Origin of the sequence: Nonomuraea bangladeshensis (assembly GCF_039529455.1) — a bacterium.
Lineage (GTDB): Bacteria > Actinomycetota > Actinomycetes > Streptosporangiales > Streptosporangiaceae > Nonomuraea > Nonomuraea bangladeshensis.
In genome coordinates this window covers 1-57,671 of the sequence record NZ_BAAAMV010000015.1, presented here as the reverse complement: position 1 = coordinate 57,671, position 57,671 = coordinate 1, and the positions used below count along the sequence as shown (strand labels likewise).

Below are 57,671 nucleotides of genomic sequence, written 5' to 3'. Positions count from 1 at the left end.
CACGCCTCCCATGGTTTCCACGGGGGAGACGCCGACGAATCTCCGCAGGTCGAGCTCGACCGGCTGCGGGAAGCGTGACAGGTTGTTCACGCACAGCATCCGGTCGTCGCCCAGCTCCCTGACGAAGGCCAGGACGCTCGGGTTGGAGGAGTTGAGCTCGGCGTACTCGCCCAGGCCGAAGACCGGGTGCCGCTTGCGGATCTCGATCATGCGCCTGGTCCAGTGCAGCAGCGAACCGGCGTTCTTCTGCTGGGCCTCGACGTTGATGGCCTGGTAGCCGTAGATCGGGTCCATGATCACGGGCAGGTAGAGCCGCCCGGGATCGCAGTCGGAGAAGCCGGCGTTGCGGTCGGGATCCCACTGCATCGGGGTGCGCACGCCGTCGCGGTCGCCGAGCCAGATGTTGTCGCCCATGCCGATCTCGTCGCCGTAGTAGAGCACGGGGGAGCCGGGCAGCGACAGCAGCAGCGCGGTGAACAGCTCGATCTGGTTGCGGTCGTTCTCCAGCAGCGGGGCCAGGCGGCGGCGGATGCCGACGTTGGCCCGCATGCGGGGGTCCTTGGCGTACTCGGTGTACATGTAGTCGCGTTCTTCGTCCGTGACCATCTCGAGCGTCAGCTCGTCGTGGTTGCGGAGGAAGATGCCCCACTGGCAGTGCTCGGGGATCTTCGGCGTCTGGGCCAGGATCTCGGAGATCGGGTAGCGGCTCTCCCTGCGTACGGCCATGAAGATGCGCGGCATCAGCGGGAAGTGGAAGGCCATGTGGCACTCGTCGCCGCCGCCCACCGGGTCGCCGAAGTACTCCACCACGTCCGACGGCCACTGGTTGGCCTCGGCCAGCAGGACCCGGTCGGGGTAGAGCCGGTCCACCTCGGCCCGGATGCGCTTGAGGTACTGGTGCGTCCTCGGCAGGTTCTCGCAGTTGGTGCCCTCCTCCTCGAAGAGGTAGGGGACCGCGTCCAGCCGGAACCCGTCGATGCCGAGGTCCAGCCAGAAGCGCAGCACCTCCAGCATCGCGTCCTGCACCGCCGGGTTCTCGTAGTTGAGGTCCGGCTGGTGGTGGAAGAAGCGGTGCCAGTAGTACTGGCCGCGGACCGGGTCGTAGGTCCAGTTGGAGGTCTCGGTGTCGATGAAGATGATCCGGGCGTCCTGGTACGTCTCGTCGGTGTCCGACCACACGTAGAAGTCGCCGAACGGCCCCTCGGGGTCGTGCCGGGAGGCCTGGAACCAGGGATGGGCGTCGCTGGTGTGGTTCATGACGAGGTCGGCGATGACCCGCATGCCCCGCCGGTGCGCCTCCTCGACGAGCTTCACGAAGTCGCCCAGGTCCCCGAACTCGGGGAGGATCTTCATGAAGTCGGCGATGTCGTAGCCGCCGTCACGCAGGGGCGACTCGTACAGCGGGAGCAGCCACAGGCAGTCGACGCCCAGCCACTGGAGATAGTCGAGTTTGCTGATCAGTCCCTTGATGTCGCCGGTGCCGTCGCCGTTGGAATCGGCGAAGCCCCGGATGAGGACCTCGTAGAAGACGGCGCGCTTGTACCAGTAGGGATCGCGCGGCTTTTCCTCGTCGAAGGTGTTGGGAATGGGTGTGGAGCTCATGAGCGCCCTCGCCGGAGGCTCATGAGGGAGGCGCTGACACACACGTTGAAGACTCCCCGCTGAATTCAGTTCTACCGTGGCGCGGCTCGTACGGTGAGAATGTGGGCAGGCTGGATGTGAGGGTCGAGGCGCACGTAGTTGCTCTGACGCCAGCGGTAGGACTCGCCGGACAGTTCGTCGTCCACGACGAACTCGGCGTTCCAGTCGAGCCCGAGGGCGGGCAGGTCAAGATCAACGGTTGCCTCATGGGTGTGGTGCGGATCCAGGTTGACGACCGCGAGAACGACGTCGCCCAGCCCGTGCCGTCTGGTGGCCGGGTCGTAGGCCCCCGGCAGACGCTTCGAGAAGCAGACGATGTCCGGCTGGTCGACCCGGTGAAATCGTAGGTTACGCAATTCCTGCAGTGCCGGATGCGCTCTTCGAAACAAATTCAGATGAGTGATGAAGGGAGCCAGGCTGTGCCCCTCGCGTTCGGCGGTCATCCAATCGCGAGGCTTGTACTGATATTTCTCACTATCGAGGTATTCTTCACTTCCCGGACGGACTGGGATATTTTCCCCGAGTTCATATCCGGAATAAACCCCCCAAGTCGGTGAGGCGAGCGCGGCCAGCACCGCCCGGATCTTGAACGCCGGCATCCCGCCGTGCTGCAGGTACTCGTGCAGGATGTCCGGCGTGTTGACGAACAGGTTGGGCCGCAGGTAGGCCGAGGTCTCCCTGGCCAGCTCCGACAGGTAGGTCTCGACGTCGTACTTGGAGTTCTTCCAGGTGTAGTACGTGTACGACTGGTGGAAGCCCACCTTCGCGAGCGCCCGCATCATCGCCGGCCGGGTGAACGCCTCCGACAGGAACAGCACGTCCGGGTCGGTGGTGTGGATGTCGGCCAGCAGCCGCTCCCAGAAGTTCACCGGCTTGGTGTGCGGGTTGTCCACCCGGAAGATCCGCACCCCGTGGTCCATCCAGTGCCGCACCACCCGGCGGACCTCGGCGTAGATGCCCTCGGGGTCCCGGTCGAAGTTGAGCGGGTAGATGTCCTGGTATTTCTTCGGCGGGTTCTCGGCGTAGGCGATCGAGCCGTCGGCCCTGATCGTGAACCACTCGGGGTGCTCCTTGACCCACGGGTGGTCCGGCGAGCACTGGAGCGCGAGGTCGATCGCGACCTCCATGCCCAGCTCGCGGGTGCGCGTCACGAACTCGTCGAAGTCCTCGATGGTGCCGAGGTCGGGGTGGATCGCGTCGTGGCCGCCGTCCTCGGAGCCGATCGCCCACGGCGAGCCCGGGTCGTCGGGCTCGGGGCTCAGGGTGTTGTTGCGGCCCTTGCGGAAGGTCGTGCCGATGGGGTGGATCGGCGGCAGGTAGACGACGTCGAAGCCCATCTTGGCGATCGCGGGCAGCCGTTTCGCGGCGGTCTGGAAGGTGCCGGACCTCGACATGCCGGGGCTGACCACCGCGCCTTCCGAGCGCGGGAAGAACTCGTACCAGGAGCCGTAGAGCGCCCGGCGCCGGTCCACCCGGATCTTGAACGACTTCGACCTGGTCACCAGCTCGCGGAACGGGTGGGCCTCCAGCAGCGCGGCCGTGTCGGGGAGCTGCGCGATCGACAGCCGGGCCCGCGGGTCGAGGTTGTCGTCGCGCAGCGTGGCCGCGACCGACAGCAGCGCCGCCCGGTGCCCGCACGAGGGCTCGCCGTTGCCGCCCGCCCTGCCGTTGCCGCCCGCCCTGCCGGTGGCGTTGGCGCCGCCGTTCTGGCCCGTGGGCACGGAGGGGCAGTCGGCCGCGCGCACGGCCTTGGCCGCCCGCTCGAACAACCGCGCGCCCTCCTCGCACATGAGGTCGACGTCCATGCCACGCGGGATCTTGATCTCGGCGTCGTGCAGCCACGTGCTGATCGGGTCGCTCCAGGCCTCCACGCGGTAGAGCCAGTCGCCCTCGGCGGGCAGGCACACCTCGGTGGCCCAGCGGTCGGTGCCCGGACCCAGCTCGCGCATCGGTCTCAACCGGCCACGCTGCCCATCGGGCGAGGTGAGCACCACGCCCGCGGCCACGGCGTCATGGCCCTCTCTGAAGACGGTCGCAGAGACCTCGAAGGTCTCGCCGGCGACCGCCTTGGCGGGCCGCTGCCCGCAGTCGACGACGGGGGAGATGTCCGTGATGGGAATTCGTCCGATCATCGCAATCAAGGGTTTGCGACGGCACACTCGGTGCCGCCGGAGGTTTTCCGTGGCAGGAACGATCCTCGCACGTTATTTCTGGACAGCAGCGGATAGACCTCCCGCAGAAGTTCGCGGGAGAACCCAACATTAGGGAAAGTTGCCCCATTGCGCCCTCTTCATGCTTGTCTTCGGAAGTGGTTTGAAGGGCTCCGATGGGGGTGAAGGAACGAGAGGTCCCTCCTAGCCCGTAGGGTGCACAACGTGAGAGCTATCCGTCGGTTTACCGTCCGCACCGTCCTGCCCACGGAGCTGGCCGCCCTCGGCGAGCTCGTACACAATCTCCGCTGGTCCTGGCACCCGGAGACGCTGGACCTGTTCGCCGAGGTCGACGCCGATCTCTGGGAGCAGGTCGGGCACGATCCCGTGGCCCTGCTGGGGGTCGTCACGCCCGCACGGCTCGCCGAGCTGGCGGCCGACCGCCGCTTCCTGCGGCGGCTCGCCGACGCCGCCGACGACCTGCGCGAATACATCACCTCGCCGCGCTGGTACCAGACGCTGCCCGACGGCGCGCGGGCCATCGCCTACTTCTCGCCCGAGTTCGGCATCGCCGCCGCCCTGCCGCAATACTCCGGCGGGCTCGGCATCCTGGCCGGCGACCACCTCAAGGCCGCCAGCGACCTCGGCGTGCCGATCCTCGCGGTCGGCCTGCTCTACCGGCACGGCTACTTCACGCAGTCGCTGTCGCCCGAGGGCTGGCAGCTTGAGCACTACCCCTCGCTCGACCCGGGCGGCCTGCCGTTGTCCCTGCTGAAGGAGGCCGACGGCACCCCGGTCAAGATCCGCCTGGGGCTGCCCGACGAGCGCGTGCTGCACGCCCAGGTCTGGGTGGCGCAGGTCGGCCGGGTGCCGCTGCTGCTGCTCGACTCCGACGTCGCCGACAACGACAACGCCGCCCGCGACATCACCGACCGCCTCTACGGCGGCGGCACCGACCACCGGCTCATGCAGGAGCTGCTGCTCGGCGTCGGCGGCGTGCGCGCCATCCGGGCCTACTGCCGGGTCACCGGACACCCCGAGCCCGAGGTCTTCCACACCAACGAGGGCCACGCCGGCTTCCTCGGCCTGGAGCGCATCCGCGAGCTGACCGAGGCGAGGCTCACCTTCGACGAGGCGCTGGAGGCCGTACGCGCCGGCACCGTCTTCACCACGCACACGCCGGTGCCCGCGGGCATCGACCGCTTCCCCGTCGAGCTGATCGAGCGCCACTTCGGCGGCTCGGCGTCCTGGCCGACCGTGCCCGTCGAGCGCATCCTCGCCCTGGGCGCGGAGTCCGACCCCGGGCGGTTCAACATGGCCGTCATGGGCATGCGCCTGGCCCAGCGGGTCAACGGCGTCTCGCAGCTCCACGGTGAGGTCAGCCGCGAGATGTTCAAGGACCTTTGGCCGGGGTTCGACCTCGACGAGGTGCCGATCGGCTCCATCACCAACGGCGTGCACGCCCCGACCTGGGTGGGCCGCGAGCTGATGGAGCTGGCCGGGCGCGAGCTGCCCGCGCTGCTGGAGCGCGCCCGCGGCTGGGAGGGCATCCAGAAGCTCTCCGACGCCGACCTGTGGGAGATCCGGGGGGTGCTGCGCCGCCGCCTGGTCGAGGGCGCCCGGGCTCGCCTGCGCAGGTCCTGGCGGGAGCGCGGGGCCTCCGACGCCGAGCTGGGATGGATCGACGACGCGCTCGACCCCGACGTGCTGACCATCGGCTTCGCCCGGCGGGTGCCGTCGTACAAGCGGCTCACGCTCATGCTGCGCGACCAGCGGCGGCTCACCGAGCTGCTGCTCGACCCGGACAAGCCGGTGCAGATCGTCATCGCCGGCAAGGCGCACCCCGCCGACGAGGGCGGCAAGAAGCTCATCCAGCAGATCGTCAAGTTCGCCGACCAGGCCGACGTGCGCCACCGGATCGTCTTCCTGCCCGACTACGACATGGCGCTCGGCCAGCTCATGACCCAGGGCTGCGACGTGTGGCTCAACAACCCGCTGCGCCCGCTGGAGGCGTCCGGCACCTCGGGCATGAAGTCCGCGCTCAACGGCGGGCTCAACCTGTCGATCCGCGACGGCTGGTGGGACGAGTGGTACGACGGCACCAACGGCTGGGCGATCCCCACCGCCGACGGCGTCACCGACCCCGACCGGCGTGACGAGCTGGAGGCCGCCGCACTCTACGACCTCATCGAGCACGAGGTGTCCGACCGCTTCTACGACCGGGCCTTCGACGGCCTGCCCCGGCGCTGGCTGGAGATGGTCAAGCACACCCTCGCCTCGCTCGGGCCGAAGGTGCTGGCCGGGCGCATGCTGCGCGACTACGTCGTGGACCTCTACACCCCGGCCGCCAAGTCCGCGCGGGCGCTGGCGGCCGACGCCCACGCCCCGGCCAAGGCGTTCGCCGCCTGGCGGGTCCGGGTCACCCGGGCCTGGCCGGGGGTGCGGGTGGAGCACGTGGAGGCGTCCGGCGCGGGCGACACGGACACCCCCGAGGTGGGGGCCGCGATCGAGGTGCACGCCACGGTGGCGCTCGGCGACCTGGAGCCCGGCGACGTGCTGGTCCAGGCCGCGTACGGCAAGGTCGGGCCGCACGACGAGCTGGTCCACCCGTCGTACGCGAAGATGACCTGCCAGTCGGTGGACGACGACGGCCGCGCCCACTACACGGGCGTGGTGCCGCTCGACCGCACGGGTGCTTTCGGCTACACCGTCCGGGTCGTCCCGGATCACCCGCTCGTCGCGACGACGGCCGAGCTCGGCCTCATCGCGGTCCCCGAGGAACCCGTGGGCATGACGAACGGCACATTGCGTTAAAGCCCAGGCATAATCGGGGGGTGGACGACAGTGCCAACGGCCTGCGGGCCGACACTCTGGTGGCCACGGTCCGAGGTGTGCTGCCGTCCCTGACGCCGGCCGCCCAGACCGTGGCCCGCCTCATCCTGGAGGACCCGGCGACGGTGGCGCGGAGCACCATCACCGAGCTGTCCGCCGCCTCGGGCACCAGCGAGGCCACGATCGTGCGGACCGCGCGGCTGCTGGGGTTCGCCGGCTACCCGCAGCTCAGGCTGGCGCTCGCGGCCGCGGCCGCGCAGCCCGACCGGCTCGTGCCCGGCGACCTCGCCCCCGACGACCCGCTGTCGGCGGTGATCCAGAAGGTCGCGCGGGCCGAGTCCGAGGCGATCAACGACACGGTCGCCCAGCTCACCAGCGAGCGGCTGGGCCTGGTCGTGGACGCCATCGTCGGGGCCCGCAGGATCGACGCCTACGGTGTCAGCGCCTCCGGCCTGGTGGCCGGGGACGTCGCGCAGAAGCTGCTGCGCATCGGCCTGTCCAGCCACGCCTTCCAGGACGCTCACCTCGCGCTCACCAGCGCCGTGCTGCTGCGGCCCGGCGACGTGGCGATCGGCATCAGCACCTCGGGCGAGACCCCCGACGTTATCGAGCCGCTCACGCGGGCCAAGGAGGCGGGCGCCACCACCGTGGCGATCACCAACAACCCGCGCTCGTCGATCGCGGAGCTGGCCGAGCACGTGCTCATCTCGGCCGGGCGCGAGACGGAGTTCCGTCCCGGCGCCCTGGCCAGCAGGATCAGCCAGCTCCTCGTCGTCGACTGCCTGTTCGTCGGGGTGGCGCAGCGCACCTACGACTCCTCGCAGGAGGCGCTGGCCAGCACCCGCAGGGCCGTCAGCGAGTTCACCCGGAGAACGACACCCGCACGTCGTCAGCCTTGACGAACATCACCCGGTGACCGAACTGGATCTGCAGATACTTGGTCTTGCCGCGCACCACCTTGTGGTCCTCCAGGTTGAAGGTGACCGCCCGGTAGTACTCGGTGGCCGCCGGTCCGGCGAGGGTGTACTTCTCGCCCGCCGAGAACGTGTACTGTAGCGGCGTCACCGCCTGGTACGGGATGTCCGCCGGGTACGCCTCCTGCTCCGGGTACGCCCGCCCGTACACCGGGACCGTGGCGAGGCCCGGCTTCGGCGTCACCACCAGGCCGGCCGACGGGACGGCGGTCGGCGCCAAGGCCGGGTTGTGGAACCACGCCTTCTGGCCGAGATACCAGATGGCCGTCCAGTCGCCCCGGCGCTCGGCGACGGCGAAGCGCTGGCCGGTGCTGGCGCGGGCGCTGTGGTCGTAGACGCTGTAGAGCGACTCGCCCGTGGGGTGCTTGCCGATGTCCTTGACCAGCGGGGCGTCGGCGCGCGGCTCGGTGCGCAGCCACACCGTGTGGGCGGGCAGCGGCGGGCAGGCGGCCTCGGGGTTCTTGCGGTCGCAGCCGTAGAAGTAGGGCTTGTTGGTGGCGAAGTCCGGCTTGATCATGACGCTGCCGGAGCGCGGCCCGCCGAGCTGGTGCAGCGGCGCGCCCATGAGCTGGAAGTAGTGCGCCCAGTCCCAGAACGGGCCCGGGTCCTCGTGCATGCCGCGCACGGTCGTCGGCAGCGTGCCGGGGACATTGTCGTGGCCCAGGATGTGCGCGCGGTCGAGCGGCACGCCGTGCCGCAGCGCCAGGTAGCGGACCAGGCGGGCGGACGAGCGGTACATCGCCTCGGTGTACCAGGTGCTGCCCTCGGCCAGGAAGCCCTCGTGCTCGATGCCGATGGACTTGGCGTTGATGTACCAGTTGCCGGCCTGCCAGCCGACGTCCTTGGTCTTGATGTGCTGGGCGATGTGGCCGTCGGCGGAGCGGACGGAGTAGTGCCAGCTCGCCCCGTAGTTGGGGTCCTGGTTGAGCCGGATGGACGGCAGGAAGTAGCCCTCCATGTCGTGGATGATGATGTAGTCCACTTTCTGGCTCACCGGGCGGTTCGCCAGGTCGTAGTGGCCGTAGTCGTCCGGCGGCAGCTCCTGGTAGGCCGCCGGGATCCACTCGCAGGAGATCGAGGCCGGGCACTCGACGCCGTCGGGGCGGACCGGGGGCCGCAGGCCCAGCTTCTCCAGCCACTTCTCGATCTTGCGCAGGCCGGTCACGGCCGGCAGCCGGACCTGCTCGCCGTCGTCGGTGGTGCGCTGGGCGCCCTCGGCGATCACCGAGTAGACCTCGTCGGCGAAGAACTTGGCGGCCCCGGCCTCCTCGGCGCCTGAATACTTGGCGACGGCGCCGTACCACTCGCCGGGGTCGTCGCTCAGCGGCGCGCCGAGGGACTTCTGGTAGTCGGCCAGCAGGGCCGCGCCGCCGCGGATGTTGGCGGCGTCGTCGGAGCGCAGGCGCTCGTGGCTCTCGCCGGTGAGCGCCGCAGCGCGTTCCATGGTCCGCAGCCGGGCGGGGATCTCCGCGGGGGCGGGCCGCTCGGCGGGCGCGGGCAGGGGTCTGGCGTCGTCGCCGCGGGCGTCCTCCTCGCCCGCGTCGTGGTGGTTGGAGCCGGTGTAGGCGGCGGCGTCCGTGAGGTGCATGGGGCCGAAGCCGGCGTCGCTGGAGGGCCTGCCCGCGTGGGCGTCCCACCGCGACTCCAGGTAGGAGACGCCGAGCAGCACGCTCTCGGGCACCTGGTACTCGGCCGCGGCGGCGGCGAAGGCCCGCTGCCGGTCGGCGGCGTCCTGGGCCTGGGCCTGGGCGGTGGGGGCAAGGGTTAACGGCAACAGGACGGCCACGCCGAGCGCCAGAAGTCTGCGCATGGACACTCCTCGGGACTGGGGGTGCGGTGCGCGTTCAGCGTCTCAACAATTTCCTTCGTAGGCGAGATCTTTGCGAAGACATTTTTCAGTCATGGGCTTAGGCGTCCCCGGTAGACCGCTCTGGCGCGCTCGTACAGGTGCAGGTGGTCGGCCAACTGCTCTTCGGTCTCGAAGGAGCCGTGCTCGCGCAGGAGCTCCGTCAGCCGGTCAAGCCAGGCGAGGCACCAGCGCACGTCCGCCTGCCTGGCCACGTGCTCGCCGGCCACGTTCAGGTAGACGGGGCTGGTGTGGGCGTAGGCGCCGGACGGGTGGAAGGCGCGCGGGTGCGGCCCGCCCGTGGCCACGGCCACCACGTACGTGGGCTCGCCGACCACCAGCGAGGCCGCGAGCCGCCCCGGCGGGCCCTGCGCCAGCACGCCGTCCGCGGTGCGGATCTCCAGCGACTCGACCTCGGGCCCCACCGAGCTCACGGCGATCTCCACCCGGGCCCCGACCGGCAGGTCCAGCGTGTCGCCAGGACCGTGGCCGTCCACCGTGAGCTCCAGCCACGGCCCGGAGGTCGCGAACGTGCGGCCCAGCAGGAGCGCCTCCGCGTAGGACTCGGCGGTCAGCGGCCCGCCGACGTGCGCGTACACGCGCTCCCAGCCCGGCGGCGAGGACGCCGTGCCGCGCCGGCAGAACGACAGCACCGCGTCGGTGCCCGCGGTGACGGCGAGCCGGTTGCCCGCGCCGATCAGCCGCCGGTAGACGGCGGCGGTGGCGGCGACCGAGGAGTGGTTGAGCACGTCCAGGCAGTCCACCAGGCCGAGCGCGGCGTCGGCCACGATCTCCCTGGCCGAGCAGTTCCGCCCGCGGCTCAGCACCACGTCGGGAGGGTCGTCGTCGGTGAAGGGCGTGTGGAAGGGGTGCCCGTAGCCGGTCACGCCGCCGAGTTCGCGCAGTTCCTCCAGCGCCACCGCGTTCGGCGGCCAGTCGGCCGTGCCGAGGAAGCCCGAGTGCCGCCGCTCCGGCGCGGCGCGCAGCCCGAACGCGGTCGCGTGCCCGACGAGGTCGTTGCGGTACTCGACGCCGAACCTGGCGAGGTGGCGCCCGTCCGACCACGGCAGGTCGCGGCCCGCCCAGTGCTCCAGCGCCTCGGCGTCGTAGACCCGCTCGGCCGCCACGTTGCCCGCGACCAGGTTGAGCACGTGCAGGTCCTCGCCGTGCTGCGCGGCGGCGGCCAGCTCGGGCGCGGCCGGCTCCTCGCCCATCCAGTTGAGGTGGACGTGCAGGTCGCCGCCGTACCAGCCGCGGGCCGCGGCGTCGTACAGGCGCTCGGGGGTCAGCTCGACCAGCGTCTCGCGGCCCTGGACGGGGGTCACCGCGGCCTCGGCGGAGGCGTACTCCATGCCCCTGGTCACGGTCACGGTCAGCGGCTCGGCGGGCACGGCCACCACCAGGTCGTCGCCGTGGAAGTACGGCCTCCCGTGCGCGTCCACCTTGGGCGGGACGCCCTCGGGATACCAGCCCTGGCCGTTCGCGCCGGTCACGCTCCACCGGCACGGGAACCCGGCCCGCAACCGGAGCGCCGCCGCGCCGGCCCGCCGGGCCAGCGGCGACAGGTCCACGGCCCGGCCCGCGACGACCACCTCGCCCGTCACCTCGACGATCTCGGCGCCGCGCGGCGGCACCACGTGCGGCACGCCGTCCACGACCACCTCGACCGGGTCGTCCGTGCGTGAGTCCAGCAGCAGCGCGGTGCGCAGCGGCGTGCCGTCGAGCAGCACGCGCCCGACGGCCTCCAGCGCCGCCCCGGACGGGGTCAGGCGCAGCGCGGGCAGGTTGTCGGCGACCTCGTCGCCGAGGGCGTCGCGTACCACGAGGTCGACGTCCACCTCGCCGAGGCGGTCCTCCAGCTCCCCGTCGGACAGTCCGGGGTGGCGGGCGGCGAGCAGGCTCATGGCCGGGCCCCAGAAGCGGTGCCTGAGGTCGAGGAAGACCGTGGCGCGGGCCTGCGTGACGTAGGAGAGGGACGGCTCGCCCCAGGTGACCCCGTGCTCGTCGCGGAGCGAGCGGTAGCGGGCCACGGCGCGGGCGACGGCTTCCGGTAACAACGGATCGTGACGCATCGGGCACTCCTTGAGATCGGACGCGCCGTCATCGTGACACGGGATCTGCCGCCGTGCGACCGATATCAGTGGGTACGTAGTGACAAATCCACCGGGGCTAGGGCCGCCGGTCCAGGTGGAACGTCGGCTGCCTCGGGCTCCCCGGCCGGGCGTCGAGCGACTTGTCGTCCAGGACCGCCACGGTGTCCTCGGCCACGAAGACCCGCACGTCCCCCTTCTCGATCACCTGGTCCCCGGCCTCCGGCGTGCTAGCCAGGGACAACTCCAGTGTGCCCGCCCTGTCCGGGATGGCGGCGATGCGCAGGCCGGCGTGGGGCGGCACGTCCTCGCCGTCCATCAGGTCGCGAATCGCGTCCACGGCGTTGTCGGTCACAGTCAGCACGTCCGAGCTCCTCACCTGCGGGAAGACCTGCGGGAAGACCTTCGCCTCCCCGCCGGCCGGAGGAGCAAACGCCGCCGCGCCCGAGCCCGGCCGGGCGGCGGGGGAGCGGCCTGTTAGGTTCGGACCATGGGTGAGTTTGTGAGCGTCGAAGTGGCCGACCAGATCGCCACGATCCGTCTCGACCGTCCCAAGATGAACGCGCTCAACGGCCAGGTCCAACGAGAGATCGCCGAAGCGGCCCGTATCGTGGACGAGGACCCGCAGGTGCAGGCGGTCATCCTCTACGGCGGCGAGCGGGTCTTCGCGGCGGGCGCCGACATCAAGGAGATGGCCGACATGTCCTACGCGGACATGTCCGCTCACTCCAGCACGTTGCAGGCGTGCTTCACGACGGTGGCCCGCATCGGCAAGCCGGTCATCGCCGCCATCACCGGCTACGCGCTGGGCGGCGGCTGCGAGCTCGCCCTGTGCGCCGACTTCCGGGTGGCGGGCGAGTCGGCCAAGCTGGGCCAGCCGGAGATCCTGCTCGGCATCATCCCCGGCGCGGGCGGCACCCAGCGTCTGCCGCGCCTGGTGGGCCCGGCCCGCGCCAAGGACCTGATCTTCACCGGCCGGCACGTGTCCGCGGCCGAGGCCCTGGAGATCGGCCTGGTCGACCGGGTGGTGCCGGACGAGCAGGTCTACACGGCGGCGCTGGAGTGGGCCGCGACGTTCGTGGGCGGCCCGTCGATCGCGGTGCGCGCCGCCAAGCAGGCCGTGGACCAGGGCCTGGAGGTCGATCTCGACACCGGGCTTGAGATCGAGCGGCTGCAGTTCTCCGGCCTGTTCGCGACCGACGACGCCAAGATCGGCATGCGCGCGTTCGCGGAGAAGGCCAAGCCCAAGTTCACCGGCCGGTAAACACTTGATTACACAGGCCGCTCCCCGGCTCCGGGGGGCGGTCCACACAGAGCTGTACCTGTTATCACTGGCGCACTTTTTACTCTGCCTTTAGCAGTATCGTGACGTCTCATGATGCGCACCCTGGTCCCCGCGCGGCTCCGGAAGGCCGTGCGCACATGGTTCGACTCCCGGTACATCTCCGTCGCCGACCACCGGCAGGACATCAGGGACGCGCTCTGGGAGGTCCAGACGCTCCGGCGCGAGGTGACCGGGCTCCAGGCCGAGGTCGAGCGGCTGCGCAAGGCCGTGGCGAAGCCCGCGCCGCGCCCCGCCATGGCGGCGACGGACAAGGCGCGGCTGGACGACACCCACCGGCTGGCGCAGGAGACGGCCAAGGCGCTGGACGGCGTGCTGCAGAACGAGGTCCTGGTCTGGCAGGCCATCGACGACCTGCGCGCCCGGCAGAGCACGCCCGTGCCCGGCCAGAGCTCCGGAGAGGAACGCCCATGCGCGTGACCTGGACCGGCGGCGACCTGAGCTTCCGCCTCGACGCCGAGGACGAGATCACCGGCAGGGCCTCCGACGAGCACCCCGTCAAGCTCGCCATCAACTCCTGCACGATCGGCGGCGTCCCCGGGGACGCGCATCCCGACCTGTTCGCCGTCGCGGCCTGGACCGTCGTCGCCCCCTGGACGCGCAGGCGGGTGCTCTTCGACCGGGCGATCTCGGCCGAGGTCGCCGCCGCGCTGCACGACGGCTGGGGCGTCGAGGCCGGGCCGGTCGGCGCCGAGCCGAGGCGGCCGGGGCCGACGCTCGGGATCTCCTACAGCGGCGGCGCCGACTCCGTGGCCGCGGCCACGATCTTCCCCGAGTCGCCCTTCCTGCACTTCCACCGGGTGCCGCACCGGCGCATCCCCAACCGGTGGCCGCACTACCGCTCCGACGTGCTGGCCAAGCTCGCCGCGAAGACCGGGCGCGAGGTCACCACCGTCACCTCCGACCTGGAGTACACCCTCGCCGAGCCCCGCCCCGGCTACCCCGAGCACCACGCGGTCGCCGCCGGGGCGCTGCTCCTCGCCGACCAGCTCGGCCTCGGCGGCCTCGGCTTCGGCTACGAGATGGGCTCACGCTGGCTCGGCGGCGGCCGCTACCTGCACCGCTACACCCCCGACAACCCCATGTGGTCGCCGCACGGCAAGTGGGGCCGGCTGTTCGCCGCCGCCGGCGTCCACCTGGTGCTGCCGGTCGGCGGCGTCAGCGAGGCGACCACGATGCGCCTCGCCCTGAACTCCGACCTGCGCGAACAGGTCCGCTGGTGCCTGCGCGGCACCGACGGCCCGTGCCGCGACTGCGGCAAGTGCCTCTACAAGGAGCTCATCCAGGCCGCCGTCGAGCGCCGCCCGCTGAACACGCCCGTCACCGCCGATCGCCCGTTCGCCCGCAAGTGGCTGCGCAAGCCGCCCTACGGCGGCCAGGAGATGATCGAGTACGGCCTGGCCCGCGTCCCGGGCATCGAGAACACGCTCTTCGGCCCGGCGCTCGACTTCTTCGAGGCGACGGAGGAGTCCACGAGCTGGCTCGACCACTGTTACCCGCCCGCGATCGAGGAGATCCCGGAGGCGTGGCGGGCGCAGGCGGCCGCGTTCATGACGGAGAACGTCGGGATGATGACCGAGGCCGAGACTCGGCGCGTGGAGAACTGGGGGAGCTGACCGTGAAGGTTTATCTGTCGGTGGACATGGAGGGCGTGACCGGCCTCACCGATCCCGAGGAGATGCACACCGGCGGGCGCGACTACGAGCGCGGCTGCGAGCTGATGACCGCCGACGCCAACGCCGCGGTCACGGGCGCGTTCGACGCGGGCGCGGGCACCGTGCTGGTCAACGACGCCCACGGCTCCACCAAGAACCTCCGCATCGACCTGCTGGACCCGCGGGCCAGCCTGATCCGCGGTCCTGGCAAGGCGCAGCGGATGGCGCAGGGCCTCGACGGGTCGTTCGCGGCGGCGTGCTTCGTGGGCTACCACGCGCGGGCGGGCGTCCAGGACGGCGTGCTCAACCACACGTGGATGGGCAAGGAGATCCAGAACGTCCAGCTCAACGGCGAGCCGTGCGGCGAGACCCGGCTGGTGGCGGCCTGCGCCGGCTACCACGGGGTGCCCGTCGTGCTGGTCACCGGCGACGAGGCCGTCGGCGAGGAGGCCCGCGAGGTCCTCGGCGACGTCGAGACGGTGGCGGTCAAGAAGGGCATCGACAAGTTCTCGGCCGAGCTGCTGCCGCCGAGCGTGGCCCAGGCCCGCATCCGCGAGGCGGCGGCCCGCGCGCTGGGGCGGCTCGGCGATTTCACTCCGTACCGGGTGGAGGCGCCGTACACCTTGGGGGTGGAGTGGAACTCGACGGCCATCGCGGCCGCCGTGGCGCTGGTGCCGGGGGTGAAGCAGGTGGGCTCGCGGCACACCGAGTTCACCACGGACGACTTCACCCAGATCATGGCTCTGTTCGGCATCTTCGCCACGATCGGCGGCCAGATAGCGTGCGGCAGCGGCCCGTACGGATGAGGAGCGGGACGTGGAACGGGCGGCGCTGACGCGGCGAGGGCTGCTCATCGGGATCGGCGCGGCGGGCGGCGCGGGCGCCATGTACGCGGCCATGGGCGCCCTCGGCCTGGCGCCGTCGGAGCAGGACAAGGCGTTCACCCCACCCCGGCAGGGCGACTTCACGCTGCGCGGCAAGGGCTCGGCCAAGGTCGTGATCCTGGGGGCCGGGGTGGCGGGGCTGACGGCGGCGTACGAGCTGGGCAAGGCCGGCTACGACTGCACCGTGCTGGAGGCCAGGGAGAAGGCGGGCGGCCGGAACCTGACGCTGCGCGGCGGCGACCGCCTGCCGGAGCTGAACGGCCCGGTGCAGCAGGCCGCGTTCGGCGAGGGCCAGTACTTCAACGCCGGCCCCGGCCGCATCGCGCCCTGGATGCTGACCCTGGACTACTGCCGCGAGCTGGGCGTCCCCGTCGAGGTGTTCGTCAACCACAACGCCATGGCCTACGTCCACACCGGCGGGCGGACCATGCGGGTCCGCGCCGCCCGCGCCGACCTGTACGGCTACGTCGCCGAGCTGCTGGCCAAGGCCACTGACCGCGGCGCGCTCGACCGGGCCGTCTCCGCGCAGGACCGGGAGCGCCTGCTCGACTTCCTGCGCCGCTTCGGCGACCTCGGCCCGAAGCTGGAGTACGACGGCTCCGCGCGCCGCGGCTTCGCGACGTACCCGGGGGTCGACGCGGGCACGCTCGACGCGCCCCTCTCCCTCACCGACGTGCTGGCCGCCGGCACCGGACGGCTGGTGCTGAACGACTTCGGCCACGACATGGCCACCCCCATGTTCCAGCCGGTCGGCGGCATGGACGCGATCGTCGTCAAGCTCGTCGAGGCCGTCGGCGCCGAGCGCATCAGGACCGGGGCCAAGGTCACCAGGATCACGACGCTGGCCGACGGCGTCGAGGTCGTCTGGGACGGCGGCTCGATCAAGGCCGACTACTGCGTGGCCGCCCTCCCGCCGCACGTCATGGCCAAGATCCCGCACAACCTCGGCGCGGAGGTCACGGCCGCGCTGAAGACGCCCGTCCCGGTCGCCGCCGGCAAGATCGGCCTGGAGTACGACCGGCGCTGGTGGGAGAGCGAGGACCGCATCTACGGCGGCGTCACCGAGACCGACCTCGACATCACCCACATCTGGTACCCCTCGCACGGCTACCACTCCGGCCGCGGCGTGCTCGTCGGCTACTACAACACCGAGCGCGACGCCGAGCTGTACGGCGCGCTCTCCCCGGAGGACCGCCGGCGCCGCGCGCTCACCCAGGGCAAGAAGATCCACGGCGAGAAGTACCGCCAGGGCGTGCTGGCCGACGTCTCGATCGCCTGGCACCGCCAGCCGCACATCGAGGGGGCGTGGGTGCGCTGGCCGGTCTTTGATTCGTCCTTCACTCTTCTGCAACGCCCCGCCGGAAGGGTTTACTTCGCGGGCGACTGGCTCACCCAGCTGATCGCCTGGCAGGCGGGGGCCATGGAGTCCGCCCGCGCCGCCGTCACCCAACTGCACCAGCGCGCGGTGCGGTCGGCCTGACGGCACCGGCCGTCCCCTGAACCCCGCCACTCCCCGGACCGCCGTAGGGTTTCCGGGAGAGGCGAACAAGGAGATGGCATGAGCTTGCACTGGGAGCCCGCCACCGGACGAGCCGACCTGCTGGCCGGCCCGGTGGCACGGGCCGTGACGGCGGTCGACGGCGTCGAGGTGGCCGAGATCGACCCCGATCTGGCCGACACCGCGGCGTTCTGCGACCGTTACGGCGTACGCCTCGACGAGTCCGCCAACTGCGTGATCGTGGCCGCGAAACGGGGCGGCGAGACCCGCTACGCCGCCTGCATGGTGCTCGCGACGATGCGGGCCGACGTCAACGGCGTGGTGCGCAGGCACCTCGAGGCCCGCAAGGCGAGCTTCGCGCCGATGGCCGAGGCCGTCGAGCTGACCGGCATGGAATACGGCGGCATCACCCCGATCGGCCTGCCCGAGGAGTGGCCGATCCTGGTGGACACGCACGTCGCCGAGCACGCGAGGGTGGTGATCGGCAGCGGGCTGCGCCGCTCGAAACTGGCGCTGCCCGGCGCGGCGCTCGCCGGGCTGAAGCGCGCCGAGGTCCTGCCGCTGGCGGGCTGAAGGAGAAATCGAGGCCGATTCGAGACCCACGTCCGGGAAACCGGAGAGGCCCTTCCGGACGTTGTACGAGGTGGGAATGTGGCCTCATGGTTCATCTCGTGGGCGGGGATTAAGCCGGTATGGTGCTTCATGCCATGAACGATGACCGACTAGGCCCTTACCGGCTGCTCAGGCGGCTCGGTGAAGGCGGGATGGGCGTTGTCCACCTCGCTGTCGACCCGCAGGGGCGGCAGGTGGCGGTCAAGGTCCTGCGGGGCGAGGTCGCGGGCGACGAGGTCGCCAGGCGGCGGCTTTCGCGCGAGGTCGAGACCATGCGCCGGGTGCGCAGCAAATACATCGCCGAAGTGGTCGACGCCGATGTGACCGGTCATCGCCCCTACATCGTCACCCGTTACGTGCCCGGACGTCCGCTCGACGAGATCGTGAAGGACGACGGGCCGCTCGACCTGCCCGCGCTGGTCCGGGTGGCGCACGGCGTGGCGGCGGCGCTCGCCTCGGTGCACTCGGTGGGCGTGATCCACCGCGACCTCAAGCCGGGCAACGTGCTGATCCTGGACGGCGAGCCCGTCCTCATCGACTTCGGCATCGCGCAGGCGGTCGACGCGACCCGGCTGACGCAGACCGGCATGTTCATCGGCACGCCCGGCTACCTCGCCCCCGAGATCATCGAGGGCCAGGAGGCGGGCCCCGAGGTCGACGTGCACGCCTGGGCGGGCACGCTGCTCTACGCCGCGACCGGCCAGCCGCCCTTCGGCAAGGGCACGCTGGAGATGATCTTCTACAACATCACCGCGGGCAAGGCCGACGTGAGCGCGGCTCCCGCGACGTTGCAGCCGCTGCTCAAGGCGGCCTTCCAGCGCAACCCGGCCAAGCGGCCCAAGGCGGCCGAGCTGGCCGAACAGACCGCCCGGATGCTGCCGCAGCCGCCGCCGGGCAGCGTCCCCGACGAGATCTCGACGGTGCCGCGCCCGCCGGAGACCCCGCCGCCGCACCTCGCCGACCGGCCGTCCTACGACATCTCCACGCCGGCGGTCACGCCGCGGCGGCTGCTCGACGGGCAGGAGCGGCAGCCGACGATCCCGCCGCAGGACCAGCCGTACGTGTCGCTGCTGCCCGGCCAGGAGGCCCCGAACCCGCCGGGTTCCGGCGTGCCGGGCGGATCGCACCCCAACGTGCCCGCGGAGAGCCTGCTCGGCGACGGCGGCGACCCCTGGCCCACCCGCAGGGTGACGCCGGAGGAGCTGCGCCGCATCCAGCGCGAGAACGCCGCGGCGGCGCCCCCGCAGCAGCCCGTGCAGCCCTGGCCCGGCCTGCAGAGCGGCGGCCACCCGGTGCCGTCCGGCGAGGAGGACGTCCCTACTCGCCGGGTCCGTCCCGGTTCGCCGGAGCTGGGTCGCTCCAACCTGTCCGGACCCAACCTGTCCGGGCCCAACCTGCACGGGCAGGGGCTCGACGCGGCGCGGCTCACCCCCGGCGTGGCCGGGCCCGTGCCCGACGCCGGCCGGATGGCCCCGGGCTACGACCCGGCGGGCCGCGTGGCCCCCGACGTTCCCGAGTACGGCCGCCACGGCCCCATGCCGATGCAGCCGCCGCCCTACATCCCGGCACAGCAGCACTATCATCACGACCCGACGCAGCGGGAGCCTTACCTGCCGGGCGTGATCCCGGGCAACCCGCTGCAGCGGTCCAGGGCGTACGGCGTGGCCGGCTGGATGCTGCTGGTCATCATGGTCGTGGCGGCGGCGCTGGAGCCCCTGCTCGTGGCGATCGTGGCCGTCCCGTTCGCGGTGCTGCTGCGCGCGGCCGACATCGCGCAGCCGCAGCTCGCCGGAAGGCGTCCGGCCGGGGCGGCGGCGCTCGACGTGCTGCGGGTGTTCGCCCACCCCGCGGCGCTGGCCAAGTCGGCGGGCATCACGCTCGCGCTCACGCTCTACGCGCTCATCCTGGGGCTGCCCGTGACGCTGCTGCTCACGGTGGTCACCGACACCGTCTCGTCCAACGCCCTGGCCTGGGGCGCGGCGGTCGCGCTCTGGACGGTCTGCGCGGGGCCCGGGGTCGAGGGCCCCGGCAAGCAGATGCGCAGAACACTCGCATCGCTCGTACCCTCGAGGACAGCGGCGATGGTGATGGCGGGAGTTCTGGCGGCGGTCGCCGCGCTCTCGCTGATCCTCGCTTTCGGCACGTTCGGGGACAAGCCAAGGGGGGCTGGATGGACTCCGCTGAACGTCGGGCCAGTGACGGACCAACTGGACGGCTTGAGGGTGAACACCGGGGGATGACACGGGAAGGGCGGCGATGAGCATTCAAGCACCGGAACGCCTGGGCCCGTACCGGCTGGTCAGGAAGATCGGCGAGGGCGGCATGGGCGTCGTCCACCTCGGCCTCGACGGCGAGGGGCGCGAGGTCGCGATCAAGGTGCTGCACCCGCACGTGGCCGCCGACCTCAAGGCGCGCGACCGGCTCACCCGCGAGGTGGAGACCATGCGGCGGGTGCGGAGCCCGTTCGTGGCCGAGGTCATCGACGCCGAGCTCGTGGGCGGGCAGCCCTACGTGGTGACGCGCTTCGCGCCGGGCCGCACGCTGGAGGACACCGTCCTGGCCGACGGTCCGCTCGCCGCGCGCGAGGTGATCAAGCTGGCGCAGGGGCTGTGCCAGGCGCTGGTCGCCATCCACGCGGCCGACGTGATCCACCGTGACTTCAAGCCGTCCAACGTCATGCTGGTCGACGGGGAGCCGCTGGTCATCGACTTCGGCATCGCCCACCTGGTCAACGCGACCCGGCTGACGCAGACCGGCATGTTCGTCGGCACGCCCGGCTACCTCGCGCCCGAGATCATCCGTGACTCCGAGATCACCCAGGCGGCCGACGTGCACGCGCTGGCCTCGACGGTGTTCTTCGCGGCCACGGGGGCGCCGCCGTTCGGCACGGGGACGTTCGAGTCGGTCTGCTTCAACATCATGGAAGGGCGGGCGCAGCTCGACAAGGCGCCCGCCTGGCTGCGCGGCTGGCTGAGCCGCGCGCTGCACGTCGAGGCCGCCTCCCGGCCGAGCGCGCAGGAGTTGCTGCGCATGGCGAGGGCGCTGGACCCGGCGGTGACGACGTTCAACGAGACGACGTCGTTCGACGGGCCGACCGGCACCAAGCGCATGGGCAGCGGCACCCGCGTGATGGGCCAGAGCGACTACTCCGACCTGCTGCCGCCGGTCGAGTACGCCAAGCCGCAGCCGCCTCCGCCCCCGCCGCCCAGGCAGCGGCGCGAGCAGGCGCCGCCGCGTCCGCGCCACGAGGAGCGGCCCCGGCAGGACGAGCGTCCGCCGCCCTACGTGCCGGCCCGCCCGCCCTACGGCGACCAGCGGGTGGCCGGTTACCCCGCGCCGCCGCCGCAGCAGCAGGTGCGGCCCTACACGCCGCCGCCCGCGCCGCGCCAGCAGGCCCAGCCGCCCGCCGAGCGCAAGCGCTATCTGTTCGGCGCCCAGCTCACGGGGCTGCTGCTGCTGGTCACGCTGGTGGCGGTGACCGTGATGCTGCCCGTCATGGCGGGCGCGATCGCGGTCGCGCTGGCGCTGGTGCTGCGCCTCGGCGAATACCTGTTCGGCGACATGGTCAAGCGGCGGCAGGTGCGCGGCAGCAGCGCGGCCGACCCGCTGCTCGCGCTGGTCGGCACGCCCTGGGCGCTGATCAAGTCGGCGCTCGTGACGGCGGTGCACGTGCCGCTGGCGCTGCTGTTCGGCGTGTGTGTGTGGGGCGCGCTCCACTGGGCGGGCGGCATGCATCTCAACGAGGCGGCGGCGTACGGGGCCGGGGCCATGGCGGCCGGCCTGTTCGTGCTGCCCGGCGGCGGCGCGCCGCGTCAGGCGGTCACCCGCTCGCTCACCGGCGTCCTGCGCACGCCGGGCGCGGCCCTGGTCGCGGTCGTGGTGGTGGGCACGGCGGCGCTGTTCGCGGTGATGTTCGCGCTGGGGCAGGACCCGGTGTGGACGCCGTGGCGCGCACCCAGCAAGATCATCGACGAGCTGAGCGCGCAGGCCAGCCAGACGGTGACCGGGCTGATCACCGGGCTCATCGGCAGCCTGCTCGACGACCTCGGCCTGGGCTTCCTGACCAACTGGTTCTGAGCCGGCGACGGGGGCCGGCGTGTCTCCGGCCGCTCCCTTGGGGAGAGTAGAGGTATGAGCGAGCGCCTCGGCCCGTACGAACTCCTCTCGCGCCTGGGGTCGGGCGGCTTCGGCGAGGTGCACCTGGCGCTCGACGCGGAGGGCCGTACGGTCGCCGTCAAGGTGCTGCACCCGCACGTCGCCGCCGACGCCGCCGCGCTGGCCCGGCTGGCGCGCGAGGTGGAGACCATGCGCAGGGTCGGCGGCCCCAACGTGGCCGAGGTGCTGGACGCCTCCCTGGAGGGCGGGCGTCCCTATCTGGTGACCCGCTACGTGCAGGGCCGGCCGCTGAGCGCCGTCCCCACGCCGGTCGAGGACCTGCGGCGGCTGGCCGCCGGGCTGGCCGGCGCGCTGCTCGCCATGCACGAGGCCGGGGTCGTGCACCGCGACCTCAAACCCGCCAACGTCATCCTGACCGAGGGCGACCCCGTCGTCATCGACTTCGGCATCGCCAGCGCGCTGGACTCGCTGTCGGTGACCGCCTCGGGCGCGGTGGTGGGCACGCCCGGCTACCTGGCCCCCGAGGTGCTGGAGGGGCGGCAGGCGGGCATGGAGGCCGACGTGTTCTCCTTCGGCGCGACCCTCGCGTACGCGGCCACCGGGCGGCAGCCGTACGGGCAGGGCCCGGCCGCCGCGGTCGCCTACCGGGTCGTGCACCATCCGCCCGACCTGGAGGGCGTGCCCGGGTGGCTGGCGCCGTTGTTACGCGAGTGCCTGACCACCGATCCCGCCAAGCGGCCGACGGCGGCGCAGATCTGCGCCCTTCTGGGCGTCGAGCACGTGCCCGCCGCTCCCCGTGCCGTCCGTCCCGTGCCGGCGCGGCCCGGCGACGACACCGCGACCATGGAGTGGCGGCCGGGCGAGGACCCGCGGCGCCGCAGGGTCGAGGAGTCGAGGGCGCGGCACCGGGAGAAGGTGCGCAGGCGGTGGGTGATCGGGTCGGGGCTGTTCGTGTCGTTACTGGCGGCCGCGGCCTGGAAGGTGCTGCCTGAGGTGGGGTTGTTCCTGCTGGCGGCGTACGCGCTGGGCGTGGTCTCGGACGCCGGGGTCGCGCTGTTCACGCGCGGCCCGTACCGGCGGTCCCGCGTGATCGTCGATATGGTCGCCGTGGCAGGGGTTGTCGGCCTCTGCTTCGGGCTGGCGGCGGTGTTCAGCACCTTCACCCTGGCGCTGTTCGCCGGAACGGCGCTGGTCGTGGGGGTCGTGTTCCTGCTGTCGGCCTGAGCCGGCCACGACGGGGGGCGGGCGGCACGAACAGAATGAAGTTCGGTATGGTGGAGGGGCAGAGTCCGGCGTGCCGACCGTGTTTCCGCACGGTTTGCGCGTAAGCTACTCATGGGTAACATGACCGCGACAAGCCACCCTCTGCCGGAGGCCGAACAGGCACCTGGCAGTCTGGACAGCATTGCATCCGGCGCCCACCGCAGCGACGCGGTGGCGCACGCGAAACGGGAGGTCGGCCACCGGCCATGAACATCGTCGTCTGCGTGAAGCAGGTCCCCGACACGGCGACCGAGCGCAAGCTGCGGTCCGATGACAAGACGCTCGACCGCGACGCCGCCGACGGCGTGGTCAACGAGCTTGACGAGTACGCGGTCGAGGAGGCGCTGAAGCTCAAGGAAGCGCACGGTGGCGAGGTCACCGTGCTGACCATGGGCCCCGGCAAGGCCACCGAGACCATCCGCAAGGCCCTCGCCATGGGCGCCGACAAGGCCGTGCACCTGAGCGACGACGCGCTCCACGGCTCCGACGCGCTCTCCACCTCGTACGCGATGGCGCAGGTGCTCAAGAAGATCGGCTTCGACCTGGTGATCCTCGGCTCGGAGTCGACCGACGCCCGCACCGGCGTGCTGGCCGCCATGCTGGCCGAGCGCCTCGGCGCCGCGCAGCTCACGCTGGCCAACAAGGTCGAGGTCGAGGGCACCTCGATCCGCGTCCAGCGCATCACCGACTACGGCTTCGACAAGATCGAGGCCACGCTGCCCGCCGTCGTGTCCGTGGTCGAGAAGATCAACGAGCCGCGCTACCCGTCGTTCAAGGGCATCATGGCGGCCAAGAAGAAGCCGGTCGAGACGCTCGCCATCGGCGACGCCTCCATCGACGCCGGACAGGTCGGCCTGGACGCCGCCTGGTCCGAGGTCGTCGACTTCGCCGCGGCCCCGCCGCGCGCCGCCGGCACGATCGTCAAGGACGAGGGCGACGGCGGCGCGAACGCCGCTGACTTCCTCGCGTCCAAGAAGTTCATCTGAGAACGGGGGTTTACTGAAATGTCGGAGATTCTCGTTCTCGTCGAGCAGGTCGAAGGCGAGGTCAAGAAGGTCACGCTGGAGCTGCTCACGCTGGCCCGCTCGCTCGGCACGCCCGCCGCCGTCTGGCTCGGCCCCGGCATCACCGCCGACGCCAAGGCCAAGCTGGCCGAGTACGGCGCCGAGAAGATCTACGTCGGCGGCTCCGAGGAGCTCGTCCAGTACGTGGTGGCGCCCAAGGCCGAGGCCCTGGCCCAGCTCGTGGCCGACAAGTCGCCCGCCGCCGTGCTCGTGGCCGCCACGGCCGAGGGCAAGGAGATCGCCGGCCGCCTGGCCGTCAAGACCGACTCCGGCGTCATCACCGACGCCGTGGGCCTCGGCGAGGGCTTCGTGGCCGACCAGTCCATCTTCGGCGGCGGCGTGAACGTACGCGCCAAGGTCCGCAGGGGCACGCCCATCGTGGCCGTACGCCCCAACTCCACCGCTCCCGCCCCGTCCGCCGGCGCCGGCGCCGAGGAGGAGATCGCGGTCACCCTGTCCGACGCCGCCAAGGCCACGCGCGTGGTCGAGCGGGTCAAGCAGGAGAAGGGCGCCCGCCCCGAGCTGACGGAGGCCGCGATCGTGGTCTCCGGCGGCCGCGGCGTCGGCTCGGCCGAGAACTTCAGCGTCATCGAGGGCCTCGCCGACGCGCTCGGCGCGGCCGTGGGCGCCTCGCGCGCCGCGACGGACGCGGGCTGGTACCCGCACCAGTTCCAGGTCGGCCAGACCGGCAAGACGGTCTCGCCGCAGCTCTACATCGCGGCCGGCATCTCCGGCGCCATCCAGCACCGGGCGGGCATGCAGACCGCGAAGACGATCGTCGCGATCAACAAGGACCCGGAGGCCCCGATCTTCGAGCTGGCCGACTACGGCGTGGTGGGCGACCTGCACCAGGTCGTGCCCCAGCTCACCGAGGAGATCAAGAAGCGCAAGTGACGCACGACGCCGGGATGCGGCATGAACCCGCATCCCGGCACGCGCCGCCCATAGGACCTCCCTAGGGGAGCTTCGCGCAGGGGGCTCGGGCTGTGACCTCGGGGGACACGGCCCCCCGAACCCCCGCTCGAGACCCGCTTCGCCGCTGCGGCGGCGCGTGGGGTGACGGCGAGCATGACCCTCGAAGACGGCGACGCCAGGACTTCGGCGGCCGTTCGACACTCTGACTCATGGAAGCGATCTGCTCGTTCTTCACGGCCAGGCCCACGTGGACGCCCACCCGGCTCAGCGCGTACCGCAGCACGACGCGGAGCGGCGCGTACGTCGACAGGCTGGTGAAGAGCGGGACCACGACCGGGACCTCGCGGCACAGCCGGCCGATGACCACGGCCAGCTCGTCCTCGTAGTCGACGCCGCTGCCCTCCCGGCACGCCGGGAGGGCGGCTGGCGCGGAGGTCAGGCGGCGGCGGGCTCCCGCTCCCTGGTGACGGGGAGCGTGCTCACCGCGGCCGGTTCGCGGCTCGGGAGCAGGCGGCTGGCCAGGGCGATCAGCACGCCGAGCACGACGCCGATGCCGAGCGCGGTACGCAGCGTGGTGGCGTCCGACAGGAAGCCGATCACCACCGGGCCCAGCAACAGGCCCGCGTACCCCATCGCGCCCGCCTGGGCGATCGCCGGGCCGGGGGTGGCGGTCGCCGTTCCGGCCAGGGACAGCGTGAGCGGCGAGATCGTCGCCACGCCGAGGCCGACGAAGAACATCGCGCCCACCGCCACCAGCGCCGCCGGGGCGAGCAGCACGATCCCGAAGAAACCGGCCGTGGCCACGCCGGAGACGGTCAGCATGCCGCGCACGCCGTACCTGACGCGCAGCCGGTCGCCGGTCAGCCGGGCGATCAGCATGCCCGCCTCGAAGACCGGGTAGCCGAGCGCGGCCACGGCCTCGGGGGCGCCGAGCTCGTCGCGCATGTAGAGGCCGTTCCAGTCGGCGACGGTGCCCTCCACCATGAAGGCGAAGAACATGATCGCGCCGAGCAGGTAGACGATCGGCGGCAGGCGCCGGCGGCCGGCGGCGACGGAGCGCTCAGAGGCGGGGGGCTCGGGCAGGTGCGTACGGCCGACCGCGATCATGAGCGGGAGCGCGACCAGCCCGATCAGCGCCACGTTGGCGGTGAACGACAGGCCGACGGCGATGGACAGGCTGCCGACGCCGCCCGCCGTGATCGCGCCGACGCACCAGCCCGCGTGCATGCCGTTCATGAGCGGCCGTCCGTACGCCTGCTCGACCGTGGAGCCCTGGGCGTTCATGGCGACGTCCACCATGCCGAACGCCATCCCGAAGAACGCCACGGCCACCATGAGCAGCGGCAGGTCAGGGGCGAAGGCCACGGCGACCAGGGAGAGCGCGGTCAGGGGGCCGCCGACCCGCAGGACCGTCCTGCTGCCCAGCCGGGCCATGACGCGGCGCATGCTCTGCATGGTCACCAGGGCGCCGACGCCCCAGACCAGCAGCACGGTGCCGACCATGGACTCGGACAGCCCGAGTTTGTCGGTCAGCGCCGGGATGCGCACGGTCATCGTGCCCACCATCAGGCCGGCAAGGACGAAAGTGAGGACCGCCCCGTAGCGGGCACTCCTCAGGGCGCGGGTCATACGGCAACACCTTCCACAGAACAGTTACTTATGGGGATATTTCGGGCGGGCAGCGGCCGGCGAGGCGAGGGCGGGCATGCCGCGCGAAGGTTCGCGCAGGGGGAGAGGGCACACCAAGCCCCCGACGCCGGACGAGCACTGGCGACGGGACGTATGGGACAGATGGGACGGAAAGGGCGAGACAGGAGGGTGGAACAGGATGAGGAGGGAGAAAATTCCAGGGGCCGGCGGGGCCTGGAGGGGAGCCGCGAGGGGCGGTGGAGCCGGACGTCAGGCGGGCGCGAGCAGCGCCCGCAGGCGCGTCTCCAAGGTCCGCAGGTCGGACTCGGTGTTCAGCTCCGGGGCGTGGCTGGCGACATCCCACAACCCTTCACAGGCGAGCCGGACGATCTGCGACGTCACCGGGTCGGGCTCGGCCTCCAGGTCCTCGCGATGCCAGCGGGCCATCGCCTCGCGCAGCGGGGCGAGCAGGAACAGGTTTCCCGACGCGCCCGTGACCACGGCCCAGCGTCGCAGCCGGCCCGTGCGCACCGCCGCCAGGGTCGCCCCCAGGTAGCGCTCGGTGTAGGTGTCGTCCTGCTGGGCTGCCATGAGCTGGTCGAAATCCTCGATCAGCCGCTCGACCATGCCCTTGATCAGGGCTTCCTTCGAGTTGAAGTGGTAGAGCAGCCCGCCCTTGCTGACGCCGGCCCGGTCGGCCACCGCGGAGAGGGTGAGCGCGGCCGAGCCCTGGTCGCAGAGGATCTCCTCCGCCGCGTCCAAAAGCTCGTTCCTTCGCATGCCTCTACTGTACCGGCCGGACGGTACAGTCGCAAACGAGATACCCTGAGCGGGTGACCAGACCGTCCGCCTATCTCGATCATGCCGCGACCACGCCCATGCTGCCCGAGGCGATCGAGGCCATGACGGAGCAACTCCGGCGGGTCGGAAACCCTTCCTCCCTGCACGCGGCCGGCCGGCAGACGCGCCGGGTCGTGGAGGAGTCGCGCGAGAGCATCGCCGACGCGCTCGGCGCCCGGCCCAGCGAGGTCGTGTTCACCTCCGGCGGCACCGAGGCCGACAACCTGGCGATCAAGGGCCTCTACTGGTCGCGCCGGCCCCGGCGGCGGGTGCTGCTCAGCGCCATCGAGCACCACGCCGCGCTCGACCCCGCCCATTGGCTGGCCGAGAGCCAGGGCGCCGAGGTCGAGCTGCTGGAGGTCGACGAGCACAGCATGGTGCACCCCGACACGCTGCGGGCCGCCGTCGAGCGCGACCCCGACGACGTCGCCGTGATCAGCGTGATGTGGGCCAACAACGAGGTCGGCACCATCCAGCCGCTCCACGTGCTCGCGGCCATCGCCCACGACCACGGCATCCCGTTCCACACCGACGCGGTGCAGGCCGTCGGGCAGTTGCCGGTGTCGTTCGCCGCGTCGGGAGCCGACGCGCTCACGCTCACCGGGCACAAGGTCGGCGGCCCGATGGGGGCCGGCGCGCTGCTGCTGGCCCGGGGCCTCACGCCGGTGCCGGTGCAGCACGGCGGCGGCCAGGAGCGCGACGTACGCTCCGGCACCCTCGACGCTCCCGCCATCGCCGGGCTCGCGGCGGCGGTCCGCACCGCGGTCGCGCACCAGGAGGAGACGAGCCGCCACCTGACCGCGCTGCGCGACGAGCTCATCGAACGCGTCCGCCAGGCAGTCCCCGGCGTCGTGCTCAACGGGCATCCCACCCAGCGGCTGCCCGGCAACGCCCACTTCTCCTTCCCCGGCTGCGAGGGCGACGCGCTGCTCATGCTGCTCGACGCCAAGGGAGTGGAGTGCTCGACCGGCTCGGCCTGCTCGGCGGGCGTGGCCCAGCCGTCGCACGTGCTGCTGGCGATGGGGGCCGACGCCGCCGCGGCCAGGGGCTCGCTGCGCTTCTCCCTCGGACACACCTCGACCAGGGAGGACATCGACCGCCTGATCGAGGTGCTGCCCGCCGCCGTCGAACGCGCCCGCCGAGCCGGGTTGAGCTGAGCGCCGCGTCCGAGGGCTGAGCCGCGTCCGAGGATTCAGCCGCGTCCGAGGAGGGCTGAGCGCCGCGTCCGGAGGCTGCCGAGCGCTAGCTGAGGAACGGCGAGACGGCCGTCCAGGCGGGATCGGTGGCGACGTCCACCCGGGGCTCGCCCTCCTCCCAGCTCACGATCAGCTCCTTCGCGTGGATCGCGGCGTCACCGGTCGGATCGGCGTAGACGTGGATGGTCCGCTGCCCCTCCGCGCTCAGGTGCGCGGCCAGCACCGCGTCGTCGCGCAGCTTGAGCAGGCGGGCGGCCAGCCGCTCCTCGAAGTCGCGCAGCGCGGCCAGCGACTCGCCGATCGGCAGCCCGGCCTCGTCGCGGTGCGCGTACGGGAGCGTGATCGCGATGTGCTGGTCGAAGAGCGGATGATCGACCGGCCGCAGCGGGTAGCGGGCGGTGGCCACCAGCGGCGCGCCGCCGGCCGTCTGGCCCTCCAGCAGCACCCACTCCTCCTCGTCGTAGCCCGAGGCGAGGTCGGCGACCACGGCGGGCAGGTGCGGGGCGGCCACGGCGTCGATCGGCTCGAACGTCACCGCCGTGATCTCGCCCACCCACCGGGCCACCTCGTCCTCGCCGAGGAGCCAGTCGAGGGCGAGCAGCGCGGCGTCCAGCCTGACGTCCTCGTCGAGCTCGGCGAAGATCGGGTGGTAGGCGGCGACGTCCACGCGCGGCTGGTTGCGCGGCACCCGCAGGCCCAGCACGAGCTTGTCCAGCGCGAAGTCGAACCCGCCCACGTCCAGCGTCAGCTCGGCCGCCTGCGGGTTGGCCTGCCGCGACGGATGGAACTCCCACAACAGGTCGGCCGGCGGTGCGGCCTTGGCCCAGCGATGCGCGAGCGGGCGCAGCTCGGCGTCGCCCGCCGAGGTCACCACCAGGGCGTGCATGGCGTTGCGGCCGGGCGCGATCTCCCACACCAGGTCGGGGTGCACGGCCGCCACGGCGGGCGCCACCAGGTCCTCGAGCCCGGCGGTGTCGCCCGCGGCCACCAGCGCGTCGACGGCCGGCCTGGTCTCCTCCCACCACGTCCAGAATCCGGCGAGCCCGTCCTCGGATGACCCGCCGCCGTGGTCCTCGGCGTCCTTGCGCCCGAACAGTCGCATGAGCTGAATCCTCGCAGACGTGGGGCGCGCTCGCGCACCCTGTGTCTGTGAGGGGCGCGCTCGCGCACCCCGTGCCGGACAGTACGCTTGAAAGGTCATGGGACTGCGTGTGCTTGCCGCCATGTCGGGCGGCGTCGACTCAGCCGTGGCCGCCGCTCGCATCGCCGAGGCCGGTCACGATGTCACCGGTGTGCACCTCGCGCTGTCGGCCAACCCCCAATCCCATCGCACGGGCGCCCGGGGCTGCTGCACGATCGAGGACTCCCGCGACGCCCGCCGGGCGGCCGACGTGATCGGCATCCCCTTCTACATCTGGGACATGGCCGAGCGTTTCCAGCGCGACGTGATCGAGGACTTCGTCGCCGAGTACGCCGCCGGCCGCACGCCCAACCCGTGCCTGCGCTGCAACGAGAAGATCAAGTTCGCGGCGGTGCTCGACCGGGCGCTGGCGCTCGGGTTCGACGCCGTGGCCACCGGCCACCACGCCCGGCTGACCGACGGCGTGCTGTCCAGGAGCCCCGACCAGGGCAAGGACCAGTCGTACGTGCTGGGCGTGCTCACCCGCGAGCAGCTCGCCCACGCGATCTTCCCGCTCGGTGACTCGACCAAGGCCGAGGTGCGCGCCGAGGCGGCCCGGCGCGGGCTGACGGTCGCCGACAAGCCCGACAGCCACGACATCTGCTTCATCGCCGACGGCGACACGCGCGGCTTCCTCGCCGACCGGCTGGGCGCGGCCGAGGGCCCCATCGTGGACGAGGAGGGCGCGGTCGTCGGCAGCCACCAGGGCGCACACGGGTTCACCGTCGGGCAGCGCAAGGGTCTGCGCATCGACCGGCCCGCGCCCGACGGCCGGCCGCGCTACGTGCTGTCCATCGAGCCGGTGAGCAACACCGTCACGGTCGGGCCGCGTTCGGCGCTGGAGGTCACCACGATCCACTGCGGCCCGCCCGTCTGGAACGGCCCCGACCGGCGTGACGACCTCACCGTCCAGCTCCGCGCCCACGGCGAGGTCTACGGCTGCCGGTTCGCTGAGGTCGCGGGCGGCCTGCGCATCGACCTCGACCGCCCGGCCACCGGAGTGGCGGCGGGCCAGGCGGCCGTGCTCTACTCCGGCGACACGGTCATCGGCTCGGCCACGATCAGGTCGGCGAGCAGGGACCAGCTCGGCTAGAGGGTCACCGACTCGCCGACCGCAAGGCGGCGGATGTCGGCGCCCTGCTTGTCGGCCTCCATCTTGAGCCAGCCGTCCACCAGCGCGAGCCCGATGTCGCTGTAGAGGGCGTCGTGCGTCGAGTACGCCCGCGCCGGCCGCACCGTTCGGAGATAGTTCACCATCTCCGCCAGCCTCAGCCACGGCCCGCCGGTCGGCACCAGCAGCGTGGGCACCTCGGCCGGGGGCACGGTCAGGGCGTCGCCGGGGTAGAAGACCTCGTCGTCCACCAGGAAGCCGACGTTCTGGACGATCTCCATGTCGGGATGGTTGGGCGCGTGCCGCTCGCCGAACACCCGCACGCGGAAACCGGCCGTCTCGAAGGCGTCGCCGTCGCGCACCACCTGCACCTTGGCCGGCACCTCGGACAACTGGGCCGCCACGCCCTCGCACGTGAAGACCTCCAGGCCGGGCGAGGACTCCCGCAGCTTCGCCACGTCCACATGGTCGAAGTGCTCATGCGTGATCAGCACGGCGTCGGCGCCGTCGAGCACCGGGTCCCGGGTGAACGAGCCCGGGTCGATGACGAGGACCTTGCCGTCCTTCTCCAGGCGGACGCAGGCGTGACCGTATTTCGTGAGCTCCATGGCGAAGAGCCTACGCTTGTGCCATGTCAACGTGGGAAGCCACCGGGGTCGGCTCGCACCCGGGCGACGATCATCTTGAGGCGATCCGGGTCGTGTTCGGCGAGGTGCCCGGACTGCCCTATCTGCCCGAGCTGCCCGCACGGGGCGTCGGCGCCGACCTGATCGGCCGGACGGCCTCGCTGCTGGTCGACATGCCCGTCGAGGTGCAGCCGTCGGGCTGGCGGATCGCCGACCGGCCGGGCCGCGACCATCAGCGGGCCGTCGACCACCTGCGGCGCGACCTCGACGGGCTGGAGGAGATCGGCCACGACTACGCGGGGCCGCTCAAGGTGCAGGTGTGCGGGCCGTGGACGCTGGCCGGGGCGATCGAGCTGCGGCACGGCGACAAGATGCTCGCCGACGCGGGGGCCGTACGCGACCTGACGGCCTCGCTGGCGCAGGGCGTGGCCGACCACTGCGCCGAGGTGCGGCGGCGGCTGCCGGGCGTGACGGAGATCGTGCTGCAGCTCGACGAGCCCGGCCTGCCGGGGGCGCTGGCGGGCACGGTGCCGACGGCGTCCGGGTTCGGGCGGCTGGCCGCCGTGGAGGAGTGGCGGGTGGAGGAGTCGCTGGGGCTGTTCGGCGAGCCGGTGGTGCACTGCTGCGCGCCCGCGGTGCCGTTCGCGCTGCTGCGGCGGGCCAAGGCGCGCGGGGTCTCCGTCGACGCCGCCCTGCTGCGGCGGCGGGACGAGGACGAGCTGGGCGAGCTGGTCGAGGACGGGATGACGCTGTTTTTGGGGGTCGTGCCTGGCGCCGGGAGCCGGCTGCCGGACCTCGGGGCGATCGCCAGACCGGCCGTGGAGCTGTGGCGGCGGCTCGGGTTCGCGCCGGACGAGCTGGCCGGGCGGGTCGTGCTCACGCCCGCGTGCGGGCTGGCCGGGGCCTCGCCCGCGTACGCGCGGGCCGCGCTGGCCGCCTGCCGCAAGGCCGCCCGGGTGCTCAAGGACGATCCGGCGGGCGGCGAGGGCTAACGGCACGCCTTCGTGAGCACGGTGTTGTCGGTGCTCAGCGGTAGCGTTTGCTCAGGTTGCCGTACGGAAGGAGAGCCCGCGTGAGCGAGTCAAGCACCGAGGTCCAGGGCGTGCCCGTGGCCGCGCTCAAGCGGCACGCCGAGCTGAGCGATCTGGTCGAGGACGCCCGCTGGCGCTACTACGTGCTCGACCAGCCGACGGTCAGTGACGCGCAGTTCGACGCGTGGTTCAGGGAGCTGCTGGCCCTGGAGGAGGCCCATCCGTCGTTGCAGACGCCCGACTCGCCGACCCAGAAGGTGGGGGCGCCGCCCTCGGGCGACTTCGCCAAGGTCCAGCACCTGGCCAGGATGGAGAGCCTCGACAACGCGTTCACCCCCGAGGACATGGCGGCCTGGCAGGCCCGCGCCGAGCGGCTGGCCGAGGGCGATCCGGGGCCCTACCTCTGCGAGCTGAAGATCGACGGCCTGGCCATCGCGCTGGTCTACCGTGACGGCAGGCTGGAGCGGGGCGCCACCCGCGGCGACGGGCGCACCGGCGACGACGTGACCGACAACGTGCGCACGATCCAGGGCGTGCCCCACCGGCTCACCGGCGACGACGTGCCGAGCCTGGTCGAGGTGCGCGGCGAGGTCTACATCCCGGTCGAGGGCTTCAAACGGCTCAACGAGCAGCTCGTCGAGCAGGGCAAGCCGCCCTTCGCCAACCCGCGCAACTCCGCCGCGGGCACCCTCCGCCAGAAGGACCCGCGGGTCACCGCGCAGCGGCCGCTGCGGATGCTGGTGCACGGCGTCGGCGTCTGGGAGGGGGCGGCCGCGCCGCGCACGCAGTCGGAGACCTACGCGCGGCTGCGCGAGTTCGGGCTGCCGGTCAGCGACCTCTACCAGGTGGTGCCGACGCTCACCGAGGTCAACGAGTTCATCGAGCACTACCGGGTGCACCGGCACGACCCGGCGTACGAGATCGACGGGGTCGTGGTCAAGGTCGACGACCTGCGCACGCAGCGCGAGCTGGGCTCGACCTCGCGGGCGCCGCGCTGGGCGATGGCCTTCAAATACCCGCCCGAGGAGGTCAACACCAAGCTCCTCGACATCCAGGTGGGGGTGGGGCGCACCGGGCGGGTGACGCCGTTCGCGGTGATGGAGCCGGTGGTGGTGTCCGGGTCCACGGTCGAGCGGGCCACGCTGCACAACGCCGCGATCGTGCAGAAGAAGGGCGTGCTCATCGGCGACACGGTCGTGCTGCGCAAGGCGGGCGACGTCATCCCCGAGGTCGTGGGCCCGGTGACGGCGCTGCGCGACGGCTCCGAGCGGGAGTTCGTCATGCCGACGCACTGCCCCGAGTGCGGCACGCGGCTCGCGTACGAGAAGGAGGGCGACGCCGACCTGCGCTGCCCCAACGCGCGGGCCTGCCCGGCGCAGATCCGCGAGCGCGTCTACTTCGCGGCCGGGCGGCGGGCGCTCGACATCGACGGGCTCGGCTACGTCGCGGCCACCGCGCTCTCCCAGCCGCTGCCGCCGCAGGAGCCGGTGGTGCGCACCGAGGCCGACCTGTTCGACCTCACGCTGGAGCAGCTGCTGCCCATCAGGTCCGTGGTCCGCGACCCCGACTCCGGCCTGCCCAAGATCGACCCGAAGACCGGCGAGGAGAAGGTCGTCACCCTCTTCTCCAACCAGAACGGCGAGCCCAGCGCCGGGGCCCGGCTGCTCATCGAGGAGCTGGAGCGGGCCAAGCAGGTTCCGCTCGCGCAGCTCCTGGTGGCGCTGTCGATCCGGCACGTCGGGCCGCCCACGGCGCGCGACCTCGCGGGCGCCCTACGCTCGATCGACGCGATCATGAACGCGTCCGAGGAGGAGCTGGCCGCGATCGAGGGCATCGGGCCGCGGGTGGCGGCGACGATCAAGGAGTGGTTCGAGGTCGACTGGCACCGGGAGATCATCGAGCGGTGGCGGGCCGCCGGGGTGCGGATGGAGGACGAGCCCGCGCCGGAGAAGGGGCCGCAGACGCTCGAAGGGCTGACGTTCGTGGTGACGGGGACCCTGGAGGGCTACACGCGCGACTCGGCCTCCGACGCGATCGCCGCGCGGGGCGGCAAGGTGGCCTCGTCGGTGTCGAAGAAGACGTCGTTCCTGATCGCGGGGGACAACGCGGGGTCGAAGTACGACAAGGCGGTGACGCTCGGGGTGCCGATCCTGGACGGGGCCGGGTTCGCGGTGCTGCTGGAGGAAGGGCCGGAGGCGGCGGCCGCGGCGGCGGTCAAGCCGGAGGAGTGAACTGCCTGTACCGGGAGGGCCGGTACGCACCGGGCAGGGTTTGCTACGTACGGTGGTTTTTGGGTATATGTCGGAAAGGAGAATTACGGACCGTACGCGCTTGGTTTCGCGAAGTGGGCTGAAGGTCGTACCCTCCCATAGTGACCTCATGGGGGTTCTGTTATCGATGACTGACCCAACCGACACCCGCGACACCGGACCACGCGTCGGCACGCCGCTCTGGGCGTTCCTCGCCGGCATCACGGTGATCGGCTTCACCGCTCTGCTCGTGGCCATGCTCAGGCTCGACGCCACGGGGCTCACCGCGCTGGCCCGCACCGCGCTGTTCTGGGTGCTGGTGGTCCTCGTGATCCTCGGCGAGCTGCGGCCCGTGATGGTGTCCTCCGCCGCCTCGGTGGGCGGCACCTACCCGTCCACCATGTTCACCTTCGCCGTGCTGCTGCACTACGGGCTGCCGGTCGCGGTGCTGCTGCAGGCCGTCGCGGTCGCGCTCAACGGCGTGCTGACGCGCAAGGCGTGGCACCGGGTCATGTTCAACATCGCGCAGTCCACCCTCGCGCTCACCGCAGCGGCCGTGGTCCTCGGGGCGTTCGGCATCGCGCCGAGCCCGTCCGTGCCCTGGGAGCCCGACGTGCCCGGCCTGGTGCCGATCGCGCTGGCCGGGATCGCCTACTTCGCCACCCGCGCCACCCTCGTCTGCGGCGCGGTCGCGCTGCACGAACGGCGCTCGATCGTCCGGGTGCTGCGGGTCACCGTGGGGCCGCAGGGCCTCGTCTACGTCGCGCTGCTCGGCATGGCGCCGCTGGTCGTCGTGGTCATGAACCACACGCCCGGCCTCGTGCCGCTGTTCGTCGCGCCGCTCGCGGCCGTCTACTTCACCGCCACCCTGTCCATGCGCCGCGACCACCAGGCGATGCACGACGAGCTGACCGGCCTGCCCAACCGCAAGATGCTCATCGTGAGCACCGAGGAGGCGCTGGCCGAGGCCCGCCACGACGAGCGGGTCGGCCTGTTCCTGCTCGACCTCGACCGGTTCAAGGAGGTCAACGACACGATGGGCCACCCGGTGGGCGACCGGCTGCTGCAGATGGTCGCGCACCGCCTGACCCACTCCGTGCGGCCCGGCGACGTGGTGGCCCGGCTGGGCGGCGACGAGTTCGCCGTGCTGCTGCCCTCGATCCGCGACACCCATGCGGCCCGCGAGGTCGCGGCCCGGCTGCGCGCGGCGCTGACCGAGCCGGTGCGGCTGGAGGGCATGACGTTCGACGTGGACGCCTCGGTCGGCATCGCGCTCTACCCGGACCACGCCCCCGACTTCGAGCTGCTGCTCCAGCGCGCCGACGTGGCGATGTACCTCGCCAAGGAGGGACGCACCGGCGTCGAGCTCTACCAGCCGGACAAGGACCGCAACTCGCCCGAACGGCTGACGTTACTGGGTGACCTGCGACGCGCCATCGACGGCGGCGAGCTGCGCCTGCACTACCAGCCCGCGGTCGGGCTGGGCAGCGGCGCGGTGCGGGGCGTGGAGGCGCTGCTGCGCTGGCGGCACCCGGTGCACGGGATGATCCCGCCGTCGGAGTTCGTGCCGCTGGCGGAGCAGTCCTACCTGATGCGGCAGCTCACGGCGTACGTGATCGAGCAGGCGCTGGCGCAGGCCGCGTGCTGGTGGCACGGCGGGCTGCGGGTGCCGGTCTCGGTCAACATCTCGGCCCGCGACCTGCTCGACTCCGCGCTGCCCGAGCAGCTGGAGGTGGGGCTGGCCCGCTACGGGCTGCCGCCCGCGGCCATCCAGCTGGAGGTGACCGAGCGCATACTGACCGGCGACCAGGCCTACACGCAGGAGACCATCAAGGCGCTCGTCACGCTGGGCGTGCCGCTGTCGCTGGACGACTTCGGCACCGGCTACTCCTCGCTCATCCGGCTGCAGCGGCTGGCGGTGTCCGAGGTCAAGATCGACGCCTCGTTCGTCCGCAGGATCGCCGAGTCCGAGGACGACGACCGGATCGTCCGCTCGATCGTCGACCTGGTGCGCTCGCTCGGGCTGCGCTCGGTCGCCGAGGGCGTCGAGTCGGACGACGTCGCCATGCGGCTGGCCGAGATGGGCTGCGACGTGGGGCAGGGGTGGCTGTTCGGCGAGCCGATGCCGGCCGCGGAGATGACGGCCTGGCTGCGCGAGCGCGCCGGGGCCCTGTCCGCCGAGTACGGCTACCAGCCCGAGGTGACCCACACCGCCTGACCATGCCGCCGTGCTTCGTGGGAGCGCTTCCACGGATCGCCGCGCGGATGTTGCCAGGGGGTTAATCGTTCGGGTGCGCTGCGTCAAGCCCCCTAGGATGGCAGTGTCCAAAGACTCCATCCACGAAACGGGTTAAACGACTCATGTCCGCCATAACCCGCGACGAGGTCGCACACCTGGCCCGGTTGTCCAGGCTGGCGCTCACGGACGACGAGCTCGACCACTACGCCACCCAACTCGATGCCATCATCGAGTCGGTCGCGAAGGTGGCCGAGGTCGCGGCCGAGGACGTTCCGCCTTCGTCGCACGCGCTTCCGCTCACCAATGTCTTCCGTGCCGACGAGGTGCGGCCGTCCCTGACCCCCGAGCAGGCGCTCTCCGGCGCGCCCGCCGTCGAGGACGACCGCTTCCAGGTGCCGCGCATCCTCGGGGAGGAGGCATGAGTCTCATCCGCAAGACCGCCGCCGAGCTGGGCTCGATGATCGCCGCGGGCGAGGTGTCGGCCGTCGAGGTGGCCGAGGCGCACCTCGACCGCATGGCCGAGGTGGAGCCCAAGGTCCAGGCGTTCCTGCACGTCGACCGCGAGGTGACGCTGGAGCAGGCGCGGGCGGTCGACGCCCGGCTGCGCGCGGGCGAGAAGCTGGGCCCGCTGGCCGGCGTGCCGATCGCGCACAAGGACATCTTCACCACCCGCGACATGCCGACCACGGCCGCGTCCAAGATCCTGGAGGGCTGGCGGCCCCCCTACGACGCGACCGTCACCGCCCGGCTGCGCGAGGCCGGGCTGGTCATCCTCGGCAAGACCAACCTCGACGAGTTCGCCATGGGCTCCTCGACGGAGAACTCCGCCTACCACGTCACCCGCAACCCGTGGGACCTGACGCGGGTGCCCGGCGGCTCCTCCGGCGGCTCCAGCGCCGCGGTGGCGGCCTACGAGGCGCCGCTGTCCACCGGCACCGACACCGGCGGCTCGATCCGGCAGCCGGCCTCGGTCACCGGCATCGTGGGCATGAAGCCGACCTACGGCGGCTCGTCCCGCTACGGCCTCATCGCCTTCGCCAGCTCGCTCGACACGCCGGGCCCCTTCGCCCGCAACGTGCTCGACGCGGCGCTGCTGCACGAGGCGTTCTCCGGCCACGACCCGATGGACTCCACCTCCATCGACGCGCCGGTCCCGAGCGTGGTCGAGGCGGCCCGCAACCCCGACATCGCCGGCCTGCGCGTCGGCGTCGTCAAGGAGTTCTCCGGCGAGGGCTACCAGACCGGCGTGCTGGCCCGCTACCACGAGGCCGTCAAGCTGCTGGAGTCGCTGGGCGCCACCGTGGTCGAGGTCTCCTGCCCGTCGTTCACCACGGCGCTGCCGGCCTACTACCTGATCGCGCCGTCGGAGTGCTCGTCCAACCTGGCCCGTTTCGACGCCATGCGCTACGGCCTGCGCGTCGGCGACGACGGCGGACGCAGCGCCGAGGAGGTCATGGCGCTGACCCGCGCCGCCGGCTTCGGCCCTGAGGTCAAGCGGCGGATCATGCTGGGCACGTACGCGCTGTCCAGCGGCTACTACGACGCCTACTACGGCCAGGCGCAGAAGGTCCGCACCGTCATCGCGCGCGAGTTCGAGGCCGCCTACCAGCAGGTCGACGTCCTGGTCTCGCCGACCACGCCGACCACGGCGTTCCCGATCGGCGAGCGCGCCGACGACCCGATGGCGATGTACCTCGCCGACCTGTGCACCATCCCGTCCAACCTCGCGGGCAACGCCGCCATGTCGGTGCCGTGCGGCCTCGCCGACGAGGACGGCCTGCCGGTCGGCCTCCAGATCATGGCCCCGGTGCTCGCCGACGACCGCTGCTACCGCGTCGGCGCCGCCATCGAGCACGCCCTGGAAAGCCGCTGGGGCGGCAGCCTCCTGGCCCAGGCCCCGGAGCTGTAGGACTGCGGGCTGTCAGACGCGGACTGCAGGACGAGGGAGGAGACGGCGGCATGCTCACGCGCATCGAGATCGACGGGTTCAAGTCCTTCCTGGACTTCGCCCTCGACGTGCCGCCGTTCCTCGCCCTCGTGGGCCCGAACTCAAGCGGCAAGTCCAACCTGCTGGACGCGCTGGACTTCGTGGCGGCCGCGGCCCGTGGCGGGGAGGAGGCGTTCTTCACCGCCAAACGTGGCCGCGCCCACCAGCTTTTCCACCGGCCGGCCCGGGGAATGCCGCGGAGCGAGTTCCAGATCCGGCTCAGGTTGCTGGCTGAGCAGGGCTCGGGCGTGCGACCGGTCCGTCTGGACACGACGGCGCGTTATCGCCCGGACCCCGCACGTGCGGTCGTGGAGCAGTCGCGACTGCTCCCTTGGGCTCCGGGGGAGCGTGACAGGCTGCCCGAAGCAGTGAAGGAGTGCTGGGCCGCGGAGTTCGATGCAGTGGACTGCGTGGAGGGCGAGCACCCGGAGCTCTCCTCGACACCTGCCGCCATGGTCGACTGGCGCTGGTACGAACCAGAGCCGCGGGCCATGCGCGAGGTGGCGTCGGCGGCCGACCGTCGTCCGCTCCTTTCCGACGGTTCGAACGTGGCCGCCGTGCTGGGCAGGCTCAGCGCCACGGAGGCCCTCGACAGGGTCGCTCTTGATCTGGCGGCGCTCATCCCGGACGTCATCGGTGTCGTGCCCTTCCACGACGAACGCCGGCAGGAATGGTCCTTCGACCTGATGGTGGACGGACAGGGCGCCGTGCCCAGCGCGCTGCTCTCCGACGGCACACTGAGGATCCTGGGGCTGCTGGCGGCCCTGCACGACCCGGATCATGCGGGCGTGCTGCTGATCGAGGAGATCGAGAACGGCCTGCATCCCAGCCGAATGGCCGAGTTGCTGCGCCGTGTCCAGCGGCTGGTGACGGATCTCGGTGACCGCGAGGCGCTGCGGCGGCCCCTGCGGCAGGTGATCCTCACGACACATTCACCCGTGGTGGTCTCCGAGCTTTACCGGCTCCGGCCGGACGCGTTGGTCTTTCTGGACAGCGTCGCCCGGGTGGATCCGGAACAGAAGGGGATGTCCCGGGTCACGGTTGCCAAGCCGGTGCGCGACGAGGGCCGGCCCGGCACCTTCGTCTCCCCGCGGCAGGTGCGGCGCTATCTCAGCGCCGTGGAGATACCCGGATGAGCCGCCCGCTGGTGCCCGGCCTGATCGCAGAAGGGGAGACTGACGAGATCTTCCTGGGGCTGGTGATCTTCAGGCAGCTGCGGGAGTTGACGTGGTCGTCAGGGCGGTGCGTGGTCGACGTCGAGCCGACCGAGATCGCCTCCTGCCGGTCGATCCGTGGCCAGACGCGCGTGACGAGCGCGCTGACCGACCTGGCAGCCGACTGCCACGTGCTGTTCGTGCACAACGATCATCGCGAACGCGGCAAGGCGGAGGCCGTCCTGGCAGGTCTGCGGCTTCCGGTCATCGGCCTGATACCGGTGAAGGAGACCGAGGCATGGCTCCTGGCCGATCGGCAGGTCTGGGGCGGACTCAAGGGCGTCGACCTGCGACCTCTGCCCGGCAGTCCGGGTGAGGTGGAGAAGGTCGCCGACCCTAAGAAGCTCCTGGACGAGGTCGTCGGGGGGCAGGACTGGCCGGTCCGCGATTACTTCGAATACATAGGCAGAAATATCGACCTCGACGTCTTGGGGCAGGTGCCCGCCTACGCCGCTTGGGTTGCCGAGGCGAAGAACGTACTGAAAGGACTTGGTTACTTGTGAGCACGCACACGCTCATGCCGTACGACGAAGCGCTGGAGCGGTTCGAGCCGGTGCTCGGGCTGGAGACGCACGTCGAGCTGGGCACCAGGTCGAAGATGTTCTGCGGCTGCAAGACCACCTTCGGCGCTCCGCCCAACACGCAGGTCTGCCCGACCTGCCTGGCGCTGCCGGGCTCGCTGCCGGTGGCCAACGCCATGGCGATCGAGTCGACGATCCGCATCGGCCTGGCGCTCAACTGCTCGATCGCCGAGTGGTGCCGCTTCGCCCGGAAGAACTACTTCTATCCGGACATGCCGAAGAACTACCAGATCTCCCAGTACGACGAGCCGCTCTGCTTCGACGGCTACCTCGACGTCGAGGTGAACGGGGAGACCGTGCGCATCGGCATCGAGCGGGTGCACCTGGAGGAGGACACCGGCAAGTCCACCCACGTGGGCGGCGCGACCGGGCGCATCCACGGGGCCGACCACTCGATCGTCGACTACAACCGGGCGGGCATCCCGCTGGTCGAGATCGTCACCAAGCCCATCCCCGGCACCGACCGGCTCGCGCCCGAGGTCGCCCGCGCGTACGTCACCGAGCTGCGCGAGATCATGCGCTCGCTCGGCGTCTCCGACGTGCGCATGGAGGAGGGCTCGCTGCGCTGCGACGTCAACGTCTCGCTGATGCCGCGCGGCGCGTCGGAGTGGGGCACCCGCACCGAGACCAAGAACGTCAACTCCCTGCGCAGCGTCGAGCGGGCCGTGCGGAGCGAGATCGAGCGGCAGGCCGCCGTCCTCGCCGACGGCGGCACGATCGTCCAAGAGACGCGGCACTTCCACGAGGACACCGGCACCACCACGTCCGGCCGTTCCAAGGAGGAGGCGCAGGACTACCGCTACTTCCCCGAGCCCGACCTGGTGCCGATCGCGCCCGACCCCGCGTGGGTGGCCGAGCTGAAGGCGGCGCTGCCCGAGCTGCCGTCGGTGCGGCGCAAGCGGCTGCAGGCCGAGTGGGGGCTGTCCGACCTCGACATGCAGGCCATGCACAACGCCGACGCGTTCGACCTGGTCGAGGCGACGGTGGCGGCCGGCGCGCCGGCGGCCGACGCGCGCAAGTGGTGGATGGGCGAGCTGGCCCGCCGCGCCAACGAGACCGGCGTGCCGCTGGCCGAGCTGGCCATCACGCCGGCGCAGGTCGCGCGGGTGACCGAGCTGGTCGCCTCCGGCGCGCTCAACGACAAGCTGGCGCGCGAGGTGCTGGAGGGCGTGCTCGGCGGCGAGGGCGACCCTGACGCGGTCGTCGAGGCGCGCGGGCTGAAGATCGTCAACGACGAGGGCGAGCTGTCGGCGATCATCGACCAGGTGCTGGCCGACAACGCCGACGCGGCCGACAAGGTACGCGCAGGAAAGATCGCCGCCGCCGGCGCGCTGGTCGGCGGCGTCATGCGGGCCAGCAAGGGCAAGGCGGACGCCGCCCGCGCCCGCCAGCTCATCCTGGAGAAGCTGGGCGTGTCCGAGTAACCGTACGGACGTGTGGTCAGGGGCCTCGTCGCTACGGCGGCGGGGCCCTCGTACGTGGGCAGGGCCGGTCCTAGGACCGATTGCCGAGGCGGAGCGGCACCCCCGCCGGAGGTGCGGCGCGCCGGCAGGCCGTAGGTTCTGCGGCATGTCGAGAAGAGCGTTGACGGCCGGCCTGGTGGCGCTGATGTCACTGGTGGCCTTCGAGTACATGGCGGTCGCGATCGCGATGCCGGTCGTGGCCGAGGAACTGGGCGGGCTGGAGCTGTACGGGCTGGCCTTCAGCGGCGCGATGGCGGCGAGCGTGGTCGGCACGGTGCTCGGCGGCCGGTGGGCCGACCTGCGCGGGCCCATGGCGCCGCTGTGGACGGGCGTGGCCGGGTTCGGGGCCGGGCTGGCCGTGGCGGGTCTCGCGCCGAGCATGGAGGTGCTGATCGCGGGCCGCTTCGTCCAGGGGTTCGGCGGGGCGCTGGTCAGCGTGGCGCTGTACGTGCTGGTGGCCCGGGTCTATCCCGAGGAGCTGCATCCGCGGATCTTCTCGCTGTTCGCGACGGCGTGGGTGGTGCCGTCGATGGTGGGCCCGGTGATCGTGGGCGTGCTGACCGACACGCTCGGCTGGCGGTCGGTGTTCCTGCTGGTGCCGTTCCTGACCGTGGTCGCCGGGTTGCTGCTGCTGCGCGGGCTGGCGGGACAGCCGGTGCGCGGCGGGCAGCGAGGGCCCGCCCCCGGCCTGCCGGCGAAGATCACGTGGGCGGCGGTGACCGCCGTCGGGGCCGCGCTCATGCAGTACGGAAGCACGGACGGGCGGCTGCCCCTGCTGATCATCGGGCTCGTGGTGCTGGCCGTGGCGCTGCCCAGGCTGCTGCCGGCCGGGACGCTGCGGGCGGCCCGCGGGCTGCCGTCCGTGGTGGGGCTGCGCGGGCTGGCCGCCGGGGCGTTCTTCGCGGCCGAGGTCATGGTGCCGCTCATGCTGCGCGAGGAGCGGGAGCTGTCCACGACGGCGGCCGGGCTGGTGCTCACCGGTGGCGCGCTGAGCTGGTCGTTCGCGTCGTGGCTGCAGGGGCGGGAGGTCTTCGGGCAGCGGACCAACCTGCGGCTGGGCTCGGCGATGATCGCGCTGGGCATCGTGGTCATGGGGGCGGTCACGATCCCGTCGGTGCCGCTGGCGGTGGCGTATCCGGCGTGGATCGTCACCGGGTTCGGGATCGGGCTGATCTATCCGACGCTGTCGGTGCTCACGCTGGAGCTGTCGGCGCCCGGCGAGCAGGGGGAGAACAGCTCGGCGCTGCAGGTGGGGGAGTCGGTGTTCTCGGTGGTGTCGGTGGCGGTCACGGGGGCGCTGTTCCTGTCGGCGGGGCGGGAGTACTGGGTGGTGTTCGCGGCGACGCTGGTGATGGCGGTGGCGGGGCTGGCCGTCGCCCCCAGGGCGTTCGGCGGCCCGAAGGCCACCGGAACACCCGGGGACGGCGAGGCCGGCCAGGCCGCCGGGAGGAGCCAGGCCGGCCAGGCGAGCGCCGGCCAGGCGAGCGTCGGCCAGGCGAGCGTCGGCCAGGCGAGCGTCGGCCAGGCGAGCGTCGGCCAGGCAAGCGTCGGCCAGGAAAGCGCGGGCCAGGAAAGCCCCGGCCGGGCGAGCGGTGCGGGCCCGGCCGGGGCGGCGGCGGGTCAGTCTTCGGCGGGCTCCGTGTAGGAGGTCGCGCGGCGCCGGGCCGCCAGCCGCCTGGCGAGCGGAGTCAGCAGCGCCAGCGCCGCCAGCGCCAGCAGCGCCGCCGCGACCGGGCTGCGCACCAGGACACTGACGTCGCCCGCGCCGATCGCCAGCGCCCGGCGGAGCTGGATCTCCGCCATCGGCCCCAGGATCATGCCGATCACCGCGGGGGCGATCGGCAGGCCGAAGCGGCGCATGGCGTAGCCGAGCAGGCCGAGGACGTACAGCACGAACAGGTCCACGACGGTGCCGTTCAGCGCGTACACGCCGAGGGCGGCGAACAGCACGATCCCGGCGTACAGGTACGGCCTGGGCACCCGCAGCACCCGCGCCCACACCGGGGCCAGCGGCAGGTTGAGCACCAGCAGCATCGCGTTGCCGATGAACAGCGAGGCGATCATGGCCCAGACCAGCGCCGGGTTGTGGTCGAAGAGCTGCGGGCCGGGCTGCAGGCCGTACTGCTGGAAGGCGGCCAGCATGATCGCGGCGGTCGCGGAGGTGGGCAGGCCCAGCGTGAGCAGGGGCACCAGGGTGCCGGCGGCGGAGGCGTTGTTGGCCGCCTCCGGCCCGGCGACGCCCTCGATGGCGCCCTTGCCGTACTCCTCGCGGGCCACGCCGCGGGCCAGGCGGCGCTCGGCCGCGTACGACAGGAACGTCGGGATCTCGGCCCCGCCGCCCGGCAGCGCCCCGAACGGGAACCCCAGCGCCGTGCCACGCAGCCACGGCCCCCAGGAGCGCCGCCAGTCCGCGCGCCCCATCCACGCCCGGCCGACGGGCACCACGGAGGGCGGGGAGTGGCGTAGCCGCGAGGCCACGTACAGGGCCTCGCCGAGCGCGAACAGGCCGACCGCGACGATCACCACGTCGATGCCGTCGAGGAGCTGCGGGACGCCGAGCGTGAGCCGCGCCTGCCCGGTCTGCTGGTCGATGCCGATCAGCCCGATCACCAGGCCGAGGCCGAGCGAGGCGAGACCGCGTACGACCGAGCGCGACAGCACCGACGACACCGCGATGAACGCGAGGACGGCCAGCGCGAAGTAGTCCTCGGGCCCGAACGAGATCGCGAACGCCACCACCGCGGGAGCCGCCACGACCAGCAGCGCGGTGGCGATGGTCCCGGCCACGAACGAGCCGATGGCCGCCGTGGCGAGGGCCTGCGCCGCCCGCCCGCGCCTGGCCATCTTGTTGCCCTCCAGCGCGGTGATCATGGAGGAGGACTCGCCGGGCGTGTTGAGCAGGATGGACGTGGTCGAGCCGCCGTACATGCCGCCGTAGTAGATGCCGGCGAACATGATGAACGCGGCGGTCGGCGGCACCGTGAACGTGACCGGCAGCAGCAGCGCCACCGTCATCGCCGGCCCGATGCCGGGCAGCACGCCGACCAGGGTGCCGAGGGTGACGCCGATGAGCGCGTACATGAGGTTGACGGGGGTGAGCGCGGCGGCGAAGCCGTCCAGCAGCAGCTCCAGGGAGGTCATCTCACAGCACCCCCGCGAGCGGCCCGTCCGGCAGCCGCACGCCGAGCCCGTTGACGAACAGCACGTACGTGAGCACGCCCATGACCACGGCGACCACGGCCGCCCGCGCCTTGTGCTCGGCCCCGAGCGCCACCGACAGCCCGAAGAACAGCAGGCTCGCGCCGATGATCCAGCCGAGCAGGTCGAGCAGCGCCGCGAAGGCCAGGAAGATGCCGCTTACCAGCAGCAGGCCGCGCAGGTCGGCGGGGGCGGCGGCGTCCACGTCCTCGCTCTCCTCGGGGTCGCCGTGCCCGCCGCGCAGCACGTCGAGCACGTAGAACAGGCCGATCACGACCATGGCCCCGCCGACCAGCACGGGGAAGAACCGCGGCCCTGGCCCGAGCCGGGAGGCCGCCGCCGAGACGTCGAGCGTCCCGGCGATCACGAAGACCCCCAGCCCGAGCACCACGAGCGCGAGCCCGAGCTCGGGCCGCCACCACGAACGCAGGCGCGTCATCAGGACACGAGCCCCATCTCGGCGATGATGCCCTTGACCCGGGCCTGCTCGGCGCTCAGGAAGTCGGCGAACTGCTGACCGGTCTGGAAGGAGTCGATCCAGCCGTTCTTGGCCACGGCGTCCTTCCACGGCTGCGCGTCGTGCATCTTGGTGACCAGGTCGGTCAGCGCGGTCTTGTCGGCCTCGGACAGGCCGGCGGGGGCGACGAAGCCGCGCCAGTTGGCCAGCTCCACGTCCAGGCCGCCCTCCTTGAGCGTGGGCGCGTCCAGGTCGGCCAGGCGCTCGCCGGAGGTGACGCCGAGGGCGCGCAGCTTGCCCGACCTGACGTGCTCGGCGAACTCCGAGACGCCCGAGACGCCCGCGGTGACCTTGCCGCCGAGGAGCTCGTTCAGCGCCTCGCCGCCGCCGGAGTGCGCGATGTAGTTGACCTGCTTGGGGTCCACGCCCGCGGCCTTGGCCATGAGCCCGGCCACGATGTGGTCGGTGCCGCCCGCCGAGCCGCCGGAGATCGACACCTTCGCCGGGTCGGCCTTCCACGCCGCCACCAGGTCGGCCAGCGTCTTGTGCGGCGAGGAGGCCGGGACCACGACGATCTCGTACTCCTCGGTCAGCTTCGCGATCGGCGTGGTCTCCGCCAGCGTGACCTTCGACTTGTTCTGCTCGATGGCGCCCACCATGACCAGGCCCATCGTCATGAGCAGGTTGCCATTGCCCTTCTCACCGGCCAGCTGCGCCAGGCCGATCGTGCCGCCCGCGCCCGGCACGTTGTACACCTCGACCTTGCGGTCCGGCGCGGCGCTCTTGAAGGCCTGCTCGGCGGTGCGGGAGGTCTGGTCCCAGCCGCCGCCGGGCGCGGCCGGGGCCATGATCCGCAGCGTGCCCGAGGCGCTGGTCCCGCCGCCCTGCCCGCCGCAGCCGCTCAGCACGGCGAGGGAGAACGCCGCGAGCGTGGCGAATATGCGCAGACGCATGATCGACTCCAGGAAAGAGAGTTCACGGTTATGAAACTGGGATGGTGAATCCCCTTCCGATCCGCGTCGAGGCTTTGCATGCTTGCCGTCATAGTGGTCGTATTGGTCGTGACCTGGGTGCAGGCATATGTGGTCCGCGAGACGGGTGCGTGAGGCCCCGCTGGGCACCCAGCTCTTCGTGCTCCAGATGGTGATCGTGCTGATGGCCGCCGGCGGCACCGCCGCGGTGTGGGCGGGGCACACCCGCGAGCAGCTCGACGCGCTGCACCAGCAGCGGGCGCTCGCCATCGCCCAGTCGGTGGCCGCGCTCCCGCAGGTCCGCGACGCGTTCAGGCGGCCCGATCCGGAGAGCGTGCTGCAGCCGCTCGCGCTGGGCGTCCAGCAGGAGACCGGCGCCGACTACGTCGTCATCGCCGACGCCCAGCAGCGCCGCTACGCCCACCCCAACGCCTCGCTCATCGGCAAGCGGCTGTCCACCGACGGCACGGTGGTGCTGCGCACCGGCCGGAGCTGGGTCGGCACCGAGACCGGCACGCTCGGCACCACGGTCCGCGGCAAGACCCCGATCCGCGACGAGTACGGCGCCGTCATCGGTCTGGTCTCCGTCGGCGTCCTGGAGACGACGGTCATGAACCAGCTCGGCGGCGCGCTGCCGCCGCTGGTGTGGACCGCGCTCGCGGTCATGCTGGCCGGGCTGGCGCTGGCCGCGCTCGTCACCGCCCGGGTGCGCAGGCAGACCTTCGGCCTGGAGCCGAGGGAGATCGCGGCGCTGCTGGAGCAGCGCGAGGGCGTGCTGCACGGCGTGAAGGAGGGCGTGCTCGCGCTCGACCTCGACGGCCGCGTGACGCTGGTCAACGACGCCGCCCGCGACCTGCTCGGCGCGGTCGCCGAGGGCGAGGACCTGACCAGGCTGCCGGTCTCCGAGCGCCTGCGCGACGTGCTCGGCGGCGCCGACCCCGGCGAGGACCGCGTCGTGCTGCACGGCGAGCGGGTGCTGGTGCTCAACCGCACCCCCGTGTCCGTACGCGGCCGGCAGCTCGGCTGGGTCGTCACCCTCAGGGACCGCACCGAGCTGATCCGCCTGGCCCGCGAGCTGGACGACGCCAGCAGCGCCACCGACGCGCTGCGCGCGCAGGCCCACGAGTTCGCCAACCGCATGCACACCGTCGTCGGGCTGCTGGAGCTGGGCGAGCACGAGGCCGCGATCGGCTTCATCACCCGCACGACGCGCGGCACGTACGCCAGCGACCTGCGCGAACGCGTCCAGGACCCCACGCTGGCCGCGCTGCTGCTGGCCAAGTCCGCCGAGGCCGCCGAGCGCGGCGCGACGCTCGTGCTGTCGGAGGACTCCCGGGTGCCCGAGGGCACGCTCGGCGATCCGCAGGACGCGGTCCTCGTCGTCGGCAACCTGGTGGCCAACGCGATCGACGCGCTCGACGGCGCGCTGGGCACGATCGAGGTCTCGGTGCGCTCCGACGCGGGTGGCCTGCGCGTACGGGTCGGCGACTCCGGCCCCGGCATCGCCCCCGACCTGGTCGAGGAGGTGTTCAGGGAGGGCTTCACCACCAAGGCCGCCCACTCGGGGCCGCGCGGCCTCGGCCTGGCCCTGACCCGGCAGGCGTGTCTGCGCCGGGGCGGCTGGGTGCGCGTGGGCAACGCGGGCGGCGCGGTCTTCACGGCCCTCCTGCCGGCCCTCACGCAGGGTGGGACGCGATGAACGACGTACGGGTGCTCGTCGTGGACGACGATTTCATGGTGGCCCGCATCCACGGCGGCTACGTCGCCCGCGTCCCCGGCTTCCGGGTGGTGTCCACGGCCCACACGGGGGCGGGCGCCCTCGCCGCGGCGGCCGAGTCGCGGCCCGACCTCGTGCTGCTCGACATCTACCTGCCCGACATGTCGGGGCTGGAGGTGCTGAAGGCGCTCCACGACGTGGACGTCATCATGATCAGCGCCGCCCGCGACGTGCCCACGGTGCAGGAGGCCATGCGCGGCGGCGCGGTGAACTATCTGATCAAGCCGTTCACCGCCGCCGCCCTGGCCGAACGCCTCCGGCACTACGCCGACACCCGCCGCCGCCTGACCGCCATCGGCGCCGAGGTCCGCCAGGACGACGTGGACCGGCTCTTCGGCGCCCCCGCCGCCACCGCGCCCCTGCCGAAGGGGCTGTCGGCGGCCACGTGCGCGCTGGTCGCGGACACGCTCAGGGAGGCGGGACGCGACCTGTCCGCGGCCGAGACCGCCGAGCTCACGGGCCTGTCGCGGGTGAGCGCCCGCCGCTACCTCGACCACCTGAGCACGGCGGGCCGGGCCGAGGCGCGGCCACGGTACGGCACCGCCGGCCGGCCGGAGCACCGCTACCGGTGGCTAGGTTGACACACTTCCGTATCCATTTCCCGTGACATATGCGGATCGTCGTGCCTTACTGTTGCCTGAGACTTGGCTGCGGACCGGGAGGAGACTGAGGGCGTGCGCGACGCCGGACCGATCGAATCACCGACCGACCCGTTCGCCTCGGTGCCTTTGCCCTCGTCGAGCGTCTCCAGGAAGCCGCGCATCGAAGGACTGCCGCCGGGCGTCTCCCGCGACATCTTCGGCCCGCCGGACCGCCAGGACAGCCGGCCCGCTCAGGGCCCCGGCGCGCCGGGCGGTCCCGCGGCCGGCACGCTGCCGCCCGCGACGCCGCCGGCCCAGCCGTGGCCGATGAAGGAGAAGGAGCCCGCGCCCGTGTTCGGGTCCGGGCCCGGCGAGCGGCCATCCTTCGCCGGCGACCCCGAGCCGCCCAGGCGCCGCCGCCTGCTGCCCGGCCTCGCGCTGCTCGTCGTGGTGCTCGCCGCCCTGGCGTACGTGGTGCCCGCCGTCTTCATGTCCGGCTCGGTGTTACGCGGCACCCGCGTGGCGGGGGTGGACATCGGCGGGCTGACCGTCACGCAGGCGGCCGACAAGCTCCGCGACGAGCTGGGCGCCAAGCTCAGCAGGCCGGTCACGGTCGAGATCGGCGACAAGAAGGACACCGTCCAGGCCGACGAGGCCGGGCTGGAGCTGGACGTGGTCGGCACCATCGGCCAGGCGCCCAGCGGCTTCCCCAGCCCCGTGGAGGTCTGGCGGGGCCTGACCGGCACCACCGAGCTCCAGCCGAAGATCAACATCGATTCCTCCCAGCTCGCCAGGACCGTGGACGGCCTGGCCGAGACCGTGGACAAGCCCGCGGTCGAAGGGCGCGTCACGTTCGCCGGGCTGGAGCCCAAGGCCCGTCAGCCCGCCGACGGCGTGGTGCTCGACCGCGAGGACGCCGTACGCCGCATCGGCGACACCTTCCTGCGCGGCGGCGGCAACGTCGTCCTCACCCTGCGGCCCGCCAAGCCCGTCACCACCTCCGAGGCGGTGGAGGCGGCCGTGACCAAGGCGCGCCAGGCCGTGTCCGCGCCGCTGACGCTCACCGCGGACGGCAGGCAGGCGCAGGTCACGCCCGCGATGATCGCGGCCAACCTGGCGTACGTGCCGGACGGCGACGGCACGCTGGTGGCCCAGTTCGACGCCAAGGCGGCGCTCGCCGGGCTGGAGAGCACCCTGGTCGACGCCGCCCAGCAGCCGCGCGACGCGACGTACCAGATCGTGAACGGCGCGCCGGTCCTGGTGCCCTCGCGCACCGGCCGGGGCGTGAACGACAAGCTGCTCGCCAGGGACGCGGAGAAGGTCTTCGACGCCGGCGGCGCCCGCGTCGTCCCCGTACGGCTGGGCACGGTCGAGCCGGCCGTCACCACCCAGCAGATCCGCGGCCTCGGCATCAAGGAGCAGGTGGCCACCTTCACCACGTCCTTCGAGTGCTGCCAGACCCGCGTCACCAACATCAGGCGCATGGCGCAGCAGCTCGACGGCCATGTGGTGAAGCCGGGGGAGACGTTCTCCATCAACGAGGTCGTCGGCGAGCGGACCGTCGAGGACGGCTACGTCATGGCCGGGCAGATCGTCGGCGGGCGCATGGTGAGCCTGGTCGGCGGCGGCGTCTCGCAGTTCGCCACGACCATGTACAACGCGGCCTTCTTCGGCGGCTTCGAGGACGTCGAGCACCAGCCCATGGACTACTACGCGCCGCGCTACCCGGCCGGCCGCGACGTCGCGCTGCTCTACCCCGAGACCGACCTCAAGTGGCGCAACGACTCCGAGTTCGGGGTGCTGGTGAAGACCGCCTCCACGGACACGTCCGTGACGGTGACGCTCTGGAGCACCAAGCGCTACGACAAGATCGAGGCGATCACGTCGGAGCGGCGGGACGTCGTCGCCTTCCGTACGGAGGTCAGCTCCGAGCCCGGCTGCCTGCCCACCCTCGGGCAGGAGGGCTTCACCGTGGACGTCACCCGGGTCTTCCACCAGGGCGGCAAGGTCGTCAAGCGGGACCCGAAGCTGACCACCGAGTACCGGCCGCAGGCGCAGATCACCTGCACCGGCAGCGGCCAGTAGCGGGTCAGGAGATCGGGACGGACAGCACGCGGTCGTCGCCCGCGCGCGGCGAGCCGCGGCCGTCCTTGTTGCTGGTGCCGACCCAGAGCGCGGAGCCGTCCGGCATGGCCGCGACGGCGCGCAGCCTTCCGTAGCGGCCCTCGAACCGGGCGACCGGCTCGCCGGCCGTGCCGTCGGCCGCCAGCGGGACCTGCCACAGCCGCTCGCCGCGCAGCGCGCCCACCCACAGCGAGCCGCCGGCGTAGGCCATGCCGGACGGCGAGGCGTCGGAGGTGGGCCAGGTGACGATCGGGTTCACGTAGCGGGGGTCGTCGCCGCGCCCCTCGACCTCGGGCCAGCCGTAGTTGCCGCCCGGCTTGATCAGGTTGACCTCGTCCCAGGTGTTCTGGCCGAACTCGCTGGCGTACAGGCGGCCCTCCTGGTCCCACGCGAGGCCCTGGACGTTGCGGTGGCCGTAGCTGTAGACGAGCGTGCCGAACGGGTTGCCGGGCGCGGGCGCGCCCTCGGTGGTCATGCGCAGGATCTTGCCGGCCAGCGAGGCGCGGTCCTGCGCCAACGGGCGGTCGCCGGTCTCGCCGGTGGTCGCGTAGAGGTAGCCGTCGGGGCCGAAGGCGAGCCGGCCGCCGTTGTGGATGCCGCCCTTCGGGATGCCCTCGACGAGGACCTTCGCCGCGCCCAGCCGGTTGCCGTCGAAGGCGTAGCCGACGACGCGGTTGTCCCGCTCGGCGGTGTAGTAGAGGAAGACCCGGTCGTCCTTGACCGCCACGCCCATCAGGCCGCCCTCGCCGTCGGGGCGCGCCTCGGCGATCTTCGCCACCTCGCTGACCTGCCCGGACGCGCTGATCCTGAGCAGCCGGGCGGTGTCCCGCTCGGTCACCAAAGCGCCGCCGTCCGGCAGGAACGCGATGCCCCAGGGCACGGCGAGGCCCGTGGCGACGTCCTTGGGCGTGCCGGGGCTGACGGCGGCGGTCACCGAGGCCGCCGGGGTGGCGGCGGCCTGCGGGGTCGCCGGGCCCTCCCGGGGACCGGCCTCGGGGGCGCCGGGGGAGCAGGCGGTCAGCGCGGCCAGGAGCACGAGCGTCCAGAGCTTCCTCATGTGTTCCATACTTACCCGCGCGCCGTAAGGTTCTGGGCATGAAGACCTGGGTTCCGTCCGCATCGGTAGCCGAAGTCCTGTCCGACCTCCCGGGCGTGGAATGTGCCGTCTACAACTCCTCGACCCCCATGCCGGAGGGGATCGAGGAGGTGGAGGTCTGGGTCCCGCCGCTCATCCCGGTGCCCGACGTGCCCGGCACGCTGGCCAAGATGACCTCGTTGCGGCTGGTGCAGACCGTCACCGCGGGCGTGGACCCGTACCGGCCGCACATGCCCGCGGGCGCGCTGCTCTGCAACGCGCGCGGCGTGCACGACGCCGGCACCGCCGAGTGGGCGGTCGGCGCGATGATCGCGGTGCTGCGGGAGTTCCCCGGGTTCGCCGACGCCCAGCGGCGCGGCGAGTGGACCTACCACCACACGAGCGTGCTGGCCGACTCCACCGTGCTGATCATCGGTTACGGCTCCATCGGCGCGGCGCTCGAACGCCGGCTGGAGGGCTTCGAGGTCGAGGTCGTACGGGTGGCGCGCACGGCCCGCGAGGGCGTGCACGGCATGGCCGAGCTGCCCGCCCTGCTCCCGGAGGCGGACGTCGTGGTGCTGCTCGTCCCGTCCACGCCCGACACCGCCGGCATGGTGGACGCCGCCTTCCTCGGCCGGATGCGCGACGGCGCCGTGCTGGTCAACGCCGCGCGCGGCAGCGTCGTCGACACCGACGCCCTGGTCGCGGAGCTGCGTACCGGCAGGCTGCGGGCCGCGCTGGACGTGACCGCGCCCGAGCCGCTGCCCGAGGGACACCCCCTGTGGAGCGCGCCGGGCGTGTTCATCACCCCGCACGTGGCGGGCAGCACCCCTGCCTCGGAGCGGCGGATGCTGCGGCTGATCAGGGCCCAGCTCGGGCGCTACCGCGCGGGCGAGGAGCTGGACAACGTCATCACCGCGTCCTACTGAAGGGACGCGTACTGAGAGGATTCCGGAACGTGGCTGGTCCGTGACCTGGGGTGCGTACCGTTACGTTTGCAGGGAACTCCTGACTCGCTGTCAAGGATCTCTTGGCGGCAATTGGTCCGTGTGGTTATCAGATCGGTGACGACATCGGCGTTGTCACCACCCGGGCGCCCGGGACCGCACACACTGGCGAGGTGATCGCCGGGCTTCGGCGGTCGCGAGACGCCGAGTTCGAGACGGGATGGGCAACGACTGTGATCCGCTGGCGTGATCCTCGTGCGCCGCTGACCGCCGTGATCGCGGCAGGTGTGGTGGTGCTCGCCGCCGCGTTCCTGAACGACGATCAGGTCCTTGTCGCCGGAGCGGTCATCGGAGGGATCGCCGCGCTCGCGGCCGCCGCCTCCCTGGTGGTGGCCTCGCTGCGGTCGGGCGGGCACCGCCCCACCGCGATGGGCGCCCGCTGGATCGGCGGCGGCGCCGTCATCTGGGGCGCCGGACTGGCGCTGCGGCCGGTCGACGGAGGCTTCGTCGCCGGCTTCGCCGACCTGTTCCTCCTGCTCGGCACGGTGGTCACCGCGGGTGGCGCGCTGATCGCCGCCGACCGCAAGCTGCCGGCCAGGTCGGTGTTACGGCACATCACCGACGCCTACCTGTGCGCGGCCTCGATCTTCCTCGTCGGATGGGTGGTGCAGCTCAGGCACGTCTACGACGCCACCGCCGACCCGCCGACGTTCACCCTGGTCATGCTGCCGCCCATGATGGGCCTGCTGGTGACCTGCGCGGTGCTCCCGTCGGTGGCGATGAGCAGGGCGCGGTCGTGGACGCTGAGCCTGGCCGGGGCCGGCGCGCTCGTCGCCATGAACGTGGCGGGCCTCGCCGTCGCCGTGGCCCGTCTCGACGACGGCGCGCCGTCCGCCTGGGCGGTGCTGCCGGCCCCGGTGGTGTTCCTGCTGCTGGCCGCCGTGCCCTGGATCCAGTGGCCCGGCCACGGCGGCGGGCCCACGGCGAAGAGCCTCGTCGCGATGGTCCCGCTGGGCCTGGTCGCCGTGGCCGCCTGCACGCTGCTGGTCCACGTGGCCGGCGGCAACGCCGGGCGGCCGGTGACCGGCGTCGTGGTGGTCGCGGTCAGCGTCGTGCTGCTCCTGCTGGTCCGGCTGGTCGTGGTCTCGGCGGTCAACGTACGCCTGCGCGGCCTGGTCAGGCTCGGCGAGCGGCAGCTCAGGGAGCTGGCCGAGAGCACCGGCGACGTGGTCTTCCTGTGCGACTACGAGGGCGTGGTGCGCGAGATCGGCGCGGGCGTCGAGGTCACCTACGGTTACGCGCCCGACGAGGTGGTCGGCGGCTCGATCTTCGACTACATCCATCCCGAGGACGTTCCCGGCATCCAGGCCGCGCTGCGCGCCATGGGCCTCGACGAGGAGACCGCCGTCGCCGGCGCCTGCCTCATCGCCTGCCGGGTGCGCGCCGCCGACGGCACCTGGCGGCCCACCGAGTCCGTCGCCACCCGCCACGTCGGCGGCGACGAGCTGATGCTGGTCACCACCAGGGACGTCAGCGACGAGGAGGCCCTGCGCAACCAGGTCGCCCACCTGACCTTCCACGACGGCGTCACCGGCCTGCCCAACCGCGCCTACTTCGAGGAGCGCACCCGCGAGGTGCTCTCCGGCCGCGCGGTGGGCAACGTCGCGGTGATCTTCCTCGATCTCGACGGGTTCACCTCGGTCAACGACTCGGTCGGCCACGCGAGCGGCGACTACCTGCTCGGGCAGGCGGCCCGGCGGCTGCGCGGGGCCGTACGCGCCGACGACACGCTCGCCCGGTGGGGCGGCGACGAGTTCGCGGTGCTGGTGGAGACGGGCGGCGACGCGCAGGTGGCGGTCGACCTGGCCGAGCGGCTGGTCCGCGCGGTGTCGCAGGAGCCGTTCCGTGTCGCCGACCGCGACGTGGCGCTCACCGCGAGCGTGGGCGTGGCCTTCGCCGAGGACGACATCCCCGCCGGTGACCTCATCCGCAACGCCGACGTGGCCATGGCCCGCTCGAAGGAGCTGGGCGGGCGGCGCGTGGAGGTGTTCGCGGCGCAGATGCACGCCGACGTCGTACGACGCCTGGAGCTCGCCGCCGACCTGCAGCGGGCGCTCATCGAGCACCAGTTCGCCATCGAGTACCAACCGGTCGTGGACCTCGCCACCTCGCGCGTCACCGCCGTGGAGGCGCTGGTGCGCTGGTGGCGCGGGTCGGTGTTCGTGCCGCCCGAGCAGTTCCTCGGTCCGGCCGAGGACACCGGCCTGATCGTGCCGCTCGGCGAGTGGATCCTGCGCGAGGCGTGCCGCGAGGTGGCCGCCTGGCGGGCCTCCTCCTGGGACATCGGCCTGTCGCTCAACCTGTCGGCCCGCCAGATCACCGCGCCGCGCTTCGTCGAGACCGTCGAGGAGGCGCTGGCCGAGAGCGGGTTGCCCGCCTCCGCGCTGACCCTGGAGGTCATCGAGGAGATGCTGGTCGAGGACGCCGAGGAGACGATCAAGCGGCTGTCGGAGCTGCGCGCGCTCGGCGTGCGGCTGGCCATCGACGACTTCGGCACCGGCTACGCCTCGCTGGCGTTCCTGCGGCAGCTCCCCGTCGACATGATCAAGATCGATCCGTCGTTCGTGGCGGGGCTCGGCAGGGACGACACCCTGACGTTGCTCACCCGTACGATCGTGCGGCTCGGCCACGATCTCGGCCTCATCGTGGTGGCGGAGGGCATCGAACGTCCCGAGCAGCTCGAACTCCTCCGAGAGATGGGCTGCACCCGAGGTCAGGGCTTCCTCGTGGCCCGGCCGATGGCGGCGCGGGGCGTCGACTCGCTGATGCGGACAAGTCTCACTGTTTGAGACTTGTGTCCACCAAGTTGACACCAGGGCTCTCGGAGCGGATATCGTGGACGACATGCTTCGCAGTGAGATTCTCGTAGTACTTCGCCGGCGCGCAGGCCGATAGCGAAGCACGACGACCTGCGCGCCGCCCCAGTCCCGCCGTCCCAGGTGGGAAGGGGCATTTTTTATGTCCTAAGCGAGTAGCCACGCAAGGAACGAGCCGATGACCGAACGCATGACAGGTGCACAGGCCCTGGTCAGGGCGCTGGAGCACGTGGGGGTCGACACCGTGTTCGGGATCCCCGGCGGCGCCATCCTGCCCGCCTACGATCCCCTCTACGACTCGGTCAAGGTGCGGCACGTGCTTGTACGGCACGAGCAGGGCGCCGGGCACGCGGCCGAAGGTTACGCGCAGGCCACCGGCAAGGTGGGCGTGTGCATGGCGACCAGCGGCCCGGGTGCGACGAACCTGGTGACGCCGCTGGCCGACGCGTTCATGGACTCGGTGCCGATCGTGGCGATCACGGGGCAGGTGGCCTCGCCGATGATCGGCACGGACGCCTTCCAGGAGGCGGACATCTCCGGCATCACCATGCCGATCACCAAGCACAACTTCCTGGTGACCGATCCCGCGGACATCGCCCGTACGATCATGGAGGCGTTCCACATCGCCTCGACCGGGCGTCCCGGGCCGGTGCTCGTCGACATCTCGAAGGACGCGCTGCAGGCCGAGACCACGTTCTCGTGGCCGCCGGTCATGCAGTTGCCCGGCTACCGCCCGGTGACGCGGCCGCACTCCAAGCAGATCCGCGAGGCGGCCAAGCTGATCGCCGAGTCCCGGCGGCCGGTCCTCTACGTGGGGGGCGGCGTCCACAAGGCGCACGCCTCCACCGAGCTGCTGCAGCTCGCCGAGCTGACGAACATCCCCGTCGTCACCACCCTGATGGCCCGCGGCACGTTCCCCGACGGCCATCCGCAGCACATGGGCATGCCCGGCATGCACGGCACCGTCTCGGCGGTCGGCGCGCTGCAGCAGTCCGATCTGATCATCGGGCTGGGCGTGCGGTTCGACGACCGGGTGACCGGCGACCTGTCGACGTTCGCGCCGTACGCGAAGATCGTGCACGCCGACATCGACCCGGCCGAGATCTCCAAGAACCGCCACGCCGACGTGCCGATCGTCGGCGACTGCAAGGAGGTCCTCACCGACCTCATCGCGGCCGTCCAGGCCGGCGGGCAGAAGGGCGACTACGACGAGTGGTGGCGGCTGCTCAACGGCTACAAGCGGACCTACCCGCTGGGTTACGAGCAGTTCGAGGACGGCTCGCTCGCCCCTCAGTACGTCATGGAGCGGCTGAGCGCGATCGTCGGGCCTGACGCCTACTACGTGGCAGGCGTCGGCCAGCACCAGATGTGGGCCTCGCAGTTCATCGACTACGAGAACCCCGGCACGTTCATCAACTCCGGCGGCGCCGGCACGAT

44 protein-coding genes (1 of these 44 running past the window's edge) are annotated in these 57,671 nt (G+C 72.1%); 31 read left to right on the top strand and 13 right to left on the bottom strand.

Translation table 11 applies throughout. The features are described 5' to 3' along the window. Positions 1-1,602 carry the 5' portion of a maltose alpha-D-glucosyltransferase gene (gene treS / locus ABD292_RS41405; protein WP_344217509.1) on the bottom strand. The gene continues 99 nt to the left of window position 1, outside the view, so only the first 1,602 of its 1,701 coding nucleotides appear in the window; it begins with the start codon at positions 1,600-1,602; its stop codon lies beyond the left edge, outside the window. 71 nt (positions 1,603-1,673) lie between these two features. Next, on the bottom strand, positions 1,674-3,773 hold the full coding sequence (locus ABD292_RS41400) for an alpha-1,4-glucan--maltose-1-phosphate maltosyltransferase (protein WP_344217507.1): 2,100 nt from the start codon (positions 3,771-3,773) through the stop codon (positions 1,674-1,676). A 243-nt stretch (positions 3,774-4,016) separates the two neighbouring features. On the opposite strand from ABD292_RS41400, the gene glgP reads away from it, so the two are divergent. Beyond that, the gene (gene glgP / locus ABD292_RS41395) at positions 4,017-6,605 is read left to right on the top strand and encodes an alpha-glucan family phosphorylase (RefSeq protein WP_344217505.1); all 2,589 of its coding nucleotides are present in this window, start codon (positions 4,017-4,019) and stop codon (positions 6,603-6,605) included. Between the two features lie 20 nt (positions 6,606-6,625). Beyond that, positions 6,626-7,522: a MurR/RpiR family transcriptional regulator gene (locus ABD292_RS41390; protein WP_329590423.1), complete on the top strand. Its 897-nt coding sequence runs from the start codon at positions 6,626-6,628 to the stop codon at positions 7,520-7,522. On the opposite strand, the gene ABD292_RS41385 is transcribed toward ABD292_RS41390, so the two are convergent. The 3 genes from ABD292_RS41385 to ABD292_RS41375 all read right to left on the bottom strand — a co-directional run bounded on the left by ABD292_RS41385 (position 7,485) and on the right by ABD292_RS41375 (position 11,897). Further along, positions 7,485-9,407 (bottom strand): N-acetylmuramoyl-L-alanine amidase, encoded by a 1,923-nt coding sequence (locus tag ABD292_RS41385; protein WP_344217502.1) that lies wholly within the window; start codon positions 9,405-9,407, stop codon positions 7,485-7,487. The two genes, ABD292_RS41390 and ABD292_RS41385, sit on opposite strands and share 38 nt — an antisense overlap. A gap of 89 nt (positions 9,408-9,496) precedes the next feature. Continuing rightward, positions 9,497-11,515 carry a CehA/McbA family metallohydrolase gene (locus ABD292_RS41380; RefSeq protein WP_344217500.1) on the bottom strand — a complete coding sequence of 673 codons (2,019 nt, stop codon included), beginning with the start codon at positions 11,513-11,515 and terminating at the stop codon, positions 9,497-9,499. A gap of 97 nt (positions 11,516-11,612) precedes the next feature. Continuing rightward, on the bottom strand, positions 11,613-11,897 hold the full coding sequence (locus tag ABD292_RS41375) for a HesB/IscA family protein (protein WP_344217498.1): 285 nt from the start codon (positions 11,895-11,897) through the stop codon (positions 11,613-11,615). Positions 11,898-12,023: 126 nt separating this feature from the next. Here ABD292_RS41375 and ABD292_RS41370 point away from each other — a divergent pair, with 126 nt between their 5' ends. From ABD292_RS41370 to ABD292_RS41315, 12 genes are all read left to right on the top strand, one after another. Further along, positions 12,024-12,797: an enoyl-CoA hydratase/isomerase family protein gene (locus ABD292_RS41370; protein WP_344217496.1), complete on the top strand. Its 774-nt coding sequence runs from the start codon at positions 12,024-12,026 to the stop codon at positions 12,795-12,797. A 111-nt stretch (positions 12,798-12,908) separates the two neighbouring features. Beyond that, on the top strand, positions 12,909-13,295 hold the full coding sequence (locus tag ABD292_RS41365) for a hypothetical protein (protein ID WP_344217494.1): 387 nt from the start codon (positions 12,909-12,911) through the stop codon (positions 13,293-13,295). Continuing rightward, positions 13,286-14,491, top strand: a complete 1,206-nt coding sequence (locus tag ABD292_RS41360) for a DUF6395 domain-containing protein (RefSeq protein WP_344217492.1) — start codon at positions 13,286-13,288, stop codon at positions 14,489-14,491. Before ABD292_RS41365 ends, ABD292_RS41360 begins: the two co-directional genes overlap by 10 nt. Positions 14,492-14,493: 2 nt before the next feature. Next, positions 14,494-15,336: a M55 family metallopeptidase gene (locus ABD292_RS41355; protein ID WP_344217490.1), complete on the top strand. Its 843-nt coding sequence runs from the start codon at positions 14,494-14,496 to the stop codon at positions 15,334-15,336. Between the two features lie 10 nt (positions 15,337-15,346). Continuing rightward, entirely contained in the window at positions 15,347-16,894 is a 1,548-nt protein-coding gene (locus tag ABD292_RS41350; protein ID WP_344217488.1) for a flavin monoamine oxidase family protein, read from the top strand. Positions 16,895-16,972: 78 nt separating this feature from the next. Then, on the top strand, positions 16,973-17,485 hold the full coding sequence (locus ABD292_RS41345) for a YbaK/EbsC family protein (protein ID WP_344217486.1): 513 nt from the start codon (positions 16,973-16,975) through the stop codon (positions 17,483-17,485). 134 nt (positions 17,486-17,619) lie between these two features. Then, a complete protein-coding gene (locus tag ABD292_RS41340; protein ID WP_344217484.1) occupies positions 17,620-19,764 on the top strand; it encodes a serine/threonine-protein kinase in 2,145 nt (714 codons plus the stop codon). Positions 19,765-19,780: 16 nt separating this feature from the next. Then, positions 19,781-21,601, top strand: a complete 1,821-nt coding sequence (locus ABD292_RS41335) for a serine/threonine-protein kinase (protein ID WP_344217482.1) — start codon at positions 19,781-19,783, stop codon at positions 21,599-21,601. Positions 21,602-21,655: 54 nt separating this feature from the next. Continuing rightward, entirely contained in the window at positions 21,656-22,864 is a 1,209-nt protein-coding gene (locus tag ABD292_RS41330; RefSeq protein ID WP_344217480.1) for a serine/threonine-protein kinase, read from the top strand. 245 nt (positions 22,865-23,109) lie between these two features. Beyond that, a complete protein-coding gene (locus ABD292_RS41325) occupies positions 23,110-23,889 on the top strand; it encodes an electron transfer flavoprotein subunit beta/FixA family protein (RefSeq protein ID WP_344217478.1) in 780 nt (259 codons plus the stop codon). Between the two features lie 18 nt (positions 23,890-23,907). Beyond that, entirely contained in the window at positions 23,908-24,861 is a 954-nt protein-coding gene (locus ABD292_RS41320; protein ID WP_344217476.1) for an electron transfer flavoprotein subunit alpha/FixB family protein, read from the top strand. A 230-nt stretch (positions 24,862-25,091) separates the two neighbouring features. Next, entirely contained in the window at positions 25,092-25,268 is a 177-nt protein-coding gene (locus tag ABD292_RS41315) for a hypothetical protein (RefSeq protein ID WP_344217474.1), read from the top strand. A gap of 49 nt (positions 25,269-25,317) precedes the next feature. Here ABD292_RS41315 and ABD292_RS41310 read toward each other — a convergent pair whose 3' ends face one another. Continuing rightward, positions 25,318-26,511: an MFS transporter gene (locus ABD292_RS41310; RefSeq protein WP_344217472.1), complete on the bottom strand. Its 1,194-nt coding sequence runs from the start codon at positions 26,509-26,511 to the stop codon at positions 25,318-25,320. A gap of 270 nt (positions 26,512-26,781) precedes the next feature. Beyond that, positions 26,782-27,291: a TetR/AcrR family transcriptional regulator gene (locus ABD292_RS41305; protein ID WP_344217470.1), complete on the bottom strand. Its 510-nt coding sequence runs from the start codon at positions 27,289-27,291 to the stop codon at positions 26,782-26,784. Between the two features lie 53 nt (positions 27,292-27,344). On the opposite strand from ABD292_RS41305, the gene ABD292_RS41300 reads away from it, so the two are divergent. Then, positions 27,345-28,508 carry a cysteine desulfurase family protein gene (locus ABD292_RS41300; protein WP_344217468.1) on the top strand — a complete coding sequence of 388 codons (1,164 nt, stop codon included), beginning with the start codon at positions 27,345-27,347 and terminating at the stop codon, positions 28,506-28,508. Between the two features lie 85 nt (positions 28,509-28,593). Here ABD292_RS41300 and ABD292_RS41295 read toward each other — a convergent pair whose 3' ends face one another. Next, on the bottom strand, positions 28,594-29,649 hold the full coding sequence (locus ABD292_RS41295; protein ID WP_344217466.1) for a DUF695 domain-containing protein: 1,056 nt from the start codon (positions 29,647-29,649) through the stop codon (positions 28,594-28,596). Positions 29,650-29,746: 97 nt separating this feature from the next. On the opposite strand from ABD292_RS41295, the gene mnmA reads away from it, so the two are divergent. Further along, positions 29,747-30,820: a tRNA 2-thiouridine(34) synthase MnmA gene (mnmA, locus tag ABD292_RS41290; RefSeq protein WP_344217464.1), complete on the top strand. Its 1,074-nt coding sequence runs from the start codon at positions 29,747-29,749 to the stop codon at positions 30,818-30,820. Here the strand turns inward: mnmA and ABD292_RS41285 are convergent. Next, positions 30,817-31,446 (bottom strand): MBL fold metallo-hydrolase, encoded by a 630-nt coding sequence (locus tag ABD292_RS41285; RefSeq protein ID WP_344217462.1) that lies wholly within the window; start codon positions 31,444-31,446, stop codon positions 30,817-30,819. The two genes, mnmA and ABD292_RS41285, sit on opposite strands and share 4 nt — an antisense overlap. 23 nt (positions 31,447-31,469) lie before the next feature. Here ABD292_RS41285 and ABD292_RS41280 point away from each other — a divergent pair, with 23 nt between their 5' ends. The 9 genes from ABD292_RS41280 to ABD292_RS41240 all read left to right on the top strand — a co-directional run bounded on the left by ABD292_RS41280 (position 31,470) and on the right by ABD292_RS41240 (position 43,873). Then, the gene (locus ABD292_RS41280) at positions 31,470-32,456 is read left to right on the top strand and encodes a methionine synthase (RefSeq protein ID WP_344217460.1); all 987 of its coding nucleotides are present in this window, start codon (positions 31,470-31,472) and stop codon (positions 32,454-32,456) included. A gap of 80 nt (positions 32,457-32,536) precedes the next feature. Continuing rightward, on the top strand, positions 32,537-34,726 hold the full coding sequence (ligA, locus tag ABD292_RS41275; protein ID WP_344217458.1) for an NAD-dependent DNA ligase LigA: 2,190 nt from the start codon (positions 32,537-32,539) through the stop codon (positions 34,724-34,726). Positions 34,727-34,892: 166 nt separating this feature from the next. Beyond that, on the top strand, positions 34,893-36,962 hold the full coding sequence (locus ABD292_RS41270; RefSeq protein WP_344217456.1) for a putative bifunctional diguanylate cyclase/phosphodiesterase: 2,070 nt from the start codon (positions 34,893-34,895) through the stop codon (positions 36,960-36,962). A gap of 143 nt (positions 36,963-37,105) precedes the next feature. Then, entirely contained in the window at positions 37,106-37,405 is a 300-nt protein-coding gene (gene gatC / locus ABD292_RS41265) for an Asp-tRNA(Asn)/Glu-tRNA(Gln) amidotransferase subunit GatC (protein ID WP_242373478.1), read from the top strand. Beyond that, a complete protein-coding gene (gene gatA, locus ABD292_RS41260) occupies positions 37,402-38,892 on the top strand; it encodes an Asp-tRNA(Asn)/Glu-tRNA(Gln) amidotransferase subunit GatA (RefSeq protein ID WP_344217452.1) in 1,491 nt (496 codons plus the stop codon). The genes gatC and gatA overlap by 4 nt, the downstream gene beginning before the upstream one ends. 50 nt (positions 38,893-38,942) lie before the next feature. Further along, complete coding sequence (locus tag ABD292_RS41255; protein ID WP_344217450.1) at positions 38,943-40,106, top strand: AAA family ATPase; 1,164 nt, start codon at positions 38,943-38,945, stop codon at positions 40,104-40,106. Next, the gene (locus ABD292_RS41250; protein ID WP_344217448.1) at positions 40,103-40,687 is read left to right on the top strand and encodes a hypothetical protein; all 585 of its coding nucleotides are present in this window, start codon (positions 40,103-40,105) and stop codon (positions 40,685-40,687) included. Before ABD292_RS41255 ends, ABD292_RS41250 begins: the two co-directional genes overlap by 4 nt. Positions 40,688-40,701: 14 nt before the next feature. Beyond that, a complete protein-coding gene (gene gatB / locus ABD292_RS41245) occupies positions 40,702-42,189 on the top strand; it encodes an Asp-tRNA(Asn)/Glu-tRNA(Gln) amidotransferase subunit GatB (RefSeq protein ID WP_344217744.1) in 1,488 nt (495 codons plus the stop codon). A 145-nt stretch (positions 42,190-42,334) separates the two neighbouring features. Beyond that, positions 42,335-43,873 (top strand): MFS transporter, encoded by a 1,539-nt coding sequence (locus ABD292_RS41240; RefSeq protein ID WP_344217446.1) that lies wholly within the window; start codon positions 42,335-42,337, stop codon positions 43,871-43,873. Here the strand turns inward: ABD292_RS41240 and ABD292_RS41235 are convergent. The 3 genes from ABD292_RS41235 to ABD292_RS41225 are packed head-to-tail and all read right to left on the bottom strand — an operon-like array spanning position 43,849 to position 46,836. Further along, positions 43,849-45,369 (bottom strand): tripartite tricarboxylate transporter permease, encoded by a 1,521-nt coding sequence (locus ABD292_RS41235; protein ID WP_344217444.1) that lies wholly within the window; start codon positions 45,367-45,369, stop codon positions 43,849-43,851. The genes ABD292_RS41240 and ABD292_RS41235 overlap by 25 nt on opposite strands. Position 45,370: 1 nt before the next feature. Beyond that, a complete protein-coding gene (locus ABD292_RS41230; RefSeq protein WP_344217442.1) occupies positions 45,371-45,865 on the bottom strand; it encodes a tripartite tricarboxylate transporter TctB family protein in 495 nt (164 codons plus the stop codon). Beyond that, positions 45,865-46,836 (bottom strand): tripartite tricarboxylate transporter substrate binding protein, encoded by a 972-nt coding sequence (locus tag ABD292_RS41225; RefSeq protein ID WP_344217440.1) that lies wholly within the window; start codon positions 46,834-46,836, stop codon positions 45,865-45,867. The genes ABD292_RS41230 and ABD292_RS41225 overlap by 1 nt, the downstream gene beginning before the upstream one ends. 127 nt (positions 46,837-46,963) lie before the next feature. On the opposite strand from ABD292_RS41225, the gene ABD292_RS41220 reads away from it, so the two are divergent. The 3 genes from ABD292_RS41220 to ABD292_RS41210 all read left to right on the top strand — a co-directional run bounded on the left by ABD292_RS41220 (position 46,964) and on the right by ABD292_RS41210 (position 51,297). Further along, positions 46,964-48,553: an ATP-binding protein gene (locus ABD292_RS41220; RefSeq protein WP_344217438.1), complete on the top strand. Its 1,590-nt coding sequence runs from the start codon at positions 46,964-46,966 to the stop codon at positions 48,551-48,553. Continuing rightward, positions 48,550-49,212, top strand: coding sequence for a response regulator (locus tag ABD292_RS41215; protein WP_344217435.1), 663 nt, complete (start codon positions 48,550-48,552; stop codon positions 49,210-49,212). The genes ABD292_RS41220 and ABD292_RS41215 overlap by 4 nt, the downstream gene beginning before the upstream one ends. Positions 49,213-49,305: 93 nt before the next feature. Further along, entirely contained in the window at positions 49,306-51,297 is a 1,992-nt protein-coding gene (locus tag ABD292_RS41210) for a VanW family protein (protein ID WP_344217433.1), read from the top strand. Positions 51,298-51,301: 4 nt separating this feature from the next. Here the strand turns inward: ABD292_RS41210 and ABD292_RS41205 are convergent, their stop codons facing one another. Continuing rightward, positions 51,302-52,393, bottom strand: a complete 1,092-nt coding sequence (locus tag ABD292_RS41205) for a PQQ-dependent sugar dehydrogenase (RefSeq protein WP_344217431.1) — start codon at positions 52,391-52,393, stop codon at positions 51,302-51,304. Positions 52,394-52,431: 38 nt separating this feature from the next. Here ABD292_RS41205 and ABD292_RS41200 point away from each other — a divergent pair, with 38 nt between their 5' ends. The 3 genes from ABD292_RS41200 to ilvB all read left to right on the top strand — a co-directional run. After that, the gene (locus tag ABD292_RS41200; protein WP_344217429.1) at positions 52,432-53,340 is read left to right on the top strand and encodes a 2-hydroxyacid dehydrogenase; all 909 of its coding nucleotides are present in this window, start codon (positions 52,432-52,434) and stop codon (positions 53,338-53,340) included. 251 nt (positions 53,341-53,591) lie between these two features. Then, positions 53,592-56,207 carry a putative bifunctional diguanylate cyclase/phosphodiesterase gene (locus tag ABD292_RS41195; RefSeq protein ID WP_344217427.1) on the top strand — a complete coding sequence of 872 codons (2,616 nt, stop codon included), beginning with the start codon at positions 53,592-53,594 and terminating at the stop codon, positions 56,205-56,207. Positions 56,208-56,412: 205 nt separating this feature from the next. Next, positions 56,413-57,671 (top strand): biosynthetic-type acetolactate synthase large subunit (gene ilvB, locus ABD292_RS41190; protein ID WP_344217425.1); only part of this gene is annotated, 1,259 nt, incomplete at its 3' end.

What these genes read in the sequence shown, in the direction of transcription:
- ABD292_RS41330 (WP_344217480.1), top strand. Translation starts at nt 21,656, where the DNA reads ATGAGCGAGCGCCTCGGCCCGTACGAACTCCTCTCGCGCCTGGGGTCG.
- ABD292_RS41400 (WP_344217507.1), bottom strand. Translation starts at nt 3,773, where the DNA reads ATGATCGGACGAATTCCCATCACGGACATCTCCCCCGTCGTCGACTGC.
- ABD292_RS41285 (WP_344217462.1), bottom strand. Translation starts at nt 31,446, where the DNA reads ATGGAGCTCACGAAATACGGTCACGCCTGCGTCCGCCTGGAGAAGGAC.
- ABD292_RS41270 (WP_344217456.1), top strand. Translation starts at nt 34,893, where the DNA reads ATGACTGACCCAACCGACACCCGCGACACCGGACCACGCGTCGGCACG.
- ABD292_RS41345 (WP_344217486.1), top strand. Translation starts at nt 16,973, where the DNA reads ATGAGCTTGCACTGGGAGCCCGCCACCGGACGAGCCGACCTGCTGGCC.
- ABD292_RS41215 (WP_344217435.1), top strand. Translation starts at nt 48,550, where the DNA reads ATGAACGACGTACGGGTGCTCGTCGTGGACGACGATTTCATGGTGGCC.
- ABD292_RS41240 (WP_344217446.1), top strand. Translation starts at nt 42,335, where the DNA reads ATGTCGAGAAGAGCGTTGACGGCCGGCCTGGTGGCGCTGATGTCACTG.
- ABD292_RS41335 (WP_344217482.1), top strand. Translation starts at nt 19,781, where the DNA reads ATGAGCATTCAAGCACCGGAACGCCTGGGCCCGTACCGGCTGGTCAGG.
- gatC (WP_242373478.1), top strand. Translation starts at nt 37,106, where the DNA reads ATGTCCGCCATAACCCGCGACGAGGTCGCACACCTGGCCCGGTTGTCC.
- ABD292_RS41295 (WP_344217466.1), bottom strand. Translation starts at nt 29,649, where the DNA reads ATGCGACTGTTCGGGCGCAAGGACGCCGAGGACCACGGCGGCGGGTCA.
- ABD292_RS41255 (WP_344217450.1), top strand. Translation starts at nt 38,943, where the DNA reads ATGCTCACGCGCATCGAGATCGACGGGTTCAAGTCCTTCCTGGACTTC.
- ABD292_RS41220 (WP_344217438.1), top strand. Translation starts at nt 46,964, where the DNA reads ATGTGGTCCGCGAGACGGGTGCGTGAGGCCCCGCTGGGCACCCAGCTC.
- ABD292_RS41235 (WP_344217444.1), bottom strand. Translation starts at nt 45,369, where the DNA reads ATGACCTCCCTGGAGCTGCTGCTGGACGGCTTCGCCGCCGCGCTCACC.
- ABD292_RS41370 (WP_344217496.1), top strand. Translation starts at nt 12,024, where the DNA reads ATGGGTGAGTTTGTGAGCGTCGAAGTGGCCGACCAGATCGCCACGATC.
- ABD292_RS41250 (WP_344217448.1), top strand. Translation starts at nt 40,103, where the DNA reads ATGAGCCGCCCGCTGGTGCCCGGCCTGATCGCAGAAGGGGAGACTGAC.
- ABD292_RS41360 (WP_344217492.1), top strand. Translation starts at nt 13,286, where the DNA reads ATGCGCGTGACCTGGACCGGCGGCGACCTGAGCTTCCGCCTCGACGCC.
- mnmA (WP_344217464.1), top strand. Translation starts at nt 29,747, where the DNA reads ATGGGACTGCGTGTGCTTGCCGCCATGTCGGGCGGCGTCGACTCAGCC.
- ABD292_RS41365 (WP_344217494.1), top strand. Translation starts at nt 12,909, where the DNA reads ATGATGCGCACCCTGGTCCCCGCGCGGCTCCGGAAGGCCGTGCGCACA.
- ABD292_RS41380 (WP_344217500.1), bottom strand. Translation starts at nt 11,515, where the DNA reads ATGCGTCACGATCCGTTGTTACCGGAAGCCGTCGCCCGCGCCGTGGCC.
- ABD292_RS41315 (WP_344217474.1), top strand. Translation starts at nt 25,092, where the DNA reads ATGGAAGCGATCTGCTCGTTCTTCACGGCCAGGCCCACGTGGACGCCC.
- ABD292_RS41320 (WP_344217476.1), top strand. Translation starts at nt 23,908, where the DNA reads ATGTCGGAGATTCTCGTTCTCGTCGAGCAGGTCGAAGGCGAGGTCAAG.
- ABD292_RS41385 (WP_344217502.1), bottom strand. Translation starts at nt 9,407, where the DNA reads ATGCGCAGACTTCTGGCGCTCGGCGTGGCCGTCCTGTTGCCGTTAACC.
- ABD292_RS41340 (WP_344217484.1), top strand. Translation starts at nt 17,620, where the DNA reads ATGAACGATGACCGACTAGGCCCTTACCGGCTGCTCAGGCGGCTCGGT.
- ABD292_RS41305 (WP_344217470.1), bottom strand. Translation starts at nt 27,291, where the DNA reads ATGCGAAGGAACGAGCTTTTGGACGCGGCGGAGGAGATCCTCTGCGAC.
- ABD292_RS41230 (WP_344217442.1), bottom strand. Translation starts at nt 45,865, where the DNA reads ATGACGCGCCTGCGTTCGTGGTGGCGGCCCGAGCTCGGGCTCGCGCTC.
- ABD292_RS41200 (WP_344217429.1), top strand. Translation starts at nt 52,432, where the DNA reads ATGAAGACCTGGGTTCCGTCCGCATCGGTAGCCGAAGTCCTGTCCGAC.
- ABD292_RS41205 (WP_344217431.1), bottom strand. Translation starts at nt 52,393, where the DNA reads ATGAGGAAGCTCTGGACGCTCGTGCTCCTGGCCGCGCTGACCGCCTGC.
- ABD292_RS41225 (WP_344217440.1), bottom strand. Translation starts at nt 46,836, where the DNA reads ATGCGTCTGCGCATATTCGCCACGCTCGCGGCGTTCTCCCTCGCCGTG.
- ABD292_RS41280 (WP_344217460.1), top strand. Translation starts at nt 31,470, where the DNA reads ATGTCAACGTGGGAAGCCACCGGGGTCGGCTCGCACCCGGGCGACGAT.
- ABD292_RS41325 (WP_344217478.1), top strand. Translation starts at nt 23,110, where the DNA reads ATGAACATCGTCGTCTGCGTGAAGCAGGTCCCCGACACGGCGACCGAG.
- ABD292_RS41310 (WP_344217472.1), bottom strand. Translation starts at nt 26,511, where the DNA reads ATGACCCGCGCCCTGAGGAGTGCCCGCTACGGGGCGGTCCTCACTTTC.
- gatA (WP_344217452.1), top strand. Translation starts at nt 37,402, where the DNA reads ATGAGTCTCATCCGCAAGACCGCCGCCGAGCTGGGCTCGATGATCGCC.
- gatB (WP_344217744.1), top strand. Translation starts at nt 40,702, where the DNA reads ATGCCGTACGACGAAGCGCTGGAGCGGTTCGAGCCGGTGCTCGGGCTG.